The organism is Tistrella bauzanensis (genome assembly GCF_014636235.1).
Classification (GTDB): domain Bacteria; phylum Pseudomonadota; class Alphaproteobacteria; order Tistrellales; family Tistrellaceae; genus Tistrella; species Tistrella bauzanensis.
Genome location: NZ_BMDZ01000003.1, coordinates 1 through 57,671 on the forward strand (window position 1 = coordinate 1; position 57,671 = coordinate 57,671).

Here is a 57,671-nt window from a genome sequence, read left to right on the forward strand (position 1 = left end):
CGAACCAGACATTCCATGACCCTCCGAATCATGGTCACCCATTGATTCAGAACTTTAGGAAATACGCAACTGTAATGCTAGCAGGGCGTCGTGATCCGACAGGCCCTGATGCGGCAGGTGATCGACCGCGACGCCGCCGCAATCATTTCGCAGCAGCACCCGGTCCAGCCGCAGCCGCACCGGCCCCAGCCTGAAGCTGCCGGTGGCCGGCGTGACATCGCGGTAGCCCGGCAGCCGCAACCGCCCCACCAGGTTGCAATCGCCGGCGATCAGCATCGGGTGATGACCGGCGAGGATGGCCAGTTGCCGGCGCTGAGCGCCCGGGGGATGAGAAAGCTGCACGCCCGCCGCCACCGGGCCGCCGGGCCATAGCCGGAATATCTGTGCCACCCGTGGCCAGGGCCAGCCGCCAAGCGCCAGGCGTTGAACGGGGCCGCGCTGAACGGGGCCGGCATCGCCATCACCATCCTGGCGTGTGCCGGGCTGGCGGCGCCACAGCAGATGGCCTTCCCAGCCATCATGCCGCGGGAAGGCCGGCGTGAACGCGGCGACGCCGCCCAGATGGTCGACAAGGGCGTCCTTGTGCCATGCGCAGGCCTCTTGTGCGATCAGCAGGTCGACCCCCTGGGTGGCGACCACATCCGCGACCGCCGCCAACCGCCGATGATCCGGGCGCTTCAGGTTCCACACCAGAATGCGCAGGGCCGGGCTCTGCATGGCGTTATTTCACCGGCGAACCCGTGCGATCCGCCAGGACCACGAAGCCGCGCGCCAGATCGGCAAGGGCGTGTTCCGAACGCTCGCGGTGTTCCGCCATATCGGCTTCCAGCCGGGCCACGCGGTCTTCGAGCGCCGCGACGCGGCCATCATCGATGGTGGCCGCGTCGTCGGGCACCGAAAGCGCCAGGCGCGAGGCCGGGCGGGGCATCGGCATGTCGCCCGCCGAGACCGCCTCATCGCCGTTCATCTCTGCCGCATGGACCGCCTGGGCCTCGGCATAGGTGCGGATCGCATCCGCGACCCAGCTGCCCAACGTCAACCCGCTGGCCTGGGCCGCTCGTTTGGCGATCTCGCGGGTGTCGCGGTCGACACCCTTCACGCTCCAGGGCGGTATGGTCGCCATCGTTCCGTGGCCTCCGCGGGTTGGGATATGTGTTCAACGACTTTATGTGGCGGGCACAATTCTTGTCAAAGCCGGCCGGCATGAGGAAGATGCGGCAGCGGCCCACCGGTGACGATTGTTGCAGGTATGCCCGTCTCAAACGGCCGATCGACCCGCGTCATTCGCACGGCCCGCTTCATCCGCACGGAAGGCACCTGACCGATGTCATATGAACTGCTCACCTGCGACGAGATGGGCCGCGCCGACCGGGCCGCCATCGCGGGCGGCATCGCGGGATCCGCGTTGATGGAGGCGGCGGGGCAGGCTGTGGCCCGCGAAGTCATCGCTGCCTTCGGTCCGCAACCCAGGCGCGTGGTGGCGCTGGTGGGCCCCGGCAACAATGGCGGTGACGGCTGGATCGCGGCCCGCGCGCTGTCCGAGGCCGGGTGGCCGGTCGATATCCTGTCGCTGGTGGCCGCCGACCGGTTGGCTGGCGACGCCCGATTGGCGGCTGACCGCTGGACGGGCAGGGTGCTGCCGCTTTCGCAGGCAGAAGACCGGCTGAGGTCGACCTCTGATGACGCAGCGGTACCGGTGGTGATCGATGCGCTGTTCGGCGCCGGACTGGCGCGGCCGGTGGATGGCGAGGCGGCGCGGCTGCTGTCTCTGGTGCAGGCGCGGGATCTGCCCGTGGTGGCCGTCGATGTCCCGAGCGGCGTATCCGGCGATGACGGACAGGTGCGCGGCATGGCGGTGAGGGCGGCGCTGACCGTGTCGTTCTTTCGGGCGAAGCCCGGCCACTGGCTGCTGCCCGGGCGCGATCTGCGCGGCCGGCTGGTGATTGCCGATATCGGCATCCCGCCGGCGGTTCTGCGGCCGATCGGGCCCAGGATCGCGATCAATCGCCCGCCGCTCTGGCAGGCCGCGCTGACGGCACCGGCGGCCGGCGACCATAAATATCGCCGCGGTCACCTGGTGGTGGCCGGAGGGCCGCCCGAAACCGCCGGTGCCGCCCGACTTGCGGCGCATGGCGGCCTCAGGGCCGGAGCAGGGCTGGTGACGGTTGCCTGCCTGTCGGATGCGATGTCGATTTTCGCCGGCACCGATCCGGCGGTGATGACGCGGGTGGTGCCGACGCCGGAGGCGTTCGAGCGGATGCTGCAGACCCGGCGGGTCGCGGCGGCCGTGCTGGGGCCCGGACAGGGCGTGGATGCGCTGACCCGCGATTGGGTCCGCCGGGCCATCGCCTGCCTTCCAGCGCTGGTTCTGGATGCCGATGCCCTGACCGCGTTCGAAGACAGCGCTGCCGACCTGTTCAGCCAGATCCGTGCCGCCACCGCTCGCGGGGCGCGTGTCGTGATCACCCCACATGGCGGCGAGTTCGGCCGGCTGTTCCCCGATCTTGTGGCGGATGGCGGCACCCGGATCGAGCGGGTGCGCGCCGCGGCGGACCGTTGCGGCGCTGTCGTGGTCCTGAAGGGCGCCGACACGGTGATCGCCGGCCCGGAGGACGGGCGTCTGGCGATCAATGGCAATGCGCCGGCGCGGCTGGCGACCGCGGGGGCGGGCGACGTGCTGGCCGGTATCGCCGGCGGCCTTCTGGCCCAGGGCATGGCCGCGTTCGAGGCGGCGGCCGCGGCCGTCTGGTTGCATGGCGCCGCCGCCCGTCTGCTGCCGCGCGGGATGATCGCTGAAGACATCGCCGGCATGCTGCCACGGGTTCTGCAGGCGGTGGCGCCGTTGGATGATGACGGTCTGGACGCGCTGGGCTTCGGGCTGGACGGTGATTGATCCGCAGCGGATCGCCGGGCGTCATGCACGCTTCACACATCGGCGCGCTGTCAAGACTTGAACGCCCGGGTCCGCATCCCTGATCATGGAGAGGTGCCCGTCCGGTGGGGCGGGTGCGCCAACAGTGGAGAGCCTCCGTGACCGAGACCGCAGCACCCTCCGCCGCATCCAGCCGGTCCACCAATGTCCGCGCCGCCACCGGCGTTCAGGCCCCGGCACTGCCGACGGCCGATGCCAGTGACGCCGTGCCGGTGCCGCCTGGGGAGGCGACCAGGCAGATGACCGTCGCCGTGCCGGCGCTTGCCGGGCAGGTCATCGAGGGCGATGGCGTGCCGGAGGAAGGCTCGGACGGCGCCGGCTTCTTCGATCGGACCCTCGACCGGCTGAACCGGTTGTGGCGCGATGTGTCGCAGCACGCGCGTGCGCGGATCGGGGCACCGATCCGTCCGGCATTGCCGGCCGAGGATCTGGACCGCATTCGTGGCCTGATCCGCCAGTCGCTGGACGCGGCGGGCGGCGAGGTCTCCGCGCGGGCGCGGACGGCGGAGTTGGGGCAGGTCTATCTCGGCCTGAACCAGACCGGACGCGCCAATTTTCTCACCGTTCTGGCGCGTGAATTCGATGTGCCGCGCGAAGCCCTGGATGCAGCCATGGCAACGGTGCGGGACGCGGCCGATGCGTCGGCGCGGGTGGAGGCGCTGGAGCGGCTGCGCGAGACGCTGGTCAGCCCTCGGGCAAGATTGCTGCGCCAGTTCAGCAGCTTGCCGCAAGGCGTCAAGTTTCTAGTCGACCTGCGGGCCGATCTTCTGCCGCTGACCCGTGGTGCGCCGGCGCTGCGGGGGATGGAGCATGAGCTGCGCGAGGTGCTGTCGGGTATGTTCGACATCGGCCTTCTGGACCTGACCCGCATCACCTGGGACGCGCCGGCGGCGCTGCTCGAAAAGCTGATCGAGTATGAGGCGGTGCACGAGATCCGCTCGTGGTCGGATCTGCGCAACCGCCTGGAAAGCGATCGCCGCTGCTATGCCTTCTTCCATCCGAAGATGCCGCGCGAACCGCTGATCTTCGTGGAAGTGGCACTGGTCAAGGGGTTGGCCGATAATGTTCACACGCTTCTGGACGAAGCGGCCCCCACGGGCGATCCGGCCAGCGCCGACACCGCGATCTTCTATTCGATCTCCAACGCCCAGAAGGGCCTTGCCGGCTTCAGCTTCGGCAATTTCCTGATCAAGCGGGTGGTGGAGGATCTGTCCCATGATCTGCCCGGGCTGAAGACCTTCGCCACCTTGTCGCCGATCCCCGGCTTCCGCGCCTGGCTGGACGAGCGGTTGGCCGCGGGCGATGCCGGCCTGTTGAGCGACACCGAGCGGGGCCGGCTGCGCACGGCGCTGTCCAGGCCGACGGTCGGCGCCGAGGGCAAGACCCTGCCGGCTGCGGAGGGGACCGATCCGCTGGCCCGGGCGCTGGCATGCGACTGGCCGTCCGAGCCGGCGCTTGCGGACGCCCTGAAATTGCCGCTGACCCGGCTGGCCGCGCGCTATATCACGCAGGAGAAGACCCGCAACCGCGCCCGCGACGGTGTCGCGCATTTCCATCTGTCGAATGGTGCGCGGGTGGAGCGGATCAACTGGCGCGCCGATATGAGCGACAAGGGCCAGCGCCAGTCGGCTGGCATGATGGTCAACTATCTCTACAAGCAGGGCGAGATCGAGGACAACCACGAGGCCTATACCGGCACCCACGAGGTCCGCGCCGGATCGGCCGTGCGCGGTCTGCTGCGCTGATCGCTCACGACCTCTGGAAGCCGGGTGGCCGGTCGTGCTATATGCTCGGCCGGTTCGCGGACGTGGCGGAATTGGCAGACGCGCGAGATTTAGGTTCTCGTATCGAGAGATGTGTGGGTTCAAGTCCCACCGTCCGCACCACTTGAAGCCCCGCGCGCCGCCGAGGTGCCGCCGCCGGGGGATGAGCCGGGCCGCCCGCGTTTGCGGGCATGCGCATGTGGGCCTGCGCACTTATGGGTTCGCGCAACAGCCGGTATCCGACGATCGCAGGCGCACCGGGAAGAGCCCGGCATGTCGTGCCGCAACATGTTGCAACTATTGATAGTGCGACCGGAAGAAGCATTGCCGTTAGCTTTGTGAAGCAGAACGCCTCAAGACATATTTAATGTCGCGGCGATACCTGACTTCAAAGGAGAGCTGACGTGCCGACGTCTTCAAATGATGTGACCTATGTTGCCCCATTTACCGGTGGCGTGTCTCGTATTCTGACCACCAAACTCGCTGAATATGTGACGCCAGGCGATTTTGGCGCAGTGGGGGACGGCTCTGCCGATGACACCGCGGCCGTGCAGGCGGCGCTGGACAGCGGCAAGGACGTGCTGCTGGTAGCGCGTTACCTCGTGTCCGATACGATCAATGTGAACACGCGCGGCCAGAGGATCTTCGGCCTGATGGGCCCCGGCACCACCTCGCGCGCGGCCATCATGATGTCGACTGGCTCGACGGCGCCCATCGTCCTCAACATCCGGGCTCATGCCGTCTGCCTCGAAAACTTCATCGTCATCGGCCGGAGCCAGTTGGAGGCCGACACCCTGGTCATCTTTGCCGAAGAAGACTATCAGGTGACGCCCGACGGCAAGAACAATGGTGATGTCGATCTCAAGATTACGAATTGTGCGATCGGGCGTGGGGAAACGCTGATCCGGATCAAGGGCCGTGGCCTGAATGTCACGCAATGCAACCTCGTGTCGTTTACCCATGGGATCGAGATCGACTGGCCCGACGAGCAGGATCCGGAAGATGCCGAAGACCCGGATCCCGCCAAGTTCAATCCGGGGCCGAATTTCGACAACAAGCTGCTGGGTGGCATGCGCGCTTATATGATCCGGGACAATCGCTTCCATGCCGGTTCGGGTGGCTATCTGGTGCGGAATATCGGCTGGAACAAAGCGAACATTCACGGCATCCAGTTCATCGGCAACTATATCGACACGAACTGCCGTATCTTCGAAGGCACTGCCAATGAATCGATCTTCTCGGACAATATTCTGATTCACTCCGTGGCACCGAATTTCCTGTTCTCAGTCTCTGGCGGCGACAATGTCCGTATTGCCGACAACATGTTCTATGGCATGGTCGATAATGGCGAAGGTCAGACGCGCGAAATTCTGGGGGGCGTGCTTCTGTCGGGTGTCAGCAATGTCTCGATCGATGGCAATCACTTCAAGCGTGTGACCCGCGACGTGCTGTCTCTGGGCACGGGGTGCACCAATGTCGCCTTTCGCGGCAACGTGATGAAGGACGTCTGTCTGGCGAACGACGTATCGACCGAGAGCCAGCGCTATGTCGTCCGGATCAACGACCCGGTCGATGGCCTGATCATCTCGGAAAACATGGTCGACAATCCGAGCATGTTGCGGAACCCGCCGATGATCGGGTTGGCGACGACGAGCGCCGCTGTGTCCGGGCTGGTGGTCCGCGACAATATTCTGCCGGATGGCATCAGCACCCACGAACTGACCACGGCCATGCGCCAGGCCGTGACCGATACCAGCCGTGCCGTGCTCGCCTATGACGGCGATGGCACGGCATCGCAGACCCTGACTCTGCGCTTCGCGCCGGTCTTCGTCATGGTGTCGATCACGACAGGAACCGATCGCGGGCGGTCGATGTCGGTCTCTGCCATGGCGAGCGCCGGGTCGGATCTGGTGGAAATCTCTGGGCGTGACGTGATCGTCAAGGGGGCCTGGAACGCAACCGCCACCAGCTACACGGTGTTCGCCGTCACCTGATCTTTGCTCCGCGGGCCGGAGCGGGCGGACAGCCGGTGCCGGCGGGCCATTCAAGCCCGCCGGCACCGGCTTTGCCGCGTATAGGGCTTGCGAAGCGGGGCATTTTCGTGCCACATGCTTGCCGCCCGTGTCGTGGAGCCTGACCGCCTGCGAACACGCCTCTTCGCGCACCCGGCGCCTGCCTGCCGCGGCCCGTCAACGGCCGCCGGCAACGAAATCCCGTCCCCCGCGACGGGCAGGCGCTGCCGCAGTCAACCGACCCTGTGAGACCGTTTTGATGCAGATCACCGAGACCAACGCCGAAGGGCTCAAGCGCGAATACAAGGTCGTCGTGCCGGCCACGTCGATCAACGAGAAGATCGACAGCCGAATCGCCTCGATCAGCGCCACCATCAAGATGCCTGGCTTCCGTCCCGGCAAGATCCCGGCGAAGGTGGTCAAGCAGCGCTATGGCGCCTCGGTGATGGGCGAGGTTCTTGAGGAGTCGGTCAACGAGACCTCGCGTGAGGTTCTGGCGAAGAACGACCTGCGCCCGGCGACGCAGCCCAAGATCGAGATCACGGCCTTCGACGAGGGTCAGGATCTGGAATACACCATGGTCGTCGAGATCATGCCCGATTTCGAGCTGGGCGATTTCTCCGATGTCGAACTGGTCCGCGAGGCAGCCGAGGTCGAGGACAAGGAAGTCGACGCGGCGCTGGAGCGTATCGCCTCGGCCAATCAGGAATTCGAGGCGGTCGAGGATCGCGCCGCCGAGAACGGCGACCAGGTGGTCATCGACTTCAAGGGCTTCGTCGATGGCGAGGCCTTCCAGGGCGGCGAGGCCGAGGGCTATGCGCTCGTGCTGGGCTCCAACACCTTCATTCCCGGCTTCGAAGACCAGCTGGTCGGCGCCAAGCCTGGCGAGGAGCGCAAGGTCGAGGTGAACTTCCCCGCCGATTATGGCGCGGAGCAGCTTGCCGGCAAGGCCGCGACCTTCGAGACCACCATCAAGGAGGTCAAGGCGCCCAAGACCGCGGGGATCGACGATGCCCTGGCCGAGAAGCTGGGCCTCGATAACCTCGACGCGCTGAAGGCGGCGATCCGTGACGATTTCCGCAACCGCTATGAGGGCATCAGCCGTCAGAAGCTGAAGCGCGGCCTGCTCGACAGCCTGGCCGGCCGTTACGAGTTCGAGGTGCCGGCGGGCATGCTGGAGGCCGAGTTCGAGGGCATCTGGAAGCAGCTCAGCGAAGAGATGACGCGCACTGGCCAGACTTTCGAGAGCATGGAGAAGACCGAGGACGAGGTCCGCGAGGAATATCGCGCGATCGCCCTGCGTCGGGTTCGTCTGGGTCTGGTCCTTGCAGAAGTGGGTCGGGTGAACGATGTTCAGGTGGCGGATGAAGAGGTCAACCGCGCGCTGATCGAGCAGGCGCGCCGCTTCCCCGGTCAGGAAGCGCGGGTGATCGAGTATTATCAGCAGAATCCGGATGCGCTGCGCGCACTTCGGGCGCCGATTTTCGAGGACAAGGTCGTCGATCACATCCTGGCCCTTGCCAAGGTCGAGGAGAAGGTCGTCAGCGCCGAGGATCTGATGAAGGATCCCGACGATGAGGACGAGGCCGAGGCCACGGCGGACGACGCCAAGACCGAGGCCTGATCCGCTGCCCTGTCGGCGATATCGTCTGCGACCGCTTCCGGCTTCGGGAGCGGTCGCAAACGTCTCGGCGGCCGGGGTTTTGTGACGACCGGATGATGTCTGTTGAGGGGAGCGGAAAGCGCATGAGCGATATGCTCGATACCTATATGAACACGCTGGTGCCGATGGTGGTCGAGCAGACCAACCGGGGCGAGCGCGCCTATGACATCTATTCGCGCCTGCTCAAGGAGCGGATCATCTTCCTGACCGGCCCGGTCGAGGACGGCGTGGCCAGCCTGGTGACGGCGCAGTTGCTGTTCCTCGAAAGCGAGAACCCGAAGAAGGATATTTCCTTCTACATCAACTCGCCGGGCGGCGTGGTGACCTCGGGGCTGGCGATCTATGACACGATGCAGTACATCCGCTGCGACGTTCAGACCTTGTGCATCGGTCAGGCCGCCTCGATGGGTTCGCTGCTGCTCGCGGGCGGTGCCGCCGGCAAGCGCTTTGCCTTGCCCAATGCCCGGATCATGATCCATCAGCCGTCGGGCGGGTTTCGCGGCCAGGCCAGCGACATCGAGATCCATGCCCGCGAGATCCTGAAGCTGCGGGCACGGCTGAACGAAATCTATATGCACCACACCGGCCGGCCGCTGGAAGAACTGGAGCGCGGCATGGAGCGCGACAACTTCATGTCGCCCGAGGAGGCCAAGGCCTTCGGCCTGATCGACACGGTCGTCGCCCAGCGGCCGAAGCTTGAAGAGGCCGGATCCTGAGCCTGATGGCCCGACAGGCCGTCGATGGCGTCATCAGGATGCCGAAGCCTCGGGCAAGGCTGCGGTGGCGACGTTGACCCGACATGCAACCCGCCATCGCGTACACGCGGTGGCGGGTTCGTCATGTCCGGGTTCGGGGGATGATCCGCACGCTGGTGCTTTTTCCCCCTTTGGCAAGTGCGAATGGCGCATTACATTTCCTCTGACCGCGGAGTCGAAAACCGAACTCCGTGTCCCGGTGCGGGCCCCCGAACCGGCAGATGGCGGGGGGCCGTCCTCCCGATCCGGCACACTGCCGGCCGACCTGCCGCTTTTTAGGGTTTGTGCCCGGGTGCGACCGGCGGCTAACATGGACGCCGGGCAGAGCCAACGAGTGGAGACACGATGACCAAGTCCAGCGGCGGCGACGGCAAGAACACGCTTTACTGCTCGTTCTGCGGCAAAAGCCAGCACGAGGTGCGGAAGCTGATCGCCGGGCCTACGGTGTTCATCTGCGACGAGTGCGTAGAGCTCTGCATGGACATCATCCGCGAGGAGAGCAAAACCTCGCTGGTGAAGACGCGTGATCGCGGACCGACGCCGAAGGATATCTTCAACGTCCTGGACGATTATGTGATCGGCCAGGATCAGGCGAAGCGCATTCTCTCGGTGGCGGTATACAATCACTACAAGCGTCTGAGTCAGGGCGGCAAGGGCGCCGAAGTCGAGCTTGCGAAATCCAATATCCTGCTGATCGGGCCGACCGGTTGCGGCAAGACGTTGCTGGCCCAGACCCTGGCCCGCATCCTCGACGTGCCGTTCACCATGTCGGACGCCACGACCCTCACCGAGGCGGGTTATGTCGGCGAGGATGTGGAGAACATCATCCTGAAGCTGCTTCAGGCGGCGGATTACAATGTCGAGCGGGCACAGCGCGGCATCGTCTATATCGACGAGGTCGACAAGATCAGCCGCAAATCCGACAATCCGTCGATCACGCGCGATGTGTCGGGCGAGGGCGTGCAGCAGGCATTGCTCAAGATCATGGAAGGCACGGTTGCCTCCGTGCCGCCGCAGGGTGGCCGCAAGCACCCTCAGCAGGAATTCCTGCAGGTCGACACCACCAACATCTTGTTCATTGTCGGCGGCGCCTTCGTCGGCCTTGACCGGATCATCAATGATCGCGGTCGCAAGACCTCGATCGGCTTCGGCGCCGATGTCGAACCGGTCGAAAGCCGTCGCTCCGGTGACGTGCTGCGTCAGGTGGAGCCCGAGGATCTGCTGAAATTCGGTCTGATCCCCGAATTCGTGGGCCGGTTGCCGGTGATCGCCACCTTGCACGACCTCGACCGTGAGGCCCTGGTGCAGATCCTGACCAAGCCGAAAAACGCGCTGGTGAAGCAGTATCAGCGGCTGTTCGAGCTTGAGAACGTGCACCTGACCTTCTCGGAGGATGCGCTGGGGTCGATTGCCGAGCGCGCCATCGACCGCAAGACCGGTGCGCGCGGCCTGCGCGCTATTATGGAAGAGATCCTGCTCGACACCATGTTCGACCTGCCTGACATGGACGGGGTCGAAGAAATCGTGGTGAATCGCGAGGTCGTTGAAGGACGGGCCAAGCCGCTCCATATCTATGCGGACCGGCGGGGCGATGTCGGCGGCTCCGCTTCCTGATCCCCGTTCAACTTCCGGCCGCGGCACGGTCTTGAGCGTGCCGGCCGTTGATGTTTCGGCCGCTGCCGGCCCATAAGGGCGGCAGCGGCCGGCATCCGGCCGGCATGTGTGCGCGGCTCATCCCGGGTTCGGGCCGATGTGGCGTGAAAGCGGCACGTCGGCCTTCCGAGGCCGCGTGCCCGACGCCGTGCCGAATCCGATAAAAATGCGAGACTGGCCATGACCGAAAAACATACCACACACACCTATCCGGTCCTGCCGCTGCGCGACATCGTTGTCTTCCCGCACATGATCGTGCCGCTGTTCGTCGGCCGTGAGAAATCGGTGCGCGCCCTCGAAGAGGTGATGCGCAGCGACAAGCAGATCCTGCTGCTGGCGCAGAAGGATGCCGCACAGGAAGACCCCGGCGCCGGTGACATCTTCATGGTCGGCACGATCGGGACCGTGCTGCAGCTGCTGAAGCTGCCCGACGGCACCGTGAAGGTGCTGATCGAGGGCGCCAGCCGGGCGCGGGTCGAGACCCTGATTTCGGATGGCGATTTCTTCCAGGCCGAGGCCACTGCGATCGCCGAGGGCGAGGATGCCGGCCGCGAGGTCGAGGCGCTGTCGCGCTCGGTTGTGGCCGAGTTCGAACAGTATGTGAAGCTGAACAAGAAGATCCCGCCGGAGGTGCTGGTCACTCTCAATCAGATCGAGGAGCCGGCGAAGCTCGCCGACACCATCGCCTCGCATCTGTCGCTGAAGGTGGCTGAGAAGCAGGAACTGCTTGAGACGCCGACCGTGGTCGAGCGGCTGGAGCGGATCTATGCCCATATCGAGGGCGAGATCGAGGTTCTTCAGGTGGAAAAGCGCATCCGCTCGCGTGTCAAGCGCCAGATGGAGAAGACCCAGCGCGAGTACTATCTGAACGAGCAGCTGAAGGCGATCCAGAAGGAATTGGGCGAGGGCGAGGACGGCCGCGACGAGAGCGCCGAGATCGAGGAGCGGATCCGCAAGGCCCGCATGCCCAAGGAAGCCCACGACAAGGCCATGACCGAGCTCAAGAAGCTCAAGACCATGAGCCCGATGTCGGCCGAGGCGACTGTGGTCCGAAATTATCTCGACTGGCTGACGGGGCTGCCCTGGAAGACCCGCTCGAAGGTCAAGAAGGATCTGAAGTGGGCCGAGGAGGTTCTGAACGAGGACCATTATGGTCTTGAGAAGGTGAAGGAGCGGATCGTCGAGCATCTGGCCGTTCAGATGCGCGTCGCCAAGCTCAAGGGCCCGATCCTGTGCTTCGTCGGCCCTCCGGGCGTCGGCAAGACCTCGCTTGGCAAGTCGATCGCCAGGGCGACGGGGCGTGAATTCGTTCGCGTCAGCCTGGGCGGCGTGCGTGACGAGGCCGAGATCCGCGGTCATCGCCGCACCTATATCGGCTCGCTGCCCGGCAAGGTGATCCAGTCGATGAAGAAGGCGGGCAAGACCAACCCGCTGTTCATGCTCGACGAAATCGATAAGCTTGGCGCGGACTTCCGCGGCGATCCGTCATCGGCCCTGCTTGAGGTTCTGGACCCGGAGCAGAACGGCACCTTCGCCGATCATTACCTTGAGGTGGATTACGACCTGTCGGATGTGATGTTCATTTGCACGGCCAACAGCCTGCGCATGCCGCAGCCGCTTCTGGACCGGATGGAGATCATCCGCATCTCGGGTTACACCGAGGACGAGAAGGTCGAAATCTGCAAGCGGCATCTGACCGCAAAGCAGGTCAAGGCGCAGGGTCTGAAGAAGGGCGAGTTCTCGATCACCGACGGCGCGATCCGCGACCTGATCCGCTATTACACCCGTGAGGCGGGCGTCCGCAGCCTTGAGCGCGAGATTGCGAGCCTGACCCGCAAGGCGGTCAAGGAACTGGTGATGGGGCAGTCGACCTCGGTGGCGATCACCTCCGACAACCTCGACAAATATGCCGGCGTGCGTCGGTTCAAGTTCGGCGAGGCGGAGCTTGAGGATATGATCGGTGCCGTCACCGGTCTGGCCTGGACCGAGGTCGGCGGCGATCTGCTGACCATCGAGGCGGTGACCATGCCCGGTAAGGGCAAGGTGACGATCACCGGCAAGCTGGGCGAAGTGATGCAGGAGAGCATTCAGGCCGCCCGGTCCTATGTCCGCTCGCGGGCGGTGGAGTATGGAATCAGGCCGACCGTGTTCGAGCAGGCGGACATCCATATCCACGTGCCGGAAGGCGCCACCCCCAAGGATGGTCCGTCTGCCGGTATCGCCATGGTGACATCGATCGTGTCGGTGCTGACCGGCATCTCGGTCAACCGCAGCGTCGCCATGACCGGCGAGGTCACGCTGCGCGGCCGTGTGCTGCCGATCGGCGGATTGAAGGAAAAGCTGCTGGCGGCATTGCATGGCGGCATCAAGACCGTGCTGATCCCGCGTGACAATGAAAAGGATCTGGCGGACATCCCCGACAACGTGAAGAAGGGGCTGACCATCATTCCGGTGGCGCATGTCGATGAAGTGCTGGCGCATGCGCTTTTGAAGCCGTTGGTGCCGATCGAGTGGCCTGAGCGCGCAGAGGGCAAAACGGCCGAGCCCGCGCGCGAGGAATCCGTGGACCAGTCTGAAGCGCCCGGACCACGTGCCCATTGATCGGGCATCTGGCGATCCTTGAGACCGAAGGTTGACCAAATCCGGCAGCCCTCGCGCCAAATGCGGCGCGAGGGCTGTTTTTTGGCGGATTTGTGCGGTTTTCGGCCGGGACGCCGATTGACGCGCTTCTGCCGGGGGATTTACACTCGCCCCTGGTCGACGTATCACCGACGCGTGAGTGCGAACCGCCACTCCAAGAAGGGGAGCCTGAAAAGTGAACAAAAACGATCTCGTTGCGCGCGTGGCCGACAGCACGGGGCTGTCAAAGACCGACGCGGCCCGGGCCGTCGACGGCGTGTTCGATGCCATCACCGCGGCGCTTGCCGCTGATGATGAAGTCCGGCTGGTCGGCTTCGGCACGTTCAACGTCGCGACCCGTGCCGCCAGCGAGGGCCGCAATCCCCGTACCGGCGAGGCGATCACCATCCCCGCCTCGAAGCAGCCCAAGTTCCGGGCTGGCAAGGGTCTGAAGGACGCCGTTAACGACTGATCCGGAGAGGGTCTGCCGAACTGTGTCACGACCCGTGGAGATGGCATGACGCCGGCCTTGTCACCAGGGGCCCGCAAGCCGTTCTTCCACCAAGAAAAACAGACATCCCCGAGAGGCCGCTCAGGTCCAGGGGCAAGAAAGCTGGCACCTCACCGAATTTCATGCCGCGCCGGCCGCGAGAGACGCGTCGCCGGCGATGACGTCAGGCGATGGGCGGCCGGATCGGGCCGTCCACGTATCCGACTGATTGTGGCGACACTGCCGCAGGCTCATGGCCCGGCCGCCTGTGCAGGATGTACGGGCGGCCGTTGTCGTGGGTCAGGATACATCCGCTCAAGATATGCCGTGCCGTCTTCAGCGGCCCGACACTGGCCGGATGCCGTGGAACCGGCCGGCGCCGCCATGGCGGGCGATTAGCTCAGTTGGTCAGAGCGTCTCGCTTACACCGAGAAGGTCGGGGGTTCGAGCCCCTCATCGCCCACCACCACCTGCCATCACAATCTCGGGCCGCTGTCATCTTCTGGTACCGCCATTTCATATGATGGCGATTGCCATCGGAGATATTTCGTTCTGCGAGCAAAAATTCAACTAACGCGTTTAATATTCTGCCGACAATCGCTATAACTGATGAAGGCGAGCGCAGTTGAAGCCGGCGGCATGCCAGGATCGCCGGGGCACCTCGCCATCTGGGAAGGCGAGGAGGAAAGATCCATGGCTGCAATGTCTTCTGGTCCGGAGGGTGACGCCACCCGGGTCAAGGTCGCCATCATCGGGGCCGGATTCGGTGGCCTGTGCATGGCGATCCAGCTCAACCGGGCCGGGATCGGTCCTGTGGCGATCATCGAGAAGCATGCCCAGCTGGGTGGCACCTGGCGTGACAACACCTATCCCGGCGCCGGTTGCGACGTTCCATCGCATCTCTACTCGTTCTCGTTCGCTCCCAATCCGGACTGGTCGCGGACCTATGCCCGGCAGTCGGAAATCCTGGCCTATATGGAGGCGGTGGCCGACCGCTTCGACATCCGGCGCCTGATCCGTTTCAACACCGAGGTAGCCGAGGCGCGCTTTGACGACGATCGCGGCCTGTGGCGGATCGACATCGTCGGCGGTGGCCACATCGACGCCGAGGTGGTGATTTCCGCCACCGGGCAACTCGATCATCCGGCGGTTCCTGATCTGCCGGGGCAGGAGAGCTTCGCCGGGCCCCGATTTCATTCCGCCCGCTGGCCCGAGGGGCTCGACCTTGCCGGCAAACGGGTCGGCGTGATCGGCAATGGGTCGAGTGCGGTGCAGTTCGTGCCCGAGATCGCGGCCGATGCGGCGCGTCTGGTGCTGTTTCAGCGGACGCCTGCCTGGGTGTCGCCCAAACCCGATCGCGCCTATACCGAAGCCGAAATCGCCCGCTTCCGCCGTAGCCCGATGGCGATGAAGCTGCACCGGGCGAAGATATTTCTGGGGCTTGAGAAGAATTTTCTGGTCTTCGGCCGGGCGCGCTTCGCTCGCGAGCAGTTCCAGAAGCAGGCACTGGCCATCATGCGGCGCCATATCGCCGATCCAGACCTGCGTCGTCGGCTGACCCCCGACTATCCGGCCGGCTGCAAGCGTATCGTGCTGTCGAATGACTGGTATCCGACACTGGCACGGCCGAATGTCGAGGTGGTGACGCGGCGGGTCGCTGCCTTGCGTCCAGGCGGTGTCGAAACCGTCGACGGCGCGCGTCACGACCTGGATGTGCTGATCTATGCCACCGGCTTCAGAGCCACGGAGTTTCTGCAGCCGATGAAGATCACCGGGCGCGGCGGGCTTGACCTCAATGACGCCTGGTCAGAGGGTGCTGAGGCACATCGCGGCGTCGCTGTCTCGGGCTTTCCGAACTTCTTCATGCTGTTCGGCCCCAACACCAGCCTCGGCCACAATTCGATCATCTTCATGCACGAGGTTCAGGCGACCTATATCACACGGTGCCTGAAGCAGTTGTTCCAGGGGCGGCGCGGTCAGGTCATGGAGGTCAAGGCCCAGGCCATGGCGGCCTATAATCGTGGGCTCAGAGCCGCGCTCGACCGCACCGTCTGGGCTGGCAGCTGCAACAGTTGGTACAAGACCGCCGATGGTCGGGTGACCGCGCAATGGTCCAGCTTTGCCAGTCGCTACTGGTGGGCGATGCGCAGCGCCTCGCTCGACGAATATGCCTTCACCACCTGCGACGCCCCGGTCAGGACACTGTCCCAGAGCCAGGCGCTGACAACCGCCGCCGGGGCGTCATGACACGCCGGACCGGCGGCCGGCGGCGGCATCGCAGGCCCGGCGCCTGCGGAAAGACGTTGACAGAGGTGCCGCCGCTCGGCTAAACACCGCGCATCGCCGAAGGGGGTGTAGCTCAGTTGGTTAGAGCGCCGGCCTGTCACGCCGGAGGCCGCGGGTTCAAGTCCCGTCACTCCCGCCAGCGATGCCCGGATCAGGCCTGTGCCATGGTCCGGATCCTGGACAAGACCCGCGTGCTCACGCATGCAAGACCGTCTTCTGGACGGCAAAGGGCATGAGTGCTTTTCGCCGCCGCATCAAGACCAGCGTGCAATTGCGCGCAGTCCGTGGGCCCGCCCGATCATCGTCGGTGCGGGCCTGTTTGTTTTCAGCCCGAGCCCTGGGTCTCCGGTCGTTGTGACATCTGGCGGTGATACTCTTGCCGCAACGCAAAGCTGGGACATATTCGTGGCTGAAAATGGGGATTTTGTTGGCGAGCACGTTCGCCTATAGTGAGGCCGCCGCACGGGGTGACCTGTGGCGGACCATCCGGCTTGGCCCCGTGGCACCGCGGTCTTCGCGTGTGCACAACGGGATGCAAGCTGGACGGCCCCGCCCGGTTGTCCCGCAGCATCGCTGGCGAGGGTTCGATCCGATCGGGCCTTCACCGGCCGGCATCCGCCTCAGGAGGGAAGCCAAGCCCATGCAGACCATGCTGGCCGAGTACCTGCCGATTCTGATTTTCCTCGGCATCGCGACCGCTCTGGCCGCGGTTATCGTGATCGCTTCCTATTTTATCGCGCCTCAGCGCCCGGAAGCCGAGAAGCTCTCGGCCTATGAATGCGGCTTCGATGCGTTCGATGACAGCCGCGGTCAGTTCGACGTGCGGTTCTATCTGGTCGCGATTCTGTTCATCATCTTCGACCTTGAAGTCGCCTTCCTGTTCCCGTGGGCCGTGTCGCTGGGCGACCTCGGCATGTTCGGGTTCTGGTCGATGGTCGTCTTCCTGGGCGTGCTGACGGTGGGCTTCATCTATGAGTGGAAGAAGGGGGCGCTGGAATGGGAGTGATCGACACCCGGACCGAAACCGTCCACACGGGCGGCCTTCACACAGGGGCGGGCGCCCGCACCGTACCGGGGCCGCTGATCGGCGCCGATGCCGAGCGTGTGGTCGCCGCCGCGACCGATGAGTTGAAGGAAAACGGCTTCATCACCGCGCGCCTGAACGAGCTGGTCACCTGGGCGCGCACCGGCTCGCTCTGGCCGATGACCTTCGGGCTGGCCTGCTGCGCCGTCGAAATGATGCATGCCGCGGCCGCCCGCTATGATCTGGACCGGTTCGGCTTCCTGTTCCGGCCCAGCCCGCGTCAGTCTGACGTGATGATCGTGGCCGGCACGCTGACCAACAAGATGGCGCCGGCTCTGCGCAAGGTCTATGACCAGATGCCCGAGCCGAAATATGTCATCTCGATGGGTAGCTGTGCCAATGGCGGCGGCTATTATCATTACTCATACGCGGTGGTGCGCGGCTGCGACCGGATCGTTCCGGTCGATATCTATGTGCCGGGCTGCCCGCCGACGGCTGAGGCGCTGGTCTATGGCGTGCTCCAGCTTCAGAAGAAAATCCGCCGCACCGGTACGCTTGAGCGCTGATCGGCGTTCGCATCGGGAAAAGCGGCGGCGCAGCGGACCGGCAGAACGTCGGGCGGTGCAGCAAGGTTTGTGTTGAGGCACGAGAAGGCGGATGCCGTGAGTTACGTCAACGAAGACGCACTCCGGGAGCTGGGCGGCTATGTCGCGTCAGCCCTCGGCGACGGAGTGGACGGCTGGAAGGTCGCATTGGGTGAGCTGACGCTCCGTGTGTCGCGGACGTCCCTGACCCGCACGCTGACCTTTCTGCGCGATGACAGCAACTGCCTGTTCAAGCAGTTGATCGACGTCTGCGGTGTCGACTGGCCCGAGCGTGAAGAGCGTTTCGACGTCGTCTATCATCTGCTCAGCCTCAAGCACAATCAGCGCATCCGCGTGACCGTCTCGGCGTCCGAAGATACGCCGGTGCCATCGGCGGTGCCGGTGTTCAACTCGGCGCTGTGGTTCGAGCGCGAGACCTGGGATCTGTATGGCGTGTTCTTCGCCGACCATCCGGATCTGCGGCGGCTGCTGACCGATTATGGCTTCGAAGGGCATCCGCTGCGCAAGGATTTCCCGCTCACCGGCTATGTCGAGGTCCGCTACGACCAGACCGAGAAGCGGGTGATTTATGAGCCGGTACAGCTGACCCAGGAATTCCGCCGATTCGACTTCCTGAGCCCGTGGGATGGTGCGAAATACATCCTGCCGGGTGACGAGAAGGCGCAGCAGGGGGCGAAATGATGTCTGATACCGAGACCGCAATCAAGCCGATGATGCTGAATTTCGGTCCCCAGCATCCGGCGGCACATGGCGTGCTGCGCCTGGTGCTGGAGATGGATGGTGAGGTCGTCACCCGCGCCGATCCGCATGTCGGCCTGCTGCATCGTGGCACCGAGAAGCTGATCGAGTACAAGACCTATCTTCAGGCGCTGCCGTATTTCGACCGGCTGGACTATGTCTCGATCATGAATCAGGAGCACGCTTATGTGCTCGCGGTCGAGAAGCTTCTGAAGCTGGACGTGCCGCTGCGCGGCCAATACATCCGCGTGATGTTCGCCGAACTGACCCGCATCGCCAATCATCTGCTGAACATGACGACCTTCGCCTTGGACCTTGGCGCCACCACACCGCTGCTGTGGGGCTTTGAGGACCGCGAGATCATCATGGGCTTCTATGACAAGGTCTGCGGCGCCCGCCTGCACGCGAATTATTTCCGGCCGGGTGGCGTGTCGATGGATCTGCCGGCCGGGCTTCTGGACGAGATCTGGACCTTCACCGAAGAGTTCCCGAAGCGCTTCGACGATCTCGAAAACCTGATGAGCCACAGCCGCATCTGGAAGCAGCGCACCGTGGATATCGGTGTGCTGTCGGCGGATGACGCGCTGGACTGGGGCATGACCGGTCCGATGCTGCGCGGTTCGGGGGTGGCCTGGGATCTGCGCAAGGCGCAGCCCTATGACGTTTATGACCGGATGGATTTCGACATTCCTGTCGGCCGCAATGGCGACGTCTACGACCGCTATAACGTCCGCATGAAGGAAGTGCGCGAGTCGCTCAAGATCGTCCGCCAATGCGTCAAGGAGATGCCGGACGGACCGGTCAAGACCGATGACCGCAAGATCGCGCCGCCCGGCCGCGGCGAAATGAAGCGGTCGATGGAAGCGCTGATCCATCACTTCAAGCTCTATACTGAAGGATTCAAGGTGCCGGCCGGCGAGGTTTATGTCGGGACCGAGGCGCCCAAGGGTGAATTCGGCGTCTACCTGGTGTCCGACGGCACCAACAAGCCCTATCGCTGCAAGATCCGGGCGCCGGGCTTTGCCCATATCTCTGCCATGGATTTCATGTCGAAGGGCCATCTGCTGGCCGATACCGTCGCCATTCTGGCGAATATGGACATCGTGTTCGGCGAGATCGATCGTTGAGGGGACCGGGACCAGTGAGCGACACCAACGTCGAGCCTGCGAGCTTCGCCTTCACCGAAGAGAATCTCGCCGCGGCGGCAAAGATCATCGCGAAATACCCCGACAGCCGCCAGCAGAGCGCCGTGATGCCGCTGCTGGATCTGGCCCAGCGTCAGAATGACGGCTGGCTGCCGCGGGTGGCGATGGATTACGTGGCCGACATGCTGGGCATGCCGCCGATCCGGGTGTACGAGGTCGCGACCTTCTACACCATGTACAATCTGAAGCCGATCGGGCGCCATCACGTCCAGGTCTGCACCACCACCCCGTGCTGGCTGCGCGGATCGGATGCCGTGATGGCCGCCTGCCAGAAGCATCTGGGCATCGATGTCGGCGAGACCACCGCCGACGGGCTGTTCACGCTGGCCGAGGTGGAATGCCTTGGTGCCTGCGCCAACGCGCCGATGATGCAGATCGGTGACGATTATTACGAGGATCTGGACGCGGAACTCACCATTCGGGTGCTTGAGGCCCTGAAGCGTGGTGAGACGCCGAAGCCGGGCCCGCAGACCGGCCGGCGCCGGGCATCCGAGCCCGAGGGCTGGCAGCCGGCGGCCGGGACCGTGCAGACCGCATCCGGCACCGCAGGAGGCAATGATGCTGCGTGATCAGGACCGCATCTTCACCAATCTTCATGGCTATGACGATTTTCGTCTGGCCGGTGCCCGGCGGCGCGGCGATTGGGACGGCACCCGGGACATCATCGCCAAGGGCCCTGACTGGATCGTCCAGGAGATGAAGGCGAGCGGCCTGCGCGGCCGTGGCGGTGCGGGCTTCCCGACCGGCGTCAAATGGTCGTTCATGCCCAAGAACGATCCGCGTCCGTCCTATCTGGTGGTGAACGCCGACGAAGGCGAGCCCGGCACCTGCAAGGACCGCGAGATCATGCGTCACGACCCGCACAAGCTGGTCGAAGGCTGCCTGATCGCCGGTTTCGCGATGAAGGCGGTTGCCGCCTATATCTATATCCGCGGTGAGTTTCTCCGCGAGGCCCAGGCGCTGCAGACAGCGATCGACGAGGCCTATGAGGCCGGTCTGATCGGCCGCAATGCCTGCGGCAGCGGCTATGACTTCGACGTCTACATCCATCTCGGTGCCGGCGCGTATATCTGCGGCGAGGAAACCGCGCTGATCGAAAGCCTGGAAGGCAAGAAGGGTCAGCCGCGGCTGAAACCGCCATTTCCCGCGATGGCGGGGCTGTATGGCTGCCCGACCACCGTGAACAACGTGGAAAGCATCGCGGTCGCGCCGACCATCCTGCGCCGCGGCGGCGCCTGGTTCGCGGGGCTGGGGCGCGAGAACAACACCGGCACCAAGATCTTCTCGATTTCCGGCCATGTGAACAAGCCGTGCAATATCGAGGAGGAGATGGGCATTCCGCTGCGTGAGCTGATCGAGCGTCATGCCGGCGGCGTGCGTGGTGGCTGGGACAATCTGCTGGCGATCATTCCCGGCGGATCGTCGGTGCCCTTGCTGCCCAAATCGACCTGCGACGACATTCTGATGGACTTCGACAGCCTGCGGGCGGTGAAGTCCGGCCTTGGCACCGCTGCGGTCATCGTGATGGACAAGTCGACCGATGTGGTGCGTGCCATCGCGCGGTTGTCGAAGTTCTATATGCATGAAAGCTGCGGTCAGTGCACGCCGTGCCGCGAAGGCACCGGCTGGCTGTGGCGGACCATGGACCGCATGGTCAAGGGCCATGCGACGCTGCCTGAAATCGACCGGCTGGAGCAGGTGACCTATCAGATCGAGGGTCATACCATCTGCGCGCTGGGCGATGCCGCGGCGTGGCCGGTGCAGGGCCTGATCCGTCATTTCCGTCCGGAACTTGAGCGGCGCATCGGCGCCGCCCGGGATGCGGCCCGCGCGGCCTGAGGAGGAACCCGATGCCGAAACTGACCATCGACGGCCTGGAAGTCGAGGTGCCCGCAGGGGCGACCGTGCTTCAGGCCTGCGAAGCGGCTGGCGCGGAGATTCCCCGCTTCTGCTATCACGAACGCCTGTCGATCGCCGGCAATTGCCGGATGTGTCTGGTCGAGCAGGAGCGGGCGCCCAAGCCGATCGCGTCCTGCGCGATGCCGGCCGCCGACGGCATGGTCATCCACACCAACACCGAGCGGGTGAAGAAAGCCCGTGAAGGGGTGATGGAGTTCCTGCTGATCAACCATCCGCTGGATTGCCCGATCTGCGATCAGGGCGGCGAATGCGATCTGCAGGATCAGGCCATGGCCTATGGCCGTGGCATGAGCCGCTATGACGAGGAAAAACGCGCGGTCAAGGACAAGGACATGGGTCCGTTGATCCAGACCTGGATGACGCGCTGCATCCATTGCACCCGCTGCGTGCGCTTCGCCACCGAGATTGCGGGCGTGCCCGAGATGGGCGCGACCGGCCGCGGCGAGCACATGGAGATCGGCACCTATGTCGAGCATGCGCTGACCTCGGAACTGTCGGGCAACATGATCGACCTGTGCCCGGTGGGCGCGCTGACCTCGAAGCCCTATGCCTTCAACGCCCGCCCATGGGAGCTGAAGAAGACCGAGTCCATCGACGTGCTCGACGCCGTCGGCGCGAACATCCGGATCGACGTTCGCGGCCGCGAGGTGCTGCGCGTGCTGCCCCGGCTGCATGAGGACGTGAACGAAGAGTGGCTGGGCGACAAGAGCCGTTTCGCCTATGACGGCCTGAAGCGCCAGCGTCTGGACCGCCCCTATATCCGCGAGAACGGTCGTCTGCGGCCCGCCACTTGGGACGAGGCCTTCGGTGCCATCCGTGGCCGGCTGGAAGGCCGCGCGCCTGAAACCGTGGCCGGTCTGGTCGGCGATCTGGTCGATTGCGAGGCGATGACCGCGTTCCGCGACCTGATGCGCGACGTGATCGGCACGCCGCATGTCGATTGCCGTCAGGATGGTGCCGCACTCGACCCAACCCAGCGGGCATCCTGGCTGTTCAACAGCACCATCGCCGGCATCGAGATGGCTGATGCGGTGCTGCTGGTCGGCACCGACCCGCGCCGCGAGGCACCGCTGGTCAATGCCCGGTTCCGCAAGCGCTGGCGCAAGGGTGGTTTCCGTGGCTGGTCGATCGGCCCGGCGCTGGACCTGACCTGGCCAGTCGAAGATCTTGGGGCCGATGCAAGCCGGCTTGAGGCGATCGCGAACGGGACCGATCCGATCGTCGAGGCGCTGAAGGCGGCCGAACGGCCGATGATCGTGGTCGGCATGGGCGCGCTGACCCGCACCGACGGCGCGAAGATCCTGGGCGTCGCCCGCAAGATCGCCGAGCGTTGCGGCATGGTCCGCGACGGCTGGAACGGTTTCAACGTGCTGCACACGGCCGCGGCGCGTGTCGGCGGCATGGAGCTGGGCCTGGTGCCCGGTGAGGGCGGCCTTGCGACGCGCGAGATCGTGGCGGCTTGCGCCAGCGGCCGGATCGAGACCCTGTTCCTGCTGGGTGCCGACGAAATCGACACCGATGCGCTGGGCCAGGCCTTCGTGATCTATCAGGGCCATCACGGCGACGCCGGTGCGCATCGCGCCGATGTGGTGCTGCCGGGTGCGGCCTATACGGAAAAGAACGGCACCTACGTCAATATGGAAGGCCGGCCGCAGCGGTCGCATCTGGCGGTGTTCCCGGTGGGGGATGCACGCGAGGACTGGAAGATCCTGCGGGCGCTGTCGGGCATGCTCGGCAAGCCGTTGCCCTATGACGATCTGTCGGGTGTGCGGGCGCGGATGGCGGCGATCAGCCCGCGTCTGGCCCGCATCGACCGGATCGAGCCGGCAGGATTGGGCGGCGCGTTCGGCCAGACCGGTGCGCCGGATACGGCCCCGCTGACCGCGGCGGTCACCAACTACTACATGACCGATCCGATTTCCCGCGCCTCGCGGACCATGGCGACCTGCACCGCGATCTATGCGGGCGACGCGCTCCAGCAGGACAAGGCGACCGGCACCAATGGCTGAGTTCTTTTCCGGATATGTCTGGCCGGGGGTGATCATCGTCGCCCAGATCCTGGCCATCGTGATGCCGCTGCTGATCGCGGTCGCCTATCTGACGCTGATGGAACGCAAGGTCATCGGCTTCATCCAGATGCGCCGTGGCCCGAATGTCGTCGGCCCCTTCGGTCTGCTTCAGCCCTTCGCCGACGCGTTGAAGCTGCTGACCAAGGAAACCATCATCCCGTCGCGGTCGAACCGGTTCCTGTTCCTGCTGGCGCCGATGCTGACCCTGATCCTCAGCCTCGTCGCCTGGGCGGTGATCCCGTTCGACGATGGCTGGGTGCTGGCCGATATCAATGTCGGCATCCTGTATCTGTTTGCCATCTCGTCGCTGGGCGTCTATGGCATCATCATGGCCGGCTGGGCCTCGAACTCCCGCTATGCCTTTCTGGGTGCGATGCGCTCGGCGGCGCAGATGGTGTCGTACGAAGTCTCGATCGGCCTGGTGATCATCACCGTGCTGCTCTGCGTGGGGTCGCTCAACCTGTCGGATGTGGTGCGGGCGCAGGAAACGGTGTGGTTCGCCATTCCGCTGTTTCCGATGTTCGTGGTCTTCTTCATCTCGGCGCTGGCCGAGACCAACCGGCTGCCCTTCGACCTTCCGGAAGCGGAAGCGGAGCTGGTGTCGGGCTATAACGTCGAATATTCGTCGATGCCCTTCGCGCTCTTCTTCCTCGGCGAATACGCCAACATGATCCTGATGAGCGGGATGACCACCATCCTGTTTCTGGGTGGCTGGCTGCCGCCGTTCGACATCGCGCCGCTGAACTGGATCCCGGGCGTGGTGTGGTTCCTGATCAAGATCTTCGTGCTGCTGTTCGTGTTCATCTGGGTGCGCGGTACCTTCCCGCGGTATCGCTATGACCAGCTGATGCGTCTGGGCTGGAAGGTCTTCCTGCCGTTCTCGCTGCTGTGGGTGATCCTCACCGCCGGCGTGCTCGTGGGCTTCGGCTGGCTTCCGGGGCAGCAATAGGCGGCTCTGGTGCTGTGGCCGGATTGTTCCAATTCGGCCACAGCACGGCGAAGCCCCGGACATGCGGGGTCCGTGAATGCGGGGACATGTGCTTGCCAAGTGCGCGTCCCGGAGTAAGGTAAGCCCGGATCGTCCGGCCGGCCCCGTCGGGCTGGCCTGGAGGCCGGAGGAGAGGTTGAGATGGCATCGATCGGCCAGACCGCACGCGCATTCCTGCTCACCGAGATCGTGAAGGGTATGGCGCTGACGTTGCGCTACTTCTTCAAGCCGAAGGTGACGCTGAACTACCCCTATGAGAAGGGGCCGATCAGCCCGCGGTTTCGCGGGGAGCATGCGTTGCGCCGGTATCCCAATGGTGAAGAGCGCTGCATCGCCTGCAAGCTGTGCGAGGCGATCTGCCCGGCCCTTGCGATCACGATCGAGGCGGAGCCGCGTGCCGATGGCAGCCGGCGCACCACCCGCTATGATATCGACATGACCAAATGCATCTATTGCGGCTTCTGCCAGGAGGCGTGCCCGGTGGATGCAATCGTCGAGGGGCCGAACTTCGAGTTCGCGACCGAGACGCGCGAAGAGCTGTTCTACGACAAGACAAAGCTGCTTCAGAACGGCGACCGGTGGGAACGGGAGATCGCGGCGAACCTCGCCGACGTAGCACCCTACCGTTGATGGTGTGAGAGCGCCGGCCCCGATCAGGGGCCGGCGATGGTTTGAAGGCACCGCGCCATCCGGCGCTGGTGCCATGCGACACAAGAAACGAGATCGGACGAGGGCGGAGAATGGTTCTTCAGGCGCTGGCCTTCTACCTCTTCGCCGCGGTGACTGTGGCATCGGGCGTGATGGTTATTTCCGCCCGCAACCCGGTTCACTCGGTGTTGTTCCTCATTCTGGCCTTCTTCAACTCGGCCGGCCTGTTCGTGCTGCTGGGTGCGGAATTCCTGGCGATGATCCTGGTGGTCGTCTATGTCGGTGCCGTGGCCGTGCTGTTCCTGTTCGTGGTCATGATGCTGGACATCAACTTCGTGCAGCTGCGCGAGGGCTTTCAGCGCTATCTGCCGGTCGGCGCGCTGATCGGCCTGGTACTGCTGGCCGAACTGGTGCTCATCGGTGGCAGCTACAGCCTGGCCGCATCCGATCAGCCGCTGTTCGCGGCTCCGGTCGGCGTGCCCGAGGGTGTCTCGAATATCCATGCGCTCGGCCAACTCGTCTACACGAAGTATGTCTATCTGTTCCAGGCTGCGGGGCTGGTGCTGCTGGTCGCGATGATCGGCGCCATCGTGCTGACCCTGCGCAGCCGCCCCGGCGTCGTTCGCCAGGATCCAGGCAAGCAGAATGCCCGGACCATCGAACAGTCGGTGGAAATCAAGAAGGTTCCGACGGGTAAGGGCATTTGATGATCATTGGCATCGAGCATTATCTGGTCCTGGCCGCGATCCTGTTTACGCTTGGGATCTTCGGGATCTTCCTGAACCGCAAGAATGTCATCACGATCCTGATGTCGATCGAGTTGATGCTGCTCGCGGTCAATATCAACTTCGTCGCATTTTCGACCCAGCTCCAGGATCTGGTGGGGCAGGTCTTCGCGATGTTCGTCCTCACCGTCGCCGCTGCCGAAGCAGCGATCGGCCTTGCCGTGCTCGTGGTCTATTTCCGGAACCGCGGCTCGATCGAGGTCGAAGACATCAACATGATGAAGGGCTGAGGCCGCGATGTACGTCGCACTGATCCTGCTTCCGCTCGCGGCGGCGATCGTCGCCGGCTTCTTCGGCCGTGTCCTCGGCGATCGGGGGTCGCAGTTCGTGACCACCGGTGCCGTGGGGCTCGCGGCCCTGCTGTCGGTCGTCGCCTTCTTCGACGTCGCGGTCTATGGCAACGCCACCACGATCGAGCTGTTCACCTGGATCCGCTCGGGCGGGCTCGATTTCGCCTGGGCGCTGCGCATCGATGCGCTGACCGCGGTCATGCTGATCGTGGTGAACGGCGTGTCGTTCATGGTCCACCTCTACTCGATCGGCTATATGAGCCACGATCCGCACAAGCCGCGGTTCATGGCTTATCTGTCGCTGTTCACCTTCGCGATGCTGACGCTGGTGACCGCCGACAATCTGGTCCAGATGTTCTTCGGCTGGGAAGGCGTTGGTCTGGCCTCTTATCTGCTGATCGGCTTCTGGTACAAGAAGCCGTCGGCGAACAAGGCGGCCATGAAGGCCTTCGTGGTCAACCGCGTGGGTGACTTCGGCTTCTCGCTGGGCATTTTCGGCGTGTTCCTGGTCACCGGCTCGGTCACCTTCGACGCAGTCTTCGGCGAGCTTGGCAACGTCGCCGGCACCACCATCGATTTCCTCGGCATGTCGTTGCCGACGATCGAGGTGCTGGGCGTGCTGCTGTTCATCGGCGCGATGGGCAAGTCGGCCCAGCTCGGCCTGCACACCTGGTTGCCAGATGCGATGGAAGGCCCGACCCCGGTGTCGGCGCTGATCCATGCGGCGACCATGGTCACCGCCGGCGTGTTCATGGTGGCACGCCTGTCGCCGCTGTTCGAACTGACGGTGTTCACCAGCGACATGATCACGGTGATCGGCGCCTCGACCGCCTTCTTCGCCGCGACCATCGGCCTCACCCAGACCGACATCAAGCGGGTCATCGCCTATTCGACCTGCTCGCAGCTCGGCTATATGTTCTTCGCGGCCGGCGTCGGCGCCTATCCGGCGGCGATCTTCCATCTGATGACCCATGCCTTCTTCAAGGCGCTGTTGTTCCTGGGCGCCGGCTCGGTCATCCATGCGATGTCCGACGAGCAGGACATGCGCCGCATGGGCGGCATCTGGAAGCTCATCCCCGTCACCTACATGATGATGTGGATCGGATCGCTGGCGCTGGCCGGCATCCCGCCCTTCGCCGGCTTCTTCTCGAAGGACATGATCCTTGAGACGGCTTATGCCGCGCATTCCACAGTCGGCGCCTATGCCTTCTGGATGGGCATCGCCGCGGCGTTCATGACCGCCTTCTATAGCTGGCGGCTGCTGTTCATGACCTTCCATGGCAAGCCCCGGGCCGACAAGCACACCATGGAGCATGTCCATGAAAGCCCGCTGATCATGACCGTGCCGCTGTTCCTGCTGGCGGTGGGCGCGATTACGGCCGGCTATATCGGCCAGCCGATGGTCGATGCCGGTCTGGCGTTCTGGAATGGTGCGATCACCATGCTGGGCGAGCACAACATCCTGGAAGAGGCGCATCACGTGCCCGGCTGGGTGAAGCTGCTGCCGCTGGTGATGAGTGCCGCCGGTATCGGGCTCGCCTGGCTGTTCTATATCCGCCGGCCGGATCTGCCGGGCAAGGTGGCGTCGGACTTCTCGGGCCTCTACAAGTTCCTGCTCAACAAGTGGTATTTCGACGAGCTGTATGACGCCATCTTCGTGCGTCCCGCGCTCTGGATCGGCCGGGTGTTGTGGCAGGGCGGTGACCGCCGGATTATCGACGGTTTCGGGCCTGATGGTATCGCCGCGGTCTCGCTGGGCCTGGCCCGGCGGGCGGGCCGGATGCAGTCGGGTTACGTCTACCACTATGCGTTTGCCATGCTCATCGGTCTGGCGCTGATCGTGTCCTACTTCTTCTTCGGTCTGGAGGCCGGCTGGTGATGACGGATTGGCCGCTTCTCTCGACGGTCGTCTTCCTGCCGCTGATCGGTGCGGGATTCATCCTGCTGATCCGTGGTGACGAGGCGACGGTGGCCCGCAACGCCCGCAGCGTCGCGCTGTGGACCAGCGTCATCACCTTCCTGATCTCCCTGCTGCTGTGGTCGGGCTTCGACAGCTCGACCGCCGACTTCCAGTTCGTCGAGCGGGTCGAGTGGTTCCCCGGCTATGGGATCGACTATCACCTCGGCATCGACGGCATCTCGCTGTGGTTCGTTCTGCTCACCACCCTGCTGATCCCGATCTGCGTGCTGGCGAGCTGGGATGCGATCACGGTCAGGGTGAAGGAATACATGATCGCGTTCCTGGCTATGGAAACGCTGGTCATCGGCTCCTTCGTGTCGCTCGACTTCGTGCTGTTCTATGTCTTCTTCGAAGGCATGCTGATCCCGCTGTTCCTGATCATCGGCATCTGGGGTGGCAAGCGGCGCATCTATGCGGCGTTCAAGTTCTTCCTCTACACCATGTTCGGCTCGGTGCTGATGCTGGTGGCGCTGCTCGCGATGTATTTCGAGGCCGGTACCACCGACATCCCGACCCTGATGAGCACGAATTTCAGCCACAACATGCAGTTGTTCCTGTGGCTGGCGATGTTCGCGTCCTTCGCGGTCAAGATACCGATGTGGCCGGTGCACACCTGGCTGCCCGATGCCCATGTCGAGGCACCGACCGCCGGTTCCGTGCTGCTGGCGGGTATCCTGCTGAAGGTGGGTGGCTATGGCTTCCTGCGCTTCAGCCTGCCGATGCTGCCGGATGCCAGCCACTATTTCGCGCCGCTGATCTTCGGCCTGTCGGTGGTGGCGGTGATCTACACCTCGCTGGTCGCCCTGGTGCAGGGCGACATGAAGAAGCTGATCGCCTATAGCTCGGTCGCCCATATGGGCTTCGTGACCATCGGCATCTACACCTTCAACACCCAGGGCCTCGAAGGCTCGATCATCCAGATGCTCAGCCACGGCCTGGTGTCGGGCGCGCTGTTCCTGTGTGTCGGCGTGGTCTATGACCGCATGCACACCCGCGACATCGACCGCTACGGCGGCCTGGTGCATCGGATGCCCGGCTATGCGCTGGTGTTCCTGTTCTTCACCATGGCCTCGATCGGCCTGCCCGGCACGTCGGGCTTCGTGGGGGAATTCCTGGTGCTGGTCGGCGCCTTCCAGGCCAATACCTGGGTGGCTTTCCTGGCCGCGACCGGTGTGATCCTCGGTGCGTGCTATATGCTGTGGCTGTATCGGCGGGTCGTGTTCGGCGAACTTGTGCGCGAGGATCTGAAAGGCATCCTCGACATGAACCGCCGGGAGGTTCTGGCCTTTGCGCCGCTGGTCGTGCTGACCCTCTGGATGGGCATCTATCCCGAGACCTTCCTTGAGCCGATCCGTGCATCGGTCGCCCATCTCCTGGAACAGGTCCAGGTCGAGAAGGCGGCAATGGCGGTTGACGCCGTGAACCAGCTCGCGCAGCGCTGACGAGACGAGAGGCATCGAGGTTTACGATGACGTCCTATCCTCTTCCCGATCTGGCCCCGGCATTCCCCGAGCTCTGGCTCGCGGTGCTCGGCATGGCTCTGATCCTCGTCGGCGTGTTCGCGGGCAAGGACAAGGCATCCGGGCTGCTGTCCTGGCTGGCCGGCATCGGCTTCGCGATTGCGGCCGTGCTGGTCATGATGGGGCCCGAAGGTCGCGTCGTGACCTTCCACGGCCTGTTTGTGGCCGATGCCTTCGGCGCCTTCATGAAGGTGCTGGTGCTGCTGGCGTCGATCTTCGCCCTGATCATGTCGCGCGATTATCTTGAGCGTGAAGGTGTGGTCCGGTTCGAATATCCGCTGCTGATGGTGTTCGCCACCATCGGCATGCTGATGATGATCTCGGCCAACGACCTGATGTCGCTCTATATGGGTCTTGAGCTGCAGAGCCTGTCGCTCTATGTGCTGGCGGCCTTCAAGCGTGACAGCATCAAGTCGACCGAAGCGGGCCTGAAATACTTCCTGCTTGGCGCGCTGTCGTCGGGCATGCTGCTCTATGGCTGCAGCATGGTCTATGGCTTCGCCGGGTCCACCAGCTTCGATGCGCTGGCGGTTTCGCTGGCGGCGCCCGCGCCGTCGGTCGGGCTGATCGTCGGTCTGGTCTTCATCATGGTCGGCCTCGCCTTCAAGATTTCGGCGGTGCCGTTCCATATGTGGACGCCCGACGTGTATGAGGGCGCCCCCACCAGTGTCGCCGCCTTCTTTGCCATGGCGCCGAAGATCGCCGCGATGGCGTTGCTGGTGCGGGTGCTGGCCGAGCCCTTCGGCGGCATGGTCGGCGAATGGCAGCAGGTGACCTGGTTCATTGCGGTTGCCTCGATGGTGCTGGCGGCCTTCGCGGCCATCGGCCAGACCAACATTAAGCGGCTGCTGGCCTATAGCTCGATCGGCCATGTCGGTTATGCCCTGGTCGGCTTGACGGCCGGCACGGTCGAGGGCTATCGCGGCGTCGCCGCCTATATGGCGATCTATCTGTTCATGACCGTCGGCACCTTCTCGGTCGTGCTGCTGATGCGCCGTCAGGGCCGGATGGTCGAACAGATCGCCGATCTGGCGGGGCTGTCGCGCAGCCGCCCGGTGATCGCCTTCATCCTGGCGGCGATGATGTTCTCTCTGGCCGGAATTCCGCCGCTGGCGGGCTTCTTCGGCAAGCTGTTCGTCTTTCAGGCGGCGGTGAAGGCCGGCTTGTTCTGGCTGGCGGTGATCGGCGTCGTCTCCAGCGTGGTCAGCGCCTATTACTATCTCCGCATCGTCAAGATCATGTATTTCGACGAGCCGGCGGAAGCCTTCGATCGGGGCATCGGCACGGGCCTGACCGTGACGCTCGCGATCAGCTTCGCCTTCACCATGCTGTTCTTCATCGTGCCCGGCGTGCTTCTGGACCGGGCCGGGCAGGCAGCCATGGCGCTGATGCCGTGACCGACGGCGAGGGGCGCGTCCCCGATCTGCCGCCGGCGTTCAATCTGGTGCTGCGCGACGAGGTCGACAGCACCAACATTCTCGCGCGGCAACTGATCGCCGAGAGCGCGCCGGATGGCACATTGGTGGTGGCGGCGCGTCAGACCACCGGGCGCGGCCGCCAGGGCCGCGTCTGGCAGTCACCGGCGGGCAATCTGTATATGAGCCTGGTGCTGCGTCCGCAGGGTCCGCTTGGACATGCGGCGCAGCTTTCGCTCGTGGTGGGCCTGGCGATGGCCGATGCCATCGCCGCTTTGTTGCCGCAAGGATCGGGCGCCGTGCCTGCGGTGAAGTGGCCCAACGATGTTCTGCTGGTCAGGGACGGCGTCGCGGGCAAGCTTGCCGGTATCCTGCTGGAAAGCGCCGAGGACCAGTCCGGAACCCATGTCATCGCCGGTATCGGTGCCAATGTCCGGGTGCATCCGGGGCCGACCGATGGTGTGTTTCCGCCGGCGGTGCTGGCGGAATGCCCTGGTGCACACCATCTTTATCCTCTGGACGTCGTCGAGGCTTTCGCACCGGCCTTCGCGGCCCGCCGTGCGGTGTGGGCGCGTCAGGGACTGGGTGGATTGAAGGCGGACTGGCTGGCCAGAGCCTATGGTCTGGGGCAGATGGCGACGGTTCGCTATGGCGCCACGCCGGTCACCGGCCGCTTCGATGGTATCGATGATGACGGCACGCTGCTGCTGGCTCAGGAGGACGGAACGATCCGACGGCTCGCCGCCGGCGAGGTCGTGTTTGCAAAGCCGCCGGTAACGGGCGGCGTCTGAATACGGGCGGCGTCTGAAGAACGGGCCGGGCCTGAACGATGTGGAAGGAAACCCTTGATGCTGCTCACCATCGATGTCGGCAATACCAATACGGTGTTTGCAGTCCACGATGGCACAGACTGGCGCGGGCAGTGGCGGGCCAGCACCGACGGCCAGCGAACGGCCGATGAATACGCGGTCTGGCTGTTGCAGCTGTTCGCCCTGAAGGGGCTGACCGTTCCCGATATCGATGCGGTGATCATCTCATCGGTGGTGCCGCAGACCAAGTTTTCGCTCCGGCAGCTCTGTCGGGACTATTTCGGATCGGAGCCGATGATGATCGGCGATCCGGACGTCCGGCTGGGCTTGCGGATCGACATGGACCGCCCGCGCGAGGTTGGCGCGGATCGCCTGGTGAACGCCATCGCCGCCCATAAGATCTATGGCGGCGACCTGATCGTGATCGACTTCGGCACCGCGACCACCTTCGACGTGGTCGGTGCCGACGGCTCCTATCAGGGTGGCGTGATCGCACCGGGTATCAATCTGTCTTTGGAGGCGCTGCACCGCGCCGCCGCGAAATTGCCGAGGATCGCCGTCGAACGGACGCAGACGGTCATCGGCAAAGATACCGTGCCAGCGATGCAGGCTGGCGTCTTCTGGGGCTATGTCGGCCTGATCGAAGGTCTGGTTCGCCGGATCGTCGATGAATACGGCAAGCCGATGACCGTCATTGCAACCGGCGGTCTGGCCCCGATCTTCTTCAACGCGACCGACGCTATCCAGCACGCCGACCCCGACATCACGCTTGTCGGGCTGCTGGAAATCCATCGGCTCAACATCCAAGAGAAGGCATGACCCGACAAAAGGACGATGCACTGCCGCCGACCGCTAAGGTCGAGCCGGGTGAGGAATTGCTGTTTCTGCCGCTGGGCGGCGCCAACGAGATCGGGATGAATCTCAATCTCTATGGCTGCCGCGGGCAGTGGGTGGTGATCGATTTCGGGCTGGGATTTGCCGATGACCGGCTGCCGGGCGTCGATATCATCCTGCCCGATATCGCATTCCTGGAAGCCCGCCGCGACAAGATCGCCGGCATCGTGCTGACCCACGCCCACGAAGATCATCTGGGCGCGGTGCCATATCTGTGGCGGCGGCTGCGGCTGCCGATCTATGCGACTCCCTTTGCCGCCGCCGTGGTGCGCGCGAAGCTGAGGGAGTCCGGGGTCGGCGATCGCGAGGCCGACATCACCATCATTCCGCTGGGTGGCCGGCTGAAGCTTGGGCCGTTCGACATGGAATTCGTGTCGCTGACCCATTCGATCCCCGAGCCCAACGCCATCGCGATCCGCACGCCCTTTGGCACGGTGATGCATACCGGCGACTGGAAGATCGACCCCGAGCCGCTGGTTGGCGAGACCACCGACATCGATCGCTTGACCGCGATCGGCGAGGAAGGTGTTCTTGCCATGGTCTGCGACTCGACCAATGTGTTCCGCGAGACCGACGCCGGATCGGAGGCGGATGTCCGCGCCACGATGGGCGGGCTGGTCGCCGGCCGCAAGGGCCGGGTGTTCGTGGCGACCTTCGCCTCGAACATCGCGCGGGTCGAGACCATCGTCAAAGCCGCAGCCGATGCCAACCGCAAGGTGGTGGTGCTGGGCCGTGGCCTTGATCGGATGATCAAGGCCGCCACCGAGACCGGCTATCTGGACATCGCCGGCATGCTGGCGACCGATCGTGAAGCCGACCGGCTGCCGGCCGAGCGGTTGCTCTATCTGGTGACCGGCTGCCAGGGCGAGCCCAATGCGGCGCTGGCCCGCATCGCCCGGGGCGAGCACCCGGCGGCGGAACTGCGCCGGGGCGACACGGTGATGCTGTCTTCGCGCCAGATCCCGGGCAATGAACGCAAGATCGGCCGGTTGCTGAACCTGCTCGCCCGCGAGGGCGCCGAGGTCATCACCGAGCGCGATGCCGACATTCATGTCTCAGGGCATGGCGGCCGCAATGAGCTTGCCCAGATGTATCGCTGGGTGAAGCCGCGTATCGCCGTGCCGGTCCATGGCGAGCCCCGCCATCTGATCGAGCATGTGGCCCTGGCGAAGAGCCTTCAGGTGCCCGAAGCGGTGACGGTGGAAAACGGGGCGGTGGTGCGCCTGGCGCCGGGCACGCCGGGCCGGATCGCGCGGATCGCCTCGGGCTATCTGGTCGCCGACGGCAATAACGACGTGCTGCCGGTGGATGGCGAGGTCATGCGCGCGCGCAAGCGCATGCTCTATGAAGGTGCTGCCTTCGCGACGGTCGTCGTCGACAAATATGGCGAGCTGAAAGCCGACCCGATGGTGGCGCTGCCCGGTCTGGTCGATCCGGATTCCGAGATCGACACCCTGGCGGCCGATATTGCCGAGGATCTGGCCGAGGCGATCGATGGACTGGATGATGACGACGTGTTGAGCGATGTGCGCATCCACGACGTGACGCGGCTGGCACTGCGCCGTCGGCTGCGCACACGGCGTGGCAAGAAGCCCTTGATCGACGTGCATGTCGTGCGAATCTGACTATTGCCTAGAGCGATTTTCGCGCTATCTGGTGCACGAGAATCGCTCTAAGTTATTTGTTTATCGAGCATCTTTACCCGATCAGGTGGTTCCACCTGATCAGGATCTGCTCTAGACGTCGCGGCGCGGGAACGGGGAGCCCGGACCACGGCGGCCATGCTGCCCGCATGGTGGAACCAACGCTATAAACCGCAGAAAAACCGGGTCGCGTACCCCAGACTGAGGAGAGCCTCTGCCGATGATCGGACGCCTTAACCATGTCGCCATCGTCGTCCCCGATCTCGATGCGGCAGCCAGCCTGTATCGCAACACCTTCGGCGCCACCGTCTCGGCCGCCAAGGACCAGCCCGCCCATGGCGTGACCACGGTATTCGTGCGCCTGGACAACACCGCCATCGAGCTTCTGCACCCGCTGGGCGCCGACAGCCCGGTCGCGAAGTTCCTTGAGCGCAACCCCTCGGGCGGCGTGCACCATGTGTGCTATGAGGTCGACGACATCTATGCCGCGCGCGACAAGCTGAAGGCCGATGGCATGCGGGTGCTGGGCGATGGCGAGCCGAAGATCGGTGCCCATGACAAGCCGATCCTGTTCCTGCACCCCAAGGACACCAATGGCACGCTGGTGGAACTGGAGCAGGTCAGTGCCTGACCGGGGCCTGACCGGGGCTGAGCCGCCGCAACGCGGCACCTGACGTCGCCTTCAATCCGCGCCCGCCCGGCCTGATCGCCGGGCGGGCGTTATATCTGGTCCGGCCGCCCTGGTCTCGGGCTCATCACCCTGAAGGACATCCTGGCATGGAGAGTTGGTTCACCGTGGCGTTGGTCTTCGTGATCGTCTGGTGGCCGCTGTTCTTCATGACGCTGCCGGTGGGCGTGCGCCATGACCACAAGGACGAGCACGCCGAGGCATCGGGCGCGCCCCGCAACCCGCGCCTATGGGTGAAGGCGGCGGCGACCAGCGTGATCGCGGCGGCGCTGACCTATGGCGTCGATGTCCTGATCCGATCCGATCTTCTGGATGGTCTGGTGCGCTGATCAGACACCGCGTACGAATGCCAGCCGCAGGCCCAGCGCCAAGTAGCGCGCCGCCGGTGACGCGATCGACCCACGGGCCCGCACGCAGCAGCCGGCGGCGCACGGCCGGGGTGGCGAACACGCAGGCGACGGTGCCGAACCATAGCAGTTCCACGCCCACCATCGTGGCGCCATAGAGCAGCGTCGCCGGTTCAGGCGTGGCCGGCTGATGATGCCGTCAGGCGGCACAATGGCTGGGCACCAGGGCGCGCAGCCGGTCGGAGACGAAGCCGGTGAACGATTGAGCCAGGGCGGCGGGGGCACGGGCCTCGCCGAACACCGCCAGTTCCACCGCGCCCAAAGCCGGGAAGCCTTCGGCATCCGACAGCACGCGCACCCCCGGCGGCACCGTGCAGTCGCCCAGCACCGCGATCCCCAGCCCGGCGGTTACCGCCGCCGCCACGCCCGATACGCTTTCTGAGGTATAGACCACCCGCCAGCGCCGATCGCGGCCGGCCAGAGCCTCGATCGCGCGGGCGCGGAAGATGCAGGGGCTGGGCAGGGTGCACAGCGGCAGCGGCGTGTCGGGGTCGAGCCGCAGATCGGTCGCGGACACCCAGCGCAGCGCCTCGGTCATCAGAACCCGTCCCCGATCGACGCCTTCATCGCGATTGGCGATGACCAGATCGAGCGCGCCGCGGTCGAGGCCCTCCATCAGGCTGGCACCCAGCCCGACCCGGATTTCGACATGGACGCGGGGATGGGCGCGGGCAAAGGCCGAGAGCACCGCCGGCAGATGCCGGGGCACGAAATACTCAGCGACGCCGACCCGCAACTCGCCTTCAGCCTCAGGCTCGGTGAAGCGCTTCAGGGTCTCGTCGTTCAGCGCCACCAGCCGGCGGGCATAGCCCAGCAGCAGCTCGCCATCGGTGGTCAGTGCCAGTGACCGGCTGGTGCGGGCGAAAACCCTGCGACCCAGCAATTCTTCAAGACGGCGGATCTTCAGGCTGATGGCCGACTGGGTGCGGCCCAACCGTTCGCCGGCCGAGGTGAAGCCCCCGGTTTCCGCCACAGCCAGAAAACAGCGGACGAGATCGATATCCAGATCGGGCAGGGTCATCGGCAGGCTCCATGATCGCGGTGATCCATGTTGAATTCTTGTTGCTGGAATTGGAACTATTCATTTCCATCATCGATGGATCGACGGTTCAATGACCCAGTGCCCGGTGCGCTCCCGCACCCCCCGTACGATCATTCATGAGGCAAGCACCATGACCGAGATCCCCGCCACCATGACCGCCGCGGTGCTCAGCGCTTTTGGTGGGCCTGAGAACCTGACCGCCCAGACACGGCCGGTGCCGTCACCGCGCCGGGGCGAGGTGCTGGTGCAGGTTCATGCCGCCAGCGTCAATCCGATCGATTACAAGGTGCGCCGCAATGGCCCCGCCATGGCACCGGCCCTGCCGGGTGTGCTGGGTTGTGATATGGCGGGCGTGGTGGTGGCGCTGGGCGACGGCGTTACCGGATTTGCGGTCGGCGACCGGGTGTTCGGCTCGCCTGGGGGCGTGAAAACCGTCGACGGCACCAATGCCGAATATGTCCGGGCGGATGCGCGGGTGTTGGCACGTATGCCGAGCGGCCTCGGCTTCCGTGAGGCGGCGGCCCTGCCGCTGGTGTCGATCACGGCCTGGGAAGGGCTGATCGACCGGGCGCGGGTGGAGCCGGGCGAGCGGGTGCTGATCCATGGCGGCGCCGGCGGGGTCGGCCATGTCGCGATCCAGATCGCCAAGGCGGCCGGTGCCCATGTCACCGCCACCATCTCATCGCCCGAAAAGGCGCGGATCGCCCGCGAGCTCGGCGCCGACGAGACGGTGAATTACCGCGACGAGACCGTCGAGGCCTATGTGGCGCGGCTCACCGCCGGGCGCGGCTTCGACGTGGTGATGGACGCGACCGGCGGCAGTGACCTCGCGACGTCCTTTGCCGGCGCACGGCTGAACGGCCGGGTGGTCACCATCGTGTCGCAGTATCCGGCGGATCTGACGCCCATGCATGGCAAGGGGTTGTCGCTGCATGTGGTGTTCATGATCATCCCGATCCTGCACGATATCGGACGCGAGCATCACGGCCGGATCATGAACCGGGTGGCGGCGCTGGTCGAGGCCGGCCGTCTGCGGCCGCGGCTCGACCCCGCCCGTTTCAGCCTGGCCCAGGCCGGCGCTGCCCAGGCGCATCTGGAAGAGGGCGGCGCGACCGGCAAGGTCGTGATCGATGTCAAGGCCAACGAGGCGGTCTGAGCATCGACAATATCATCCACCGCCTCGCGTCACCGGGAGCATCCCATGCAGAAGATCAACCTCGCCGCCGCCTTCCAGACGATCGACACGCCCTGGAGCCCGCGTATCGCGGGCGCAGTGAACGGGTCGCATATCAAGCTGGTGCGGCTTGACGGCGCGTTCATCTGGCATGCGCATGAGCATGAGGACGAGATGTTCCTGGTGGTGCGCGGCCGCATGCAGATGCGGTTCCGCGACCACGAGGTCTGGCTGGAGCCGGGCGAGTTCATCATCGTGCCGCGCGGCATCGAGCATATGCCGGTGGCGCCTGAGCCATGCGAGGTGATGCTGATCGAGCCCGCCACCACCCTGAACACCGGCAATGTGGTCAATGAGCGGACAGTGGCGGCGCCAGCCGCTCTGGGTGGCTGAACGGCTGGTCGTTATTCCGCCGCGGCGGGGACCGTCTGTCCCCGTGGACGCCCGGGGAAGATGGCGGCGCCCACGAACACGATGCCGCCGAAGGCCGCCAGCACCGGAAACAGGCCGGCGAAGCCGGTGCCACCGTCATGGGTCCAGGCGATCAGCGGCACCGCGCAGGCACTGGCCGCGAACGAGACCAGATAGCGCACGGCATAGGCGCGGGCGCGCCAGCGGTCGGCGGTGTAATGGGCGACCATGCCGTCATTGATCGTCACCTGGCCGAAGATCGCGAACATCATCACCACCGCCAGCGGGATCAGCGTCCAGCCGCCGGTGGTGGCCGCCAGCAGCAGGCAGGGCGCCTGAAGCGCCGCCAGTGGCAGAAACACCTGACGCAGCGTATAGCGGTCGATCAGCCGGCCGACGATCAGCTGAGAGGTGGCGCCGGCCACGAAAACCAGGGCGGTGAGGGCACCGATGCCCATCGGCGTGCTCACCAGATCGGCCAGTCGTTCGGTGAACAATTGCGGCATGGCGATGGTGGTGGCGTTGAACACCAGCCCGCCCGCGATGGTGACCATGGCCAGCACGGCGAAGGCGCGCACCATCACCCCGCGCGGGATCGACCCCGTGGCGCCCCGCGACCGGATCGCCGGCGCCGGCCGGTCGGGCACCAGCATCAGGAACAGCAGACCGGTCACCACCGCCACGGCGCCGGGGAGGATGAACGCCCAGCGCCAGCCCAGATACTGAGTGATGGCACCGGTGATCAGTGCCGCGAAGGCGACGCCCAGATTGCCGAACACGCCATTGATGCCGATCTCGCGGCCCAGCCGCTCGGCATGGGCGGTCAGCATGGCTGTGCCGACCGGATGATAGATCGAGGCGAACAGCCCGATCCCGGTCAGGCAGACCGCGATCATCGTCGTGCCCTGAGCAAAGCCGGTGGCGATGGCGGCGGCACCGATGCCGATGAAGAACACCGCCATCATGTTGCGCCGACTCCACAGATCGCCCAGCCAGCCGGCCGGGATCGACCCGGCGCCGAAAGCGATGAACCCGCCGAGCGACAGGGTCAGCAGCGCGCCATAGGACATGTCGAAGGCCGAGGTCATGCCGATCACCGCGGTCGGGAAGATCAGCATGAACATATGGTCGGCCACATGGGCCAGATTGATGAAGGTGATGACGCGGCGGTTATGGGTCATGGACCGGACCTGAGGCAGGGAAGGGATCCGCTTTTCCGAGCGGTTGGGTGGAGTGTAGGATCGACCGATCAGCGATGTCCGGTCGATTGGTGTCGCCAATCGGACAAGGTATCCCCGCACCCTCAAAACGTGAGCGGCAGCATGCGCAGCATCAACCCCGCCGACTACCAGCATGTGTCACGGCCGGTGGCCGCCATGGCCAAGGATTTCAAGCCGGGCAGCGTCGTGGCGCCACATCTGCATCCACGCGGTCAGCTTCTGCACGCGGTGGCCGGCGTGATGGAGGTTACCGCGGCGACTGGATTGTGGCTGGTGCCGCCGATGCGGGCGCTGTGGGTGCCGCCTGCGGTGGAACATGGTTTGCGGACGATCGGCGCGGTTGCCATGCGCACGGTCTATATAGCCCCCGAGGCCGCGCGCCGCCTGCCGCAGTCCTGCACCGTCATCGAGGTGTCGGCGCTGCTGCGCGAGTTGATCAAGGCCGCGACCGTCGAGCCGGTCGACTATGCAGAAGACAGCCGGGGCGAGGCGGTCGCCCGGCTGATTCTACATGAACTGGCCAACCCGCGAACCATTCCGCTGCATCTGCCCTGGCCGCGCGATCCAAGGCTGGTGCGATTGTGCCGGCGGGTGCTGGACGATCTGGCCGATGATGCGGGTTTCGAGGTGTTGGCCGAGGCTGCCGGCGCCAGCACTCGAACCCTGGCCCGCGCCTTTCAGCGCGAGACCGGCATGGGTTTTCTGCGCTGGCGCCAGCAGGCCCGGCTGGTCGAGGCGCTGTCGCAATTGTCGCAAGGCCTGAGTGTTTCAGTGGTTGCCGCACGCCTTGGCTATCGCAGTCCGTCGGCCTTTACCGCCATGTTTCGCCGGGCGCTGGGCACCACGCCCGGCCATTACATGGCCGGGGCCGATATCTGAACCGCAGCGCAGCGGGCAAAAAAAAAGACCGTGAAAACACGGCCTTTTTCAGAAGAGTTCCGCTTGGCGCTGAACATCATGTCCGGTTCGACGGCAACCGACCGGCACGATGTGTTTATTGTTATAGACCCTTCGGGTGCCGTCCGTTTTACCAGCGGCACCATCAATTCTTGTTCGATCGAACGGTGGTTCCTCGCGTTCCGGCCGTGGGGCCGAACGTGATGGCATCGTGGCGACCGGATGCTCTTGAACCGCTCAATCCTGTCACCAGCCGTTAGGCCGGGTCACCCTCCCTAGACGTTGGGCCGGTTCTTCTGCCGGTGCCCTGTCCGTCGGCAAAACGGAGATTACGCAGGAATGTGACATCCGTCACGATATTTTTTGCATAGGTGCGCCGCACAAACGAAATAATCTGACAAGAGGTCCGGCAAAGCGCAGCAAACCGCGAAATTGAACGGGGTCGCTGCCTTGTCCGTTGTGCAGTGCACCGTGAACGGGAAACCGGGGGCATTTTTATAGTCGTTCCCAGATTTCTCGTAATATATCAATGGGTCAGCCGATAAGGGCGAACTTAAGAATGAACATGATGGCCAGAATCCAGACTGCGGCCGAAACATCACCGATCCTGCCCGCCAGCAGCTTCACGGCTGCATACGCAACGAAGCCGATGGCGATGCCGTTGGCGATGGAATAGGTCAGCGGCATGGTGATGGCGGCCAGCACGCCGGGCGCCACTTCCGTCATGTCGTCCCAGTCCAGTTCCGACAGACCGCGCATCATCAGCAGGGCCACGAACAGCAGGGCCGGTGCTGTCGCATAGGCCGGCACCGAGCCTGCGAGCGGGGCGAAGAACAGCGCCACCAGGAACAGGATCGCCACCACCACGGCGGTCAGGCCGCTGCGGCCGCCGGCATTGATGCCAGACGCGCTTTCGATATAGCTGGTGACGGTGGAGGTGCCGAAGATGGCGCCGACCATGGTGGCGCCGCTGTCGGCCAGCAGCGCCTTGCCGATGCGCGGCAGCTTGCCATCCTTGTCGAGCAGACCGCCGCGATGGGCAACGCCCACCAGCGTGCCGGCGGTGTCGAACAGGTCGACGAACAGGAAGGCGAAGATCACGCCGAACATGCCGGCTTCCAGCGCGCCCATGATGTCGAGCTGGAAGAAGGTGGGTGCCACCGATGGCGGCATGCTGACGATGCCCTGGGCCTGGTTCAGCCCGGTCAGGATCGACAGGATTGTCACCAGCAGGATGCCGATGATGATGCTGCCAGTGATGTTGCGATAGTGCAGCGCGCAGATGACGACGAAGCCCAGCGCCGCCAGCAGCACGGTGGGCTGGGTCACGTCGCCGAGTGTCAGTAGGGTGGCCGGATGGTCGACGACGACCTTGGCGTTTTCAAGCGCGATGATCGCGAGGAACAGCCCGATGCCCGCCGAGATCGACAGCTTCAGCGTCATCGGAATGGCGTTAATGATATATTCCCGGACCTTGACCAGTGCCAGAATGAAGAACACCAGCCCTGAGATGAACACCGCCCCCAGAGCCTGATTCCAGGTGTAGCCCATTTCCAGAACGACGGTGAAGGTGAAGAAGGCGTTCAGGCCCATGCCCGGCGCCAGCGCCACGGGATAGTTGGCGAGCAGCCCCATGATCAGGCAGCCGATGGCGGCGGCGACGCAGGTGGCGACGAATACCGACCCCTGGTCCATGCCGGCATTGGCGAGGATCACCGGATTGACGAAGATGATGTAAGCCATGGTCAGGAAGGTCGTCACGCCTGCGACGACCTCCCGACGGACCGTGGTTCCAAGCTGATCGAGCTGAAAATAGGTTTTGAGCATTCCCGCAAGCTCCTGGACGGGCACAGCGATGCCGATGAGGATGACCGATCTGATGAACCGGCTTCTGCTCCAGAGACGACACCGCATCGGGCGCCGCAGCCGGGCCGACCGGTTGCGTCTGTTTCTGGTTGGATCGAGGGCACCGCGGCCGGATGAATGGCACGGGGCCGGGGCCGTGCGGCCCGGCCGTCCGGCGGGGGGCGGCGCATTGCTGGTTCTCTTCGGCTTATACACCGGCGCGGCGCTGGCTGGCGAGCGTGCGACGGCACCGCTCCGTATCGATAGCGACGGGCGTGGCGTTATCGTCACGGTTGACCGGGCCTTCTGCGAACGCATCATCACCCATCATCCGGCACCGGATGTCGCCTGGCAGCCGGGCGTCGATGTCCATGGCCGTGCGGTCGCGCCGGCCGATCTGGATGGCGGTTATGGCGCGGATGCGGCGCGCCGGGCCCTCGGCGACCGGATCACCCTTAATTTGGGATTGCCGCTGGAACGTTTCGGCTATGCCACGGGCACGCCGCTCGGTGCGGCCGAGGTCGATCTGGGGCAGATCAGCATCGGTGCCGATGGCATGGTGGTCTGGAATGGCGAGCGGCTGGACGATCCGGCACAGAACGCCGTCGCTGCCGCCTGCGCCCGCCTGGAGCGGGAGGGGCGCTGATCCCGGGTGGACGATTAGCGTGTCATCGCCGACCGGGACAAGGCTGCGGCCTTCAGCCGGTTGATGGCCGTGTCGTCTGCCAGGGGGATGACCGGGACTCCTGTGGCCGAGGGGCCGGCCAGGGGGACGAATTTGCACAGCCGCGTGACGCGTGACACCAGCCGGTCGCCCGCGCGTTCCAGCAGATGGGCTTCTTCGGCAAGGCCCCGATTGGGATGACGGCCTTGCCGCCCTCGGTCAGGATCATCAGCAGCCGGTGCGGCAACTGATAGGCGGACGCGGTCATGATCCGGCGATCGAAGGCGCCACTTCCGCAGGCCGTGAAACTGTCACCCGCAATCACCGTGATGTTGGCAAGCCTCTGCGCCCGCAGGTTCCCGACTGCCTCTGCGGATTGATCTCGATACCCGTCACATGCCCCTCCGGGCCCACGAGATGGGAGGGCAGGGCCACAAGCCAGCCGGTCCCGCAGCCGATTTCCAGCACGCGCTGGCCGGGACGCACGTCGAGCAGTGCTGCCAGATGCAGGATGAAGGCGGGTTCCGAACTGGAGGCCGGCAGCGTCCAGCCCCCCTCGTCGACATACATCGAGGGGCTGTCTTCGTAGGCGCCGGCCAGGAAGCCGGGATTCGCGGGCGTCACCGGTCCACCGCCGCTCGCCCCCGGCCAGGGGCTGCCGGTTGCACTGGACGCCGCCGCCCCCTAAAGTCTGGCCACGCGTCGGATGCCGACCGCATGCCGGATGATCGTCCCGGATGCGGGCATCGGCGGCTGCGCCACGTCTCCCCATCCCTGGTCAACGGAACCTGCATGTTCTCGACAGTCGAGCGTCTCATCGCCTTCCGCTATCTCAGGGCCCGGCGGAAGGAAGGGTTCATCTCGGTCATCGCCGGTTTTTCGCTGCTCGGCATCGCCCTTGGCGTCGGCACGCTGATCGTGGTGCTGGCGGTGATGAAGGGCTTCCGCGACCAGCTGGTCGACCGGATCCTGGGTCTGAACGGCCATATGACCGTGTTCAGCGCCTCGGGGCGCGGTATCGTCGATTATGCCGGCATCGCCGCCGATCTCCAGACCGCCAAGGTCGTCATCACCGCGCTGCCGATGGTCGAGGGCCAGGTTCTGGCCAGCGGACCGGCCGATTCCCGTGGCGCGCTGGTGCGCGGCTTCACCCATGACGATCTGGCGCGCAAGACCCTGATCGCCGACAATATCCGCGTCGGCAGCCTGGACGATTTCCAGGGCAAGGGGGTCGCCATCGGGCTCAGAATGGCCCAGCGCCTTGGCTTGCAGGTGGGGGACGATCTCAATCTGATCTCGCCGCGCGCCGTGGCAACGCCGTTCGGCGGCATGCCGCGGCAGGTGTCGTTCCCGGTGGTGGCGCTGTTCGAAGTGGGCATGTTCGAGTTCGACAGTTCCCTGGTCTTCATGCCCTTCGACACCGCACAGACCTTCTTTCAGACCGGCGATGCCGCCACCGCCATCGAGGTGGATGTCCGCAATCCACAGGATGTGCGGGCTGTGCGGGCTGAACTGGCCGGTCTTCTGCGCGATCGCGGCGTGGTGCTGACCGATTGGCAGCAGACCAATTCCACCCTGGTCGGCGCGCTGGACGTTGAGCGCAACGTGATGTTCCTGATCCTGACGCTGATCATCCTGATCGCGGCCTTCAACATCATCTCGGGTATGGTGATGCTGGTGAAGGATAAGTCGCGCGACATCGCCATCCTGCGCACCATGGGGGCGACCCGCGGCATGGTGCTGCGGATCTTCGTGATGACCGGGGCGGCGATCGGTGTGGTCGGCACGCTGATCGGCTTCGGCCTGGGCCTCGCCTTCGCCACCAATATCGAGAGCATCCGCCAGGGCATCCAGATGCTGACCGGCACCGAGCTGTTCTCGGCCGAGATCTATTTCCTGTCGAAGCTGCCGGCCGATGTGGTCTGGTCGGATGTGGTGAGCGTGGTCGGGCTGTCGCTGGTGCTGTCGTTCCTGGCGACGCTTTACCCGGCGTGGCGTGCCGCCCGTCTCGATCCTGTGGAGGCCCTGCGTTATGAGTGATCCGGTGCTGATGCTGGAGGGCCTGGTCCGTCGGTTCGAACAGGCGGGCGAGGTGCTGGAGGTTCTGCGCGGCATCGACTTCACCCTCAATCCGGGTGAGTTGGTGGCGCTGGTCGGCCCGTCGGGCGCCGGCAAGTCGACCCTGCTGCATGCGGCCGGGTTGCTTGAACGCCCCGATGGCGGCCGGGTGATCATCGACGGCACCGATGCCAGCCGGGCGGACGATGGCGTGCGCACCCGGCTGCGGCGCGCAACCATCGGCTTCGTCTACCAGTTCCATCACCTGCTGCCGGAATTCTCGGCGGTGGAGAATGTGATGATGCCGCAATTGCTGGCCGGCGTGTCGAAGGCGAAGGCGCGCGCACGGGCGAACGACCTGCTCGATCTGATGGGGCTGGGCCCCCGCGCCGATCATCGCCCGGCGCGGCTGTCGGGCGGTGAGCAGCAGCGGGTGGCGATTGCCCGTGCCCTTGCCAACCGGCCGGGGCTGATCCTGGCCGATGAACCGACCGGCAATCTGGACCCTGAGACGGCCGAGCGGGTGTTCCAGACCCTGGTCAGCGCCGCGCGCGATCAGGGGGTGGCGGCGCTGATCGCCACCCACAACCCCGAGCTCGCCGCCCGCATGGACCGCCGCATGCGGCTTGAGCATGGGCGGCTGGACCGTGCCGCCTGATCATCCGACACCAGGCCTTTCCATTGTTTTCAGGACCATGACGCCATGACTTTACCCGACATCCAGCTTGAGGCGCCGACCGATATCGTCCCGGCCGATGCGGTGGCGCGGCACTTCCCCGGCGCGATCATTCTGCCTTTCGCCGACCGGTTTCCGCGGATCGACGCCTCGTGCTTCATCGCACCTAGTGCCGTGGTGATCGGGGATGTCGAAATCGGTGCCAAGAGCAGTGTCTGGTATGGCTGCGTGCTGCGCGGCGATGTCAACAGCATCCGGGTCGGTCGGGGCGTCAACCTTCAGGACGGCACGATCGTGCATGTCAACCGGGCGAGCTTCGCCACGTTCATCGGCGATGATGTCACCATCGGCCATCGCGCGGTCATCCATGCCTGCACGCTTCAGGCCGGCGCCTTTGTCGGCATGAGCGCCACCGTGCTCGACGGCGCGGTGGTCGATGGCGGCGCGATCGTCGGTGCCGGTGCGCTGGTCGGGCAGGAGAAGCATGTCGCGGCCGGCGAATTGTGGGGCGGTGTACCGGCCCGCAAGCTGCGCGATATCGGCACCGACGGCATGCCGATGCTGGCCGCGACCGCCCGGCATTATGCCGATCTGGCCGCGGTGCATCAGGGTATCGTGCGTCAGGAGATGGCCCCCCGGGCCTCCGGCGGCTGAGCGCGGCGCCAATCAATCGTTTTTTCCGAACGGAACAAGCTGTATAATTCGTTGGAGCGAATGGTCGCGGCGGGCGATGCTGCGTGTGTCACACCGATGCACGAAGGACCACCCCGCCCATGACCACCGTTCATTCCACACAGGTCCGCAGCCGCGCCGGCCGCCTGCTTGGCAAGCTGCCGGGACTGGCGCTGGCCGGGGCGATCGGTGCCGCGGCTATCCTGCTGGCGCGGATGGCGGGTGCCGGGCTGGTCAGCCCGGTGCTGGTCGCGATCGGCCTGGGGCTGGTGCTGCGGGCGATGATCGGCCGGGCGCCGGCCATGGCCGTGCCGGGGCTGGCGGTCGCGTCCAAGCCCCTGATGCGGCTGGGCGTGGCGCTGTTGGGCCTGCAGGTGACGGCGGGCGACATTCTGGGCCTGGGGCTGGATGGCATCGCGGCGGCGCTGGCGGCCTTGGCGGCAACCCTGGCCCTGGCCCAGCCGCTGGGCCGGCTGCTGGGTGTGGAGCCGCGGCTGGCGACGGTCATCGGTGGCGGCACCGCGATCTGCGGCGCCTCGGCGGCGGCGGCCGTGGGCTCGGCGGTTCGCGCCCATGACGACGAGATTGCCTATGCCGTGGGTGTGGTGACCCTGTTCGGTACCGCGGCCATGGCGCTGTGGCCGCTGCTGGGCACGGCGCTGGGCCTGGATCCGCGCGCCTATGGCCTGTGGATCGGCGCATCGGTGCACGAGGTGGCGCAGGTGGTGGCAGCCGGTTTCCAGCATGGCACGCTGGCGGGCGAAACCGCGGTGATCGCCAAACTGGCCCGTGTCGCCATGCTGGCGCCGGTGGTCGGGCTGCTGGTCTGGATTGCCGCGCGCGCGGCACGGCGCACCACGCTTGCCGATGCCGAACATGCGGCGGCCTCGGTGCCGGTGCCGTGGTTCGCGGTGGGGTTCGTGGCGCTGGCCGGGCTTAACAGCCTGGGCGTGGTGCCGGATGCGGTGCGCGCGGCCGGTGCGGTCGCGACGCCGATCATGCTGACGGTCGCCCTGGCGGCGATCGGCTTCGGCACGGATCTGGGGCGGGTGCGGGCGCGCGGCGTGCGGCCGGTGCTGCTGGGCCTGTGCCTGACGATCACGGTGGCGGCGGTGCCGCTGGCCGTGGTGACCCTGCTGGCCTGACGGGTGAGACGGATCTCCCCGGTCGGCGCCTGATGCCGAAGGGGAAGATCAGTCTCGATGACATTGGAACAACTCAGGATTTTTGTCGCGGTGGCGGAACACAGCCACGTGACCCGTGCGGCGCGATCGCTCAACCTGACCCAGTCGACCGTGAGTGCGGCTGTGGCGGCGATCGAGGCGCGCCACGGCGTGGCCCTGTTTCACCGGGTCGGTCGCGGCATTGAACTGGCCGAGGCCGGACGGGTGTTTCTGGACGAGGCCCGCGCGGTGCTGGCCAGGGCATCGGCCGCCGAGCAGGCCCTGGCCGATCTGGCGGGCGATCCGCGTGGCCGGCTGCGCATCCATGCCAGCCAGACCGTGGCCAATTACTGGCTGCCGGCGCGGCTGATCGATTTTCTGACCGCCTATCCGGCCGTGCGTGCCGAACTTGCCATTGGCAACACCGCCGAGGTCGCCGCCGCGGTGCGGGCCGGCAGCGCCGATCTGGGCTTCGTGGAAGGCCCGGTCGACGATCCGGCGCTGGCCGAACGGCTGCTGCCCGGGGACCGGCTGATGCTGGTGGTGGGGGCGGCGCATCCCTGGGCGGCATTGCCGCGGGTGGCGGCGGCCGATCTGGCGGGCTCGCCCTGGGTGTTGCGCGAACGTGGATCGGGTACCCGCGCCGAGTTCGAAGCGGCGCTTCAGGGGCTGGGTGTCGATCCGGCCAGCCTGCCGGTGGTGCTGGATCTGCCATCGAACGAGGCGGTTCGCGCGGCTGTGGAGGCTGGCGCCGGTGCCACGGCGCTCTCGGCGCTGGTGGTGGCGAGCGGGCTGGCACTCGGCAGCCTGCGCAGCCCCGTGCTCGACCTGCCGCACCGCGCCTTCCATCTGCTGATCCATAAGGAACGCTATCTCGGCCGGGCGGCGCGCGCCTTTGTCGACCGGGTCGCCGGCGGCGGAGCCGCCGGCGACCTCGGCTGACAACGTGGCCTGCGGTCAGTCGCGCATCTTCACGTAAGATCCGGGCGCATCCTCGATCACACCCAGCACCGTGCCCGGTTCACGGGCCGGCACCTGGGCACCGCCCAGACGCTTGACCCATTTCGCCCAGTCGACCCACCACGAGCCCGGATGCTTTTCGGCACCGGCGAGCCAGGCTTCGGGATCGTCCGGCAGATCCTTGTTGGTCCAGTAGTTGTACTTGCCGGATTCCGGCGGATTGATGACACCGGCGATGTGGCCGGATGCCCCCAGCACGAAGCGGGTGTTGCCGCGATAGAGCTGGGTTGCCCGATAGGTCGATTTCCAGGGGGCGATATGGTCCTGCTGGGCGGACAGGATGTAGACCGGCTGGTCGATCTGGCGCAGATCGATCGGCACGCCGCCCATAGTGATGCCGCCCGGCTCCACCAGCTTGTTCTCGCGGTACATATGGCGCAGATAGAAACTGTGCATGGCGGCGGGAAGTCGGGTGGCGTCGCTGTTCCAGTACAGAAGATCGAAAGGGAAGGGATCTTTGCCTAGAAGGTAGTTGTTGACCACGAAGCTCCAGATCAAATCGTTGGACCGGAGCATGTTGAACGCGGTCGCCATCTTCCGGCCTTCAAGGTAGCCCTTCTTCGACATCATTTTCTCGATATTGCCGATCTGGGCATCATCGACGAAGACTTTGATGTCGCCGGCATCGCGGAAATCGGTGAGCGTGGTGAAGAAGGTGGCGCTCTTGACCCGCTTGTCGCCCTGGGCCTTCAGATAGGACAGGGTGGTGGCAAGCAACGTGCCGCCGATGCAATAGCCGATGACGTTGACCTCGTCGACGCCGGCTTCCTCGGTAACCTTGTCGAGCGCGGTGATCAGGCCTTCGGTCATGTAGTCTTCGAAGGTCTTCTTCGCCATCTCCTCGTCCGGATTGGTCCAGGACACCACGAACACGGTGTGGCCCTGGGCGACCGCGAAGCGGATGAACGAGTTCTTCGGCTGCAGATCCAGAATGTAGAACTTGTTGATCCACGGCGGCACGATCAGCAGCGGCCGCTTGTGGACGGTCTCGGTGGTGGGCGTGTATTGCAGGATCTGCATCAGCCCGTTCTGGAACACCACCTTGCCGGGGGTGGTGGCAACGTTGCGGCCAAGCTCGAAGGCCGTCTCGTCGGTCATGGAGATGCGCAGCTCGCCGCCGCCCTTCTCCATGTCGCGGATCATGTTGTTCAGGCCGCGAACCAGGTTCTCGCCCTTGCTCTCGATGGTCGCGCGCAGGACTTCCGGGTTGGTGGTGACGAAATTCGACGGTGACATCGCGTCGACATATTGCTTGGTATAGAAATCGATCTTGCGGGCTTCATCGGGATCGAGGCCGTCGACCTTGTGAATGATGCTCATCATCCAGCGCGCGGTCAGCAGATAGGACTGCTTGATGAAGTCGAAAAGCTGGTTCTCGCTCCAATCCTTGTCCTTGAACCGCTTGTCGCCGGCGTCGGGCGTGGCGACAGGCTTGGCATCGCCACCGGCCATGCGGGTGGCGGTGGACTGCCACAGGGTCAGATAGTCCTGCCACAGCGCCGCCTGGGCCTCGACCAGCTTGGCCGGGTTCTCCATCATGCGCTCGGTCAGGTGGGTGAAGGCGGTGGTCAGGTTGAGAGGGTCTGTCGGTCCGGCGGTGTCGAGCCCTTCATGACGCGAGAGAAATTCGCGCATGATCTGCTGGCTGCGCTCGGCAACCTCGCGCATATTGCGTGCGAAGGCGTCGGCGTCATCGCGCGTGCCGGCGTGTCCTCCCCGGTCGGCTCCTTGCTCGGCCATCCTTGCGTCCCTTATAGTTGCGCCGCCATAGTCGGCGATCGGTTGGTTCTGCGAGGTCGAGGTGAACTCTATGATACGGGTGCAGGCGACGCGGCTCAACGCTGCCTCGGCAGGGATGCGACGGAATCACGCGGGCCGCGCGTCTTTGCGGGCCGGGATGACCGCTGCCGTCCTGATGCTGGGCCTTGGTGCCTGTGCCGAAGACCCCGGACCCGGTACCGACCCGTCGGTACGCGCGGCCCGGGCCGAATTTGCCGACAAGCCGTTTCCGACGCTGAACTCGGTGCCCGGACAGGCGCCGCCGGTGACGCCGCTTGAAGAACGCGCTCGTTTGCGCGCAGCGTTGAGCGCCGATCAGGTCGCGGCCCAATCGGCCATGGCGCAGGCGGGCGAGACGGCTGCGGCCACGGCAGCCCGCCCCTCGGCGCCGCAGCCCGGCCTTGCCGTCGGCCGGATCGATTTTGCGCCCGGCGCCAGCATGATCGGCGACGCCGGTATGGCCGAACTGCGCGCCGCCTGGCGGATCGCCGCCGCTCGCGATCAGACGCTGGTGATGGTTGCCGGCGCCGATGAGGGCCAGGCGCTGGCCACCGCGCGGCTGGCGGCCGCGACCCGTGCCCTTTCCGGGATCGGTGCCGATACGGCGCGGGTCCGGGGTGTGCAGGCACCGGCTGGCTCGATGGCCCCGGCTTTTGAGATTTTCATCGCACCGGCCCGGACCATCCGCTAAAAGTCCTCGCCGTCGCATGACGGCGACGGGAATTCCCCTGAAGCGGATAACCGGCGCCGGCATCGCCCATGGCGACCGGGTACCATCCCCCTTAGATCCATTCGGCGCGGACGTCCTCCGTCGACGGCGGGTTCGGCCGCGTCCGCATATCTTAACTGGCCTCCTCAAGCGAGCCGATCGACGGGAAGTGATCCCATGGCAGATGAATTCGCGCGGATCCGGCGGTTGCCACCCTATGTCTTCGCCGAAGTCAACCAGATGAAGGCCAAGCTGCGGGCAGCCGGCCGCGACATCATCGACCTCGGCATGGGCAACCCCGACACCGCCACCCCCGCCCATATCGTCGAAAAGCTGGTCGAGGCGGTGCGTGACCCCAAGACCCACCGCTATTCGCAGTCGCGCGGCATTCCGGGGCTGCGGCGCGCGGCATCGGCCTATTACAAGCGGCGCTTCGCGGTCGATATCGACCCTGAGACCGAGGTCGTGGTCACGATCGGCTCGAAGGAGGGCCTCGCCAATCTCGCCTCGGCGATCACCACGCCGGGCGATGTGATCCTGGTGCCCAATCCCAGCTATCCGATCCACCCTTACGGTTTCGTGATCGCGGGTGCCAATATCCGCCACGTGCCCCATGGGCCGGGCTATAACTTCCTCGACGAGCTTGAATATGCGGTGCGCCACACCTCGCCCAAGCCGGTCGCCATGGTGCTGAACTATCCGGGCAACCCGACGGCCGAGGTGGTCGACCTCGCCCAGTATGAAAAGCTGGTGGCCTTCGCGCGGCGCCACGAGATGTACATCCTGTCGGATCTTGCCTATTCCGAGGTCTATTTCGATGGGGTGCCGCCACCTTCGATTCTGGCGGTGCCGGGGGCGCGCGATCTGGCGGTGGAATTCACCAGCCTCAGCAAGACCTATAACATGGCCGGCTGGCGGGTCGGCTTCGCCGCCGGCAACCGGCGGCTGATCCAGGCCCTGGCCAAGATCAAGTCCTATCTGGACTATGGCCAGTTCACGCCGGTGCAAGTAGCGGGTGCCGCGGCGCTGAACGGGCCGCAGGACTGTGTCGAACAGATGCGCACGCTGTATCGCGAGCGCCGTGACGTTCTGGTCGAAGGCCTGCACGGCATCGGTTGGCCGGTGCCGTCGCCATCGGCCTCGATGTTCTGCTGGGCACCGATTCCCGATGCGTTCAAGCATCTGGGGTCGCTGGAATTCTCGAAGCTGCTGCTGGCGCGCGCCGATGTCGCGGTGTCGCCGGGCATCGGTTTCGGGGAATATGGCGACGGCTATGTCCGGATCGCCCTGGTCGAGAACAAGCACCGCATCCGTCAGGCGGTGCGCAACATCAAGCGGTTCTTCAAGGAGTACCGCGACGAGACCCGGGCTGGCGCGGCCCAGGCCTCGTCAACCCAGGCCCAGTCAGTTGAGGATGCCATCCGATGAACAGCAGCCACAAACCCGCCGCCGATCGCCGCGTCTCGACCACGCCGTTGCGTGTTGGTGTGGCCGGCCTCGGAACCGTTGGTGTGGGGGTGGTCGAGATCCTGCGCGATCACGCGGCGATGATCGCGGCCAGGGCCGGGCGACCGGTGGTGGTGACGGCAGTGTCGGCGCGTGATCAAGGCCGTGATCGCGGTATCAGCCTGGCCGGGCTCGGCTGGGAAGACGATGCCGCGGCGCTGGCGGCGCGCGATGACGTCGACGTGGTTGTGGAGTTGATCGGCGGGTCCGAGGGGCCGGCGCTTCATCTGGCGCGGGCCACGCTCGGGCGCGGGAAGGCCTTCGTCACCGCCAACAAGGCGATGATCGCCACTCACGGACCCGAACTCGCCGCGGCCGCCGAGGACGCCGGCGTGGCGCTGGCCTTCGAGGCGGCGGTTGCCGGCGGCATCCCTATCCTGAAGACCCTGCGCGAGGGCCTGGCCGCGAATGCGATTACCCGCGTCTATGGCATCCTGAACGGCACCTGCAATTATATCCTGACCGAGATGCGGACCACGGGCCGCGACTTCGCCGATGTTCTGACCCAGGCCCAGGCGCTGGGCTATGCCGAAGCCGACCCGACCTTCGACGTCGACGGGATCGACACGGCCCATAAGCTGTCGATCCTGGCGGCGCTGGCCTTCGGTGGCCGCCCCGATATCGGCGCGATCCATGTCGAGGGCATCCGTCACGTCACCATCGACGACATCCGCTTCGCCGAGGAACTGGGCTTCCGCATCAAGCTGCTGGGCGTGGCGCGGATGACCGATCATGGCCTGGAACAGCGGGTGCATCCCAGCATGGTGCCGCTGTCGGCGCCGGTCGCCCATGTGGAGGACGTGTTCAACGCCGTGGTGGCCGAAGGCGATGCCGTGGGCACCACCATGTCGCAGGGGCGCGGGGCCGGGCGCGGGCCCACGGCCTCGGCGGTGGTGGCCGATCTGGTCGACATTGCCCGCGGCTGTGTCACCCCCGGCTTCTCGGTGCCGGCCGCGGCCCTCGGCCAGCACCCCTCGGCACCGATCGAGGCGCATCAGGGGGCGTTCTACATCCGGCTGATGGTGCTGGATCAGCCCGGTGTTCTGGCCGATGTCGCCCGTGCCTTCGCGGTCGAGCATGTGTCGCTGGAAAGCCTGATCCAGCGTGGCCGCAGCGCGGTCGAGGCGGTGCCCGTGGTGCTGACCACGCATGCCACCGCGGAAGCGGCGCTCCGGCGCGCGCTCGACGTGATCGCGGCGCTGCCGGCGGTGATCGAACCACCCCGGATGATCCGGATCGAACGCAGCCTCTGACAGCGTCCATGATGCCGGGAGGGTGCGGCCATATGCCGTCGCACCCGCCAGACGACGGGACATCGTCCCACACCTGATACAGCGCTCTGGCGCCGGGCGCATATCGGGCTTAGGGTATCGCCAGAGTGGGATGAACATCCGTCGTCGGACGCACCCCGGCCGTGGCGTCGCTACCCGACCCTTTTGGCGGCCTGACCCTGATTTTGCGGTCGGGCCTCCTGACGGGTCGGCGGCGGCGTATCGGCATTCATCCGACGCTGACCGGCAATAAGACGAGAGCGATGATCGACTACACCCTGATGGATCGCAATCTGGCCCTCGAGGCCGTGCGCGTCACTGAATTCGCAGCCCTGGCCTGCTCACGAATGATCGGCAAGGGCGACGAGAAGGCCGCAGATCAGGCCGCCGTCGACGCGATGCGCCGGGCGCTGAACGGTCTCGACATCGATGGCACGGTGGTCATCGGCGAGGGCGAGCGCGACGAGGCGCCGATGCTGTATATCGGCGAAAAGGTCGGCTCTGGTCGCGGCCCGAAGGTCGATATCGCACTCGACCCGCTGGAAGGCACCACCATCTGCGCCACCGGCGGCCCCAATGCGCTGGCCGTGCTGGCGATGGCCGAGGAGGGCCGGTTCCTCAACGCCCCCGACGTCTATATGGACAAGATCGCGGTCGGTGGCGGGCTTCCGGAAGGCGTGGTGCTGCTGGAAAACTCGGTCCAGGCCAATCTGGCCAGTCTGGCCAAGGCCAAGGATGTCGAGATTTCCGATCTCACCGTCTGCATCCTCAACCGCCCGCGTCATGCCGAACTGATCGCCAAGACCCGTGAGGCCGGCGCGCGCATCCAGTTGATCGGCGACGGTGACGTTGCCGGAGTGATCGCGACCGCGCGCCCCGATACCGGCATTGATCTCTATATCGGCTCGGGCGGCGCACCGGAAGGCGTGCTGGCGGCGGCGGCGCTGCGTGCCATCGGCGGTCAGATGCAGGGCCGCCTGCTGTTCCGCAACGAAGACGAGCGGGGCCGCGCCCATCGGCTCGGCATCACCGATTTCGGCCGGATCTACAACCTGATGGATCTGGCCTCGGGCAATGTCATCTTCTCGGCGACCGGCGTTACCGATGGCTCGATGCTGCGCGGTGTGCATCGCATCAGCCATACCCACTGGTCGACTCAGAGCCTGATCATGCGGTCGAAGACCGGCACCGTCCGGGTGATTACGGCCGAGCATAATTTCGGTCGTAAATCGGCCTTCGATTGATCGGAGGGTCAAGACCTCATGTCCCGTGACGCCGCGGTTCTGGGCGTCGAGCGGTCGATGGGCGGGCGGCGCTGGGAAGCGCGGCTCGCCGATCAGCGTCTGGGACTGGCGCTTGCCCAGCGTCTGGACCTGCCCGAAATCGTCGGGCGGGTTCTGGCGGGGCGCGGCGTCGGGCTGGACACGGCCGACGATTTCCTGACCCCAAGCCTGCGTACCGCCTTGCCCGATCCGTCGCATCTGCGCGACATGGACCGGGCCGTCGACCGCCTGGCCGCCGCGATCGCGGCGCGCGAGCCGATTGCCGTGTTCGGCGATTACGATGTCGACGGTGCCACCTCGACCGCGCTGGTCAGCCGCTTTTTGCGCGCGCTGGGTGTGCCGGTGGTGGTTTACGTTCCAGACCGGATGACCGAGGGCTATGGCCCGAACGAAGCCGCCATGGCGATGCTGGCCGGGCGCGGCATCCGGGTGGTGATCACGGTCGATTGTGGCACCACCGCCTTTGCGGCACTCGACGCCGCCCGGCGGCTGAATCTGGATGTGGTGGTGGTCGACCATCATATCGGCGAGCCGGAACTGCCGGCGGCTCATGCCGTGGTCAACCCCAACCGCTTCGACGAGACCAGCACCCATGGCCAGATGGCGGCGGTGGGGGTGGCGTTCCTGTTGCTGGTGGGGTTGAACCGCGCGCTGCGTGATGGTGGCGTCTATGACCGGTTGGGCGTGGCCCCGCCCGATCTGATGGGCCTGCTCGATCTGGTCGCCCTGGGCACGGTGTGCGATGTGGTGCCGCTGACGGGGGTGAACCGCGCCTTCGTCTCGCAGGGCATCAAGGTCCTGGGCCGCCGTCGTAATGTCGGGCTTGCCCGTCTGGCCGACGTGGCCAAGCTCGACGAGACACCGGAAGCCTATCATCTGGGCTATGTGCTGGGGCCACGGATCAATGCCGGCGGCCGGGTCGGGCGTGCCGACCTTGGCGCACGACTTCTGGGCAGCGATGATGCCGACGAGTCGACCGGCATGGCCATGGAACTCGACCGGCTGAACACCGAGCGGCGCGAGATCGAGGCGGCGGTGGAGGCCGAGGCACTGGAACTGGCGGAACGCCAGGCCGATGCCCCCTTCATCCTGGTCGCTCATCAGGGCTGGCATCCCGGCGTGATCGGCATCGTGGCTGGGCGGCTGAAGGAACGCTTTCACCGGCCGGTCTTCGTGGTCGCGGCCGATGGCGCCGTCGGCAAGGGATCGGGGCGGTCGGTGCCGGGGGTCGATCTGGGCTCGGCGGTCACCGCCGCGCGTCAGGCGGGCCTGCTGGTCAATGGCGGCGGCCATGCGATGGCGGCGGGGCTGACCGTGCCGCTCGACCGGCTGGTGGAGCTGCATGGCTTTCTGGCTGAACGGATCGTTGCCCAGACGGGTGGCGAGCCGCCGGCGCCAAGGCTGGGGCTGGATGGCGTGCTGGCGGTGGGGGGTGCCACATCGGCGCTGGTCGATGTGCTGGAACGCATCGGCCCCTTCGGCACCGGCAATGCCCAGCCGCGTTTCGCGCTGTCGGCGGTGCGGATCCTGAAGGCCGACGTGGTCGGCCAGGGCCATATCCGGGTGATCATGGGCGCCGATGATGGATCGCGGCTGAAGGGCATCGCCTTCCGCGCGGCAGACGGGCCGGTGGGCGCGACGCTGCTTCAGGCCCGGGGTCTGCCGCTGCATGTGGCGGGCGGCTTGCGCCGCGACCGCTGGCAGGGGCGCGATGACGTCCAGATGTTCATCGACGACGTGGCCTCGGCGGCGGCCGGTCACTGATTCGCGGCCGGGCACTGATCCGCCGCCTCAGCCGGGGCGTCGCGTCCAGGGCAGCGGCACATTGCAGCCGTCGATGACGACCCGGCGGACGTCGACGCCATAGGCGCGGCCGATCGCTGCATCGTCCAGCGCCTGCGCCGGCGCACCGTCGGTCAGAACCCGGCCTTCGGCCAGCAGCACCACCCGGTCGGCGAACCGCGCGGCCAGCGCCAGATCATGCATCACCACCACCACGATCCGGCCGGCGGCCGCCAGATCCCGCAGCAGGCCCAGCACGTCCAGCTGATGGGCCGGGTCGAGACCGGCCAAGGGTTCGTCGGCCAGTACCACCTGTGGTGCGCCGGCCAGCACGCGGGCCAGATGCGCCCGCATCCGCTCGCCGCCCGACAGATGATCGACCCGGCGGTCGCGGAAGCCGGTCAAGGCGGTGCTGGCCAGCGCCGCCGTCACTGCCGCCTCGTCTGCCGCAGGGTCGGTGCTGCCGAATCGGCCGCGATGGGGCAGGCGGCCCAGCCGCGCCAGCGCCACGACGCTCAACGGCCAATGACAGGCCGGCTGCTGTTCCAGATAGCCGATCCGCCGTGCCCGCGCCCGGTCGCCCAGGGCCTGAAAGCTCTGACCGTCGATCAGGATCCGGCCGGCCGTGGGCGCCAGAAGCCCGGCCAGAATGGCGAGCAGGGTGGACTTTCCGGCCCCGTTCGGCCCGACCAGCGCGGTCAGTCCGCCGGCCTCCAGG

The 57,671-nt window shown here is 65.6% G+C and carries 50 protein-coding genes, 3 tRNA genes and 1 pseudogene (1 of these 54 running past the window's edge); 46 read left to right on the plus strand and 8 right to left on the minus strand.

What is annotated here, in order from left to right; translation table 11 throughout:
* Positions 1 to 54: 54 nt before the first annotated feature.
* Positions 55 to 717: an endonuclease/exonuclease/phosphatase family protein gene (locus IEW15_RS02175; protein ID WP_188574450.1), complete on the minus strand. Its 663-nt coding sequence runs from the start codon at positions 715 to 717 to the stop codon at positions 55 to 57.
* 4 nt (positions 718 to 721) lie between these two features.
* Positions 722 to 1,123, minus strand: coding sequence for a hypothetical protein (locus IEW15_RS02180; protein ID WP_188574452.1), 402 nt, complete (start codon positions 1,121 to 1,123; stop codon positions 722 to 724).
* 201 nt (positions 1,124 to 1,324) lie between these two features.
* Here IEW15_RS02180 and IEW15_RS02185 point away from each other — a divergent pair, with 201 nt between their 5' ends.
* From IEW15_RS02185 to IEW15_RS02335, 31 genes are all read left to right on the plus strand, one after another.
* Positions 1,325 to 2,893: an NAD(P)H-hydrate dehydratase gene (locus tag IEW15_RS02185; RefSeq protein WP_229707750.1), complete on the plus strand. Its 1,569-nt coding sequence runs from the start codon at positions 1,325 to 1,327 to the stop codon at positions 2,891 to 2,893.
* A gap of 137 nt (positions 2,894 to 3,030) precedes the next feature.
* Entirely contained in the window at positions 3,031 to 4,677 is a 1,647-nt protein-coding gene (locus tag IEW15_RS02190) for a malonyl-CoA decarboxylase (RefSeq protein WP_229707751.1), read from the plus strand.
* Between the two features lie 56 nt (positions 4,678 to 4,733).
* Positions 4,734 to 4,818 (plus strand) — tRNA-Leu (locus IEW15_RS02195).
* A gap of 281 nt (positions 4,819 to 5,099) precedes the next feature.
* Positions 5,100 to 6,689, plus strand: coding sequence for a hypothetical protein (locus IEW15_RS02200; protein ID WP_188574454.1), 1,590 nt, complete (start codon positions 5,100 to 5,102; stop codon positions 6,687 to 6,689).
* A gap of 277 nt (positions 6,690 to 6,966) precedes the next feature.
* Complete coding sequence (gene tig, locus IEW15_RS02205; RefSeq protein WP_188574456.1) at positions 6,967 to 8,331, plus strand: trigger factor; 1,365 nt, start codon at positions 6,967 to 6,969, stop codon at positions 8,329 to 8,331.
* 122 nt (positions 8,332 to 8,453) lie between these two features.
* Positions 8,454 to 9,086: an ATP-dependent Clp endopeptidase proteolytic subunit ClpP gene (gene clpP, locus IEW15_RS02210; protein WP_188574458.1), complete on the plus strand. Its 633-nt coding sequence runs from the start codon at positions 8,454 to 8,456 to the stop codon at positions 9,084 to 9,086.
* Between the two features lie 384 nt (positions 9,087 to 9,470).
* Entirely contained in the window at positions 9,471 to 10,739 is a 1,269-nt protein-coding gene (clpX, locus tag IEW15_RS02215; protein ID WP_188574460.1) for an ATP-dependent Clp protease ATP-binding subunit ClpX, read from the plus strand.
* Positions 10,740 to 10,958: 219 nt separating this feature from the next.
* Positions 10,959 to 13,379, plus strand: coding sequence for an endopeptidase La (lon, locus tag IEW15_RS02220; RefSeq protein WP_188574462.1), 2,421 nt, complete (start codon positions 10,959 to 10,961; stop codon positions 13,377 to 13,379).
* Positions 13,380 to 13,593: 214 nt separating this feature from the next.
* Positions 13,594 to 13,869 (plus strand): HU family DNA-binding protein, encoded by a 276-nt coding sequence (locus IEW15_RS02225; protein ID WP_188574464.1) that lies wholly within the window; start codon positions 13,594 to 13,596, stop codon positions 13,867 to 13,869.
* A 407-nt stretch (positions 13,870 to 14,276) separates the two neighbouring features.
* Positions 14,277 to 14,353 (plus strand) — tRNA-Val (locus IEW15_RS02230).
* Positions 14,354 to 14,580: 227 nt separating this feature from the next.
* Entirely contained in the window at positions 14,581 to 16,134 is a 1,554-nt protein-coding gene (locus IEW15_RS02235) for a flavin-containing monooxygenase (protein ID WP_229707752.1), read from the plus strand.
* 101 nt (positions 16,135 to 16,235) lie between these two features.
* Positions 16,236 to 16,312: transfer RNA gene (locus tag IEW15_RS02240), tRNA-Asp, on the plus strand.
* A gap of 501 nt (positions 16,313 to 16,813) precedes the next feature.
* A complete protein-coding gene (locus IEW15_RS02245) occupies positions 16,814 to 17,179 on the plus strand; it encodes an NADH-quinone oxidoreductase subunit A (RefSeq protein ID WP_188574466.1) in 366 nt (121 codons plus the stop codon).
* Positions 17,170 to 17,763, plus strand: coding sequence for a NuoB/complex I 20 kDa subunit family protein (locus IEW15_RS02250; RefSeq protein ID WP_229707753.1), 594 nt, complete (start codon positions 17,170 to 17,172; stop codon positions 17,761 to 17,763). Before IEW15_RS02245 ends, IEW15_RS02250 begins: the two co-directional genes overlap by 10 nt.
* Before the next feature lie 96 nt (positions 17,764 to 17,859).
* Positions 17,860 to 18,483: an NADH-quinone oxidoreductase subunit C gene (locus IEW15_RS02255; RefSeq protein WP_188574468.1), complete on the plus strand. Its 624-nt coding sequence runs from the start codon at positions 17,860 to 17,862 to the stop codon at positions 18,481 to 18,483.
* Positions 18,480 to 19,667, plus strand: a complete 1,188-nt coding sequence (locus IEW15_RS02260) for an NADH-quinone oxidoreductase subunit D (protein WP_229707754.1) — start codon at positions 18,480 to 18,482, stop codon at positions 19,665 to 19,667. The genes IEW15_RS02255 and IEW15_RS02260 overlap by 4 nt, the downstream gene beginning before the upstream one ends.
* Before the next feature lie 14 nt (positions 19,668 to 19,681).
* Complete coding sequence (gene nuoE, locus IEW15_RS02265) at positions 19,682 to 20,314, plus strand: NADH-quinone oxidoreductase subunit NuoE (protein ID WP_188574472.1); 633 nt, start codon at positions 19,682 to 19,684, stop codon at positions 20,312 to 20,314.
* Entirely contained in the window at positions 20,304 to 21,584 is a 1,281-nt protein-coding gene (gene nuoF, locus IEW15_RS02270; RefSeq protein ID WP_188574474.1) for an NADH-quinone oxidoreductase subunit NuoF, read from the plus strand. The genes nuoE and nuoF overlap by 11 nt, the downstream gene beginning before the upstream one ends.
* Positions 21,585 to 21,595: 11 nt before the next feature.
* Positions 21,596 to 23,674 (plus strand): NADH-quinone oxidoreductase subunit NuoG, encoded by a 2,079-nt coding sequence (gene nuoG, locus IEW15_RS02275; protein ID WP_188574477.1) that lies wholly within the window; start codon positions 21,596 to 21,598, stop codon positions 23,672 to 23,674.
* On the plus strand, positions 23,667 to 24,683 hold the full coding sequence (gene nuoH / locus IEW15_RS02280) for an NADH-quinone oxidoreductase subunit NuoH (protein ID WP_188574479.1): 1,017 nt from the start codon (positions 23,667 to 23,669) through the stop codon (positions 24,681 to 24,683). The genes nuoG and nuoH overlap by 8 nt, the downstream gene beginning before the upstream one ends.
* Before the next feature lie 180 nt (positions 24,684 to 24,863).
* Complete coding sequence (gene nuoI, locus IEW15_RS02285) at positions 24,864 to 25,352, plus strand: NADH-quinone oxidoreductase subunit NuoI (RefSeq protein WP_188574481.1); 489 nt, start codon at positions 24,864 to 24,866, stop codon at positions 25,350 to 25,352.
* A 110-nt stretch (positions 25,353 to 25,462) separates the two neighbouring features.
* On the plus strand, positions 25,463 to 26,077 hold the full coding sequence (locus IEW15_RS02290; protein WP_188574483.1) for an NADH-quinone oxidoreductase subunit J: 615 nt from the start codon (positions 25,463 to 25,465) through the stop codon (positions 26,075 to 26,077).
* Positions 26,077 to 26,385, plus strand: coding sequence for an NADH-quinone oxidoreductase subunit NuoK (gene nuoK, locus IEW15_RS02295; RefSeq protein ID WP_188574485.1), 309 nt, complete (start codon positions 26,077 to 26,079; stop codon positions 26,383 to 26,385). The genes IEW15_RS02290 and nuoK overlap by 1 nt, the downstream gene beginning before the upstream one ends.
* A 7-nt stretch (positions 26,386 to 26,392) precedes the next feature.
* Positions 26,393 to 28,324 carry an NADH-quinone oxidoreductase subunit L gene (gene nuoL, locus IEW15_RS02300; RefSeq protein ID WP_188574487.1) on the plus strand — a complete coding sequence of 644 codons (1,932 nt, stop codon included), beginning with the start codon at positions 26,393 to 26,395 and terminating at the stop codon, positions 28,322 to 28,324.
* The gene (locus IEW15_RS02305) at positions 28,324 to 29,847 is read left to right on the plus strand and encodes an NADH-quinone oxidoreductase subunit M (protein ID WP_188574489.1); all 1,524 of its coding nucleotides are present in this window, start codon (positions 28,324 to 28,326) and stop codon (positions 29,845 to 29,847) included. Before nuoL ends, IEW15_RS02305 begins: the two co-directional genes overlap by 1 nt.
* A gap of 26 nt (positions 29,848 to 29,873) precedes the next feature.
* Entirely contained in the window at positions 29,874 to 31,322 is a 1,449-nt protein-coding gene (gene nuoN / locus IEW15_RS02310) for an NADH-quinone oxidoreductase subunit NuoN (protein ID WP_188574493.1), read from the plus strand.
* Positions 31,319 to 32,131 (plus strand): biotin--[acetyl-CoA-carboxylase] ligase, encoded by an 813-nt coding sequence (locus IEW15_RS02315; RefSeq protein ID WP_188574495.1) that lies wholly within the window; start codon positions 31,319 to 31,321, stop codon positions 32,129 to 32,131. The genes nuoN and IEW15_RS02315 overlap by 4 nt, the downstream gene beginning before the upstream one ends.
* 57 nt (positions 32,132 to 32,188) lie before the next feature.
* A complete protein-coding gene (locus IEW15_RS02320) occupies positions 32,189 to 32,968 on the plus strand; it encodes a type III pantothenate kinase (protein WP_188574497.1) in 780 nt (259 codons plus the stop codon).
* A complete protein-coding gene (locus IEW15_RS02325; RefSeq protein ID WP_188574499.1) occupies positions 32,965 to 34,668 on the plus strand; it encodes a ribonuclease J in 1,704 nt (567 codons plus the stop codon). The genes IEW15_RS02320 and IEW15_RS02325 overlap by 4 nt, the downstream gene beginning before the upstream one ends.
* 238 nt (positions 34,669 to 34,906) lie before the next feature.
* A complete protein-coding gene (gene mce / locus IEW15_RS02330) occupies positions 34,907 to 35,317 on the plus strand; it encodes a methylmalonyl-CoA epimerase (protein ID WP_188574501.1) in 411 nt (136 codons plus the stop codon).
* Between the two features lie 146 nt (positions 35,318 to 35,463).
* Positions 35,464 to 35,703 carry a DUF1467 family protein gene (locus IEW15_RS02335; protein ID WP_188574503.1) on the plus strand — a complete coding sequence of 80 codons (240 nt, stop codon included), beginning with the start codon at positions 35,464 to 35,466 and terminating at the stop codon, positions 35,701 to 35,703.
* A 217-nt stretch (positions 35,704 to 35,920) separates the two neighbouring features.
* Here IEW15_RS02335 and IEW15_RS02340 read toward each other — a convergent pair whose 3' ends face one another.
* Positions 35,921 to 36,802, minus strand: coding sequence for a LysR substrate-binding domain-containing protein (locus tag IEW15_RS02340; protein WP_188574505.1), 882 nt, complete (start codon positions 36,800 to 36,802; stop codon positions 35,921 to 35,923).
* A gap of 151 nt (positions 36,803 to 36,953) precedes the next feature.
* Between IEW15_RS02340 and IEW15_RS02345 the strand changes: the two genes are divergently transcribed.
* Positions 36,954 to 37,979, plus strand: coding sequence for a zinc-dependent alcohol dehydrogenase family protein (locus IEW15_RS02345; RefSeq protein ID WP_188574507.1), 1,026 nt, complete (start codon positions 36,954 to 36,956; stop codon positions 37,977 to 37,979).
* 45 nt (positions 37,980 to 38,024) lie between these two features.
* On the plus strand, positions 38,025 to 38,390 hold the full coding sequence (locus IEW15_RS02350) for a cupin domain-containing protein (RefSeq protein ID WP_188574509.1): 366 nt from the start codon (positions 38,025 to 38,027) through the stop codon (positions 38,388 to 38,390).
* Between the two features lie 11 nt (positions 38,391 to 38,401).
* On the opposite strand, the gene IEW15_RS02355 is transcribed toward IEW15_RS02350, so the two are convergent.
* A complete protein-coding gene (locus tag IEW15_RS02355) occupies positions 38,402 to 39,589 on the minus strand; it encodes an MFS transporter (protein WP_188574511.1) in 1,188 nt (395 codons plus the stop codon).
* A gap of 141 nt (positions 39,590 to 39,730) precedes the next feature.
* On the opposite strand from IEW15_RS02355, the gene IEW15_RS02360 reads away from it, so the two are divergent.
* The gene (locus IEW15_RS02360; RefSeq protein ID WP_188574513.1) at positions 39,731 to 40,507 is read left to right on the plus strand and encodes an AraC family transcriptional regulator; all 777 of its coding nucleotides are present in this window, start codon (positions 39,731 to 39,733) and stop codon (positions 40,505 to 40,507) included.
* Positions 40,508 to 40,570: 63 nt separating this feature from the next.
* The gene (locus IEW15_RS02365) at positions 40,571 to 40,729 is read left to right on the plus strand and encodes a hypothetical protein (protein ID WP_188574515.1); all 159 of its coding nucleotides are present in this window, start codon (positions 40,571 to 40,573) and stop codon (positions 40,727 to 40,729) included.
* A gap of 330 nt (positions 40,730 to 41,059) precedes the next feature.
* On the opposite strand, the gene IEW15_RS02370 is transcribed toward IEW15_RS02365, so the two are convergent.
* Positions 41,060 to 42,352: an NCS2 family permease gene (locus IEW15_RS02370; protein ID WP_188574517.1), complete on the minus strand. Its 1,293-nt coding sequence runs from the start codon at positions 42,350 to 42,352 to the stop codon at positions 41,060 to 41,062.
* A 40-nt stretch (positions 42,353 to 42,392) separates the two neighbouring features.
* On the opposite strand from IEW15_RS02370, the gene IEW15_RS02375 reads away from it, so the two are divergent.
* Positions 42,393 to 43,016, plus strand: coding sequence for a hypothetical protein (locus IEW15_RS02375; protein WP_188574519.1), 624 nt, complete (start codon positions 42,393 to 42,395; stop codon positions 43,014 to 43,016).
* A gap of 52 nt (positions 43,017 to 43,068) precedes the next feature.
* Here the strand turns inward: IEW15_RS02375 and IEW15_RS26520 are convergent.
* Positions 43,069 to 43,604: pseudogene (locus IEW15_RS26520) on the minus strand (protein-L-isoaspartate O-methyltransferase family protein).
* 222 nt (positions 43,605 to 43,826) lie between these two features.
* On the opposite strand from IEW15_RS26520, the gene IEW15_RS02385 reads away from it, so the two are divergent.
* From IEW15_RS02385 to IEW15_RS02405, 5 genes are all read left to right on the plus strand, one after another.
* Positions 43,827 to 45,074, plus strand: coding sequence for a lipoprotein-releasing ABC transporter permease subunit (locus IEW15_RS02385; protein WP_188574521.1), 1,248 nt, complete (start codon positions 43,827 to 43,829; stop codon positions 45,072 to 45,074).
* Positions 45,067 to 45,750: an ABC transporter ATP-binding protein gene (locus IEW15_RS02390; protein ID WP_188574524.1), complete on the plus strand. Its 684-nt coding sequence runs from the start codon at positions 45,067 to 45,069 to the stop codon at positions 45,748 to 45,750. Before IEW15_RS02385 ends, IEW15_RS02390 begins: the two co-directional genes overlap by 8 nt.
* Before the next feature lie 45 nt (positions 45,751 to 45,795).
* Positions 45,796 to 46,422 (plus strand): gamma carbonic anhydrase family protein, encoded by a 627-nt coding sequence (locus IEW15_RS02395; RefSeq protein WP_188574526.1) that lies wholly within the window; start codon positions 45,796 to 45,798, stop codon positions 46,420 to 46,422.
* 119 nt (positions 46,423 to 46,541) lie between these two features.
* On the plus strand, positions 46,542 to 47,585 hold the full coding sequence (locus IEW15_RS02400) for a YeiH family protein (protein ID WP_188574528.1): 1,044 nt from the start codon (positions 46,542 to 46,544) through the stop codon (positions 47,583 to 47,585).
* Between the two features lie 57 nt (positions 47,586 to 47,642).
* Positions 47,643 to 48,545, plus strand: coding sequence for a LysR family transcriptional regulator (locus IEW15_RS02405; protein ID WP_188574529.1), 903 nt, complete (start codon positions 47,643 to 47,645; stop codon positions 48,543 to 48,545).
* A 15-nt stretch (positions 48,546 to 48,560) separates the two neighbouring features.
* Here IEW15_RS02405 and IEW15_RS02410 read toward each other — a convergent pair whose 3' ends face one another.
* Positions 48,561 to 50,363: a PHA/PHB synthase family protein gene (locus IEW15_RS02410; RefSeq protein WP_229707756.1), complete on the minus strand. Its 1,803-nt coding sequence runs from the start codon at positions 50,361 to 50,363 to the stop codon at positions 48,561 to 48,563.
* Positions 50,364 to 50,520: 157 nt separating this feature from the next.
* Between IEW15_RS02410 and IEW15_RS02415 the strand changes: the two genes are divergently transcribed.
* From IEW15_RS02415 to recJ, 5 genes are all read left to right on the plus strand, one after another.
* On the plus strand, positions 50,521 to 51,093 hold the full coding sequence (locus IEW15_RS02415; protein WP_188574531.1) for a hypothetical protein: 573 nt from the start codon (positions 50,521 to 50,523) through the stop codon (positions 51,091 to 51,093).
* A gap of 195 nt (positions 51,094 to 51,288) precedes the next feature.
* Positions 51,289 to 52,539 (plus strand): LL-diaminopimelate aminotransferase, encoded by a 1,251-nt coding sequence (locus tag IEW15_RS02420; RefSeq protein ID WP_188574532.1) that lies wholly within the window; start codon positions 51,289 to 51,291, stop codon positions 52,537 to 52,539.
* Complete coding sequence (locus IEW15_RS02425) at positions 52,536 to 53,870, plus strand: homoserine dehydrogenase (RefSeq protein ID WP_188574535.1); 1,335 nt, start codon at positions 52,536 to 52,538, stop codon at positions 53,868 to 53,870. The genes IEW15_RS02420 and IEW15_RS02425 overlap by 4 nt, the downstream gene beginning before the upstream one ends.
* A 281-nt stretch (positions 53,871 to 54,151) precedes the next feature.
* The gene (gene glpX, locus IEW15_RS02430) at positions 54,152 to 55,132 is read left to right on the plus strand and encodes a class II fructose-bisphosphatase (protein WP_229707757.1); all 981 of its coding nucleotides are present in this window, start codon (positions 54,152 to 54,154) and stop codon (positions 55,130 to 55,132) included.
* An 18-nt stretch (positions 55,133 to 55,150) separates the two neighbouring features.
* The gene (gene recJ / locus IEW15_RS02435) at positions 55,151 to 56,935 is read left to right on the plus strand and encodes a single-stranded-DNA-specific exonuclease RecJ (RefSeq protein ID WP_188574537.1); all 1,785 of its coding nucleotides are present in this window, start codon (positions 55,151 to 55,153) and stop codon (positions 56,933 to 56,935) included.
* Positions 56,936 to 56,962: 27 nt separating this feature from the next.
* On the opposite strand, the gene IEW15_RS02440 is transcribed toward recJ, so the two are convergent.
* Positions 56,963 to 57,671, minus strand: partial view of an ABC transporter ATP-binding protein gene (locus tag IEW15_RS02440; protein ID WP_188574539.1) — the 3' portion only. The gene runs 92 nt beyond the window's last position; only the last 709 of its 801 coding nucleotides appear in the window; its start codon lies off the right edge, out of view; the stop codon is at positions 56,963 to 56,965.

Bases quoted from the DNA above. Each gene is read 5' to 3' on its own strand.
- IEW15_RS02175 (WP_188574450.1), bottom strand. From the start codon at position 717: ATGCAGAGCCCGGCCCTGCGCATTCTGGTGTGGAACCTGAAGCGCCCG.
- IEW15_RS02180 (WP_188574452.1), bottom strand. From the start codon at position 1,123: ATGGCGACCATACCGCCCTGGAGCGTGAAGGGTGTCGACCGCGACACC.
- IEW15_RS02185 (WP_229707750.1), top strand. From the start codon at position 1,325: ATGTCATATGAACTGCTCACCTGCGACGAGATGGGCCGCGCCGACCGG.
- tig (WP_188574456.1), top strand. From the start codon at position 6,967: ATGCAGATCACCGAGACCAACGCCGAAGGGCTCAAGCGCGAATACAAG.
- clpP (WP_188574458.1), top strand. From the start codon at position 8,454: ATGAGCGATATGCTCGATACCTATATGAACACGCTGGTGCCGATGGTG.
- clpX (WP_188574460.1), top strand. From the start codon at position 9,471: ATGACCAAGTCCAGCGGCGGCGACGGCAAGAACACGCTTTACTGCTCG.
- lon (WP_188574462.1), top strand. From the start codon at position 10,959: ATGACCGAAAAACATACCACACACACCTATCCGGTCCTGCCGCTGCGC.
- IEW15_RS02235 (WP_229707752.1), top strand. From the start codon at position 14,581: ATGGCTGCAATGTCTTCTGGTCCGGAGGGTGACGCCACCCGGGTCAAG.
- IEW15_RS02245 (WP_188574466.1), top strand. From the start codon at position 16,814: ATGCAGACCATGCTGGCCGAGTACCTGCCGATTCTGATTTTCCTCGGC.
- IEW15_RS02250 (WP_229707753.1), top strand. From the start codon at position 17,170: ATGGGAGTGATCGACACCCGGACCGAAACCGTCCACACGGGCGGCCTT.
- IEW15_RS02260 (WP_229707754.1), top strand. From the start codon at position 18,480: ATGATGTCTGATACCGAGACCGCAATCAAGCCGATGATGCTGAATTTC.
- nuoF (WP_188574474.1), top strand. From the start codon at position 20,304: ATGCTGCGTGATCAGGACCGCATCTTCACCAATCTTCATGGCTATGAC.
- nuoG (WP_188574477.1), top strand. From the start codon at position 21,596: ATGCCGAAACTGACCATCGACGGCCTGGAAGTCGAGGTGCCCGCAGGG.
- nuoH (WP_188574479.1), top strand. From the start codon at position 23,667: ATGGCTGAGTTCTTTTCCGGATATGTCTGGCCGGGGGTGATCATCGTC.
- nuoI (WP_188574481.1), top strand. From the start codon at position 24,864: ATGGCATCGATCGGCCAGACCGCACGCGCATTCCTGCTCACCGAGATC.
- IEW15_RS02290 (WP_188574483.1), top strand. From the start codon at position 25,463: ATGGTTCTTCAGGCGCTGGCCTTCTACCTCTTCGCCGCGGTGACTGTG.
- nuoK (WP_188574485.1), top strand. From the start codon at position 26,077: ATGATCATTGGCATCGAGCATTATCTGGTCCTGGCCGCGATCCTGTTT.
- nuoL (WP_188574487.1), top strand. From the start codon at position 26,393: ATGTACGTCGCACTGATCCTGCTTCCGCTCGCGGCGGCGATCGTCGCC.
- IEW15_RS02305 (WP_188574489.1), top strand. From the start codon at position 28,324: ATGACGGATTGGCCGCTTCTCTCGACGGTCGTCTTCCTGCCGCTGATC.
- nuoN (WP_188574493.1), top strand. From the start codon at position 29,874: ATGACGTCCTATCCTCTTCCCGATCTGGCCCCGGCATTCCCCGAGCTC.
- IEW15_RS02320 (WP_188574497.1), top strand. From the start codon at position 32,189: ATGCTGCTCACCATCGATGTCGGCAATACCAATACGGTGTTTGCAGTC.
- IEW15_RS02325 (WP_188574499.1), top strand. From the start codon at position 32,965: ATGACCCGACAAAAGGACGATGCACTGCCGCCGACCGCTAAGGTCGAG.
- mce (WP_188574501.1), top strand. From the start codon at position 34,907: ATGATCGGACGCCTTAACCATGTCGCCATCGTCGTCCCCGATCTCGAT.
- IEW15_RS02335 (WP_188574503.1), top strand. From the start codon at position 35,464: ATGGAGAGTTGGTTCACCGTGGCGTTGGTCTTCGTGATCGTCTGGTGG.
- IEW15_RS02340 (WP_188574505.1), bottom strand. From the start codon at position 36,802: ATGACCCTGCCCGATCTGGATATCGATCTCGTCCGCTGTTTTCTGGCT.
- IEW15_RS02345 (WP_188574507.1), top strand. From the start codon at position 36,954: ATGACCGAGATCCCCGCCACCATGACCGCCGCGGTGCTCAGCGCTTTT.
- IEW15_RS02350 (WP_188574509.1), top strand. From the start codon at position 38,025: ATGCAGAAGATCAACCTCGCCGCCGCCTTCCAGACGATCGACACGCCC.
- IEW15_RS02355 (WP_188574511.1), bottom strand. From the start codon at position 39,589: ATGACCCATAACCGCCGCGTCATCACCTTCATCAATCTGGCCCATGTG.
- IEW15_RS02360 (WP_188574513.1), top strand. From the start codon at position 39,731: ATGCGCAGCATCAACCCCGCCGACTACCAGCATGTGTCACGGCCGGTG.
- IEW15_RS02370 (WP_188574517.1), bottom strand. From the start codon at position 42,352: ATGCTCAAAACCTATTTTCAGCTCGATCAGCTTGGAACCACGGTCCGT.
- IEW15_RS02375 (WP_188574519.1), top strand. From the start codon at position 42,393: ATGACCGATCTGATGAACCGGCTTCTGCTCCAGAGACGACACCGCATC.
- IEW15_RS02385 (WP_188574521.1), top strand. From the start codon at position 43,827: ATGTTCTCGACAGTCGAGCGTCTCATCGCCTTCCGCTATCTCAGGGCC.
- IEW15_RS02390 (WP_188574524.1), top strand. From the start codon at position 45,067: ATGAGTGATCCGGTGCTGATGCTGGAGGGCCTGGTCCGTCGGTTCGAA.
- IEW15_RS02395 (WP_188574526.1), top strand. From the start codon at position 45,796: ATGACTTTACCCGACATCCAGCTTGAGGCGCCGACCGATATCGTCCCG.
- IEW15_RS02400 (WP_188574528.1), top strand. From the start codon at position 46,542: ATGACCACCGTTCATTCCACACAGGTCCGCAGCCGCGCCGGCCGCCTG.
- IEW15_RS02405 (WP_188574529.1), top strand. From the start codon at position 47,643: ATGACATTGGAACAACTCAGGATTTTTGTCGCGGTGGCGGAACACAGC.
- IEW15_RS02410 (WP_229707756.1), bottom strand. From the start codon at position 50,363: ATGGCCGAGCAAGGAGCCGACCGGGGAGGACACGCCGGCACGCGCGAT.
- IEW15_RS02415 (WP_188574531.1), top strand. From the start codon at position 50,521: ATGACCGCTGCCGTCCTGATGCTGGGCCTTGGTGCCTGTGCCGAAGAC.
- IEW15_RS02420 (WP_188574532.1), top strand. From the start codon at position 51,289: ATGGCAGATGAATTCGCGCGGATCCGGCGGTTGCCACCCTATGTCTTC.
- IEW15_RS02425 (WP_188574535.1), top strand. From the start codon at position 52,536: ATGAACAGCAGCCACAAACCCGCCGCCGATCGCCGCGTCTCGACCACG.
- glpX (WP_229707757.1), top strand. From the start codon at position 54,152: ATGATCGACTACACCCTGATGGATCGCAATCTGGCCCTCGAGGCCGTG.
- recJ (WP_188574537.1), top strand. From the start codon at position 55,151: ATGTCCCGTGACGCCGCGGTTCTGGGCGTCGAGCGGTCGATGGGCGGG.